Origin of the sequence: Virgibacillus sp. W0181 (assembly GCF_051846915.1) — a bacterium.
Classification (GTDB): domain Bacteria; phylum Bacillota; class Bacilli; order Bacillales; family Amphibacillaceae; genus JBPYCR01.
In genome coordinates this window covers 1-43,092 of the sequence record NZ_JBPYCR010000030.1, presented here as the reverse complement: position 1 = coordinate 43,092, position 43,092 = coordinate 1, and the positions used below count along the sequence as shown (strand labels likewise).

General features: G+C 39.3%; 36 protein-coding genes, 1 tRNA gene and 1 rRNA gene. 36 read left to right on the top strand and 2 right to left on the bottom strand.

Going from position 1 to position 43,092, the window contains the following annotated elements; all coding sequences use genetic code 11:
• Positions 1-115: 115 nt before the first annotated feature.
• Positions 116-739, bottom strand: a complete 624-nt coding sequence (locus ACLIBG_RS11830; RefSeq protein ID WP_439312968.1) for an FMN-binding negative transcriptional regulator — start codon at positions 737-739, stop codon at positions 116-118.
• Between the two features lie 127 nt (positions 740-866).
• Between ACLIBG_RS11830 and ACLIBG_RS11825 the strand changes: the two genes are divergently transcribed.
• From ACLIBG_RS11825 to pepV, 21 genes are all read left to right on the top strand, one after another.
• Positions 867-2,246, top strand: coding sequence for a MocR-like pyridoxine biosynthesis transcription factor PdxR (locus ACLIBG_RS11825; RefSeq protein WP_439312967.1), 1,380 nt, complete (start codon positions 867-869; stop codon positions 2,244-2,246).
• Positions 2,247-2,693: 447 nt separating this feature from the next.
• Complete coding sequence (gene glmU / locus ACLIBG_RS11820) at positions 2,694-4,067, top strand: bifunctional UDP-N-acetylglucosamine diphosphorylase/glucosamine-1-phosphate N-acetyltransferase GlmU (RefSeq protein ID WP_439312966.1); 1,374 nt, start codon at positions 2,694-2,696, stop codon at positions 4,065-4,067.
• A 21-nt stretch (positions 4,068-4,088) separates the two neighbouring features.
• On the top strand, positions 4,089-5,042 hold the full coding sequence (locus ACLIBG_RS11815; protein WP_439312965.1) for a ribose-phosphate diphosphokinase: 954 nt from the start codon (positions 4,089-4,091) through the stop codon (positions 5,040-5,042).
• Positions 5,043-5,125: 83 nt separating this feature from the next.
• Positions 5,126-5,761, top strand: coding sequence for a 50S ribosomal protein L25/general stress protein Ctc (locus ACLIBG_RS11810; RefSeq protein ID WP_439312964.1), 636 nt, complete (start codon positions 5,126-5,128; stop codon positions 5,759-5,761).
• A 154-nt stretch (positions 5,762-5,915) separates the two neighbouring features.
• Positions 5,916-6,479 (top strand): aminoacyl-tRNA hydrolase, encoded by a 564-nt coding sequence (pth, locus tag ACLIBG_RS11805; protein WP_439312963.1) that lies wholly within the window; start codon positions 5,916-5,918, stop codon positions 6,477-6,479.
• A gap of 171 nt (positions 6,480-6,650) precedes the next feature.
• The gene (locus tag ACLIBG_RS11800; protein WP_439312962.1) at positions 6,651-6,881 is read left to right on the top strand and encodes an anti-sigma-F factor Fin; all 231 of its coding nucleotides are present in this window, start codon (positions 6,651-6,653) and stop codon (positions 6,879-6,881) included.
• Positions 6,882-7,096: 215 nt separating this feature from the next.
• Positions 7,097-10,642 carry a transcription-repair coupling factor gene (gene mfd / locus ACLIBG_RS11795; RefSeq protein ID WP_439312961.1) on the top strand — a complete coding sequence of 1,182 codons (3,546 nt, stop codon included), beginning with the start codon at positions 7,097-7,099 and terminating at the stop codon, positions 10,640-10,642.
• A gap of 267 nt (positions 10,643-10,909) precedes the next feature.
• Positions 10,910-11,446 (top strand): stage V sporulation protein T, encoded by a 537-nt coding sequence (spoVT, locus tag ACLIBG_RS11790; RefSeq protein WP_439312960.1) that lies wholly within the window; start codon positions 10,910-10,912, stop codon positions 11,444-11,446.
• A 404-nt stretch (positions 11,447-11,850) separates the two neighbouring features.
• Positions 11,851-13,437, top strand: a complete 1,587-nt coding sequence (locus tag ACLIBG_RS11785; RefSeq protein ID WP_439312959.1) for a putative polysaccharide biosynthesis protein — start codon at positions 11,851-11,853, stop codon at positions 13,435-13,437.
• A complete protein-coding gene (gene mazG / locus ACLIBG_RS11780) occupies positions 13,434-14,882 on the top strand; it encodes a nucleoside triphosphate pyrophosphohydrolase (RefSeq protein WP_439312958.1) in 1,449 nt (482 codons plus the stop codon). Before ACLIBG_RS11785 ends, mazG begins: the two co-directional genes overlap by 4 nt.
• A gap of 5 nt (positions 14,883-14,887) precedes the next feature.
• Positions 14,888-15,151, top strand: coding sequence for an RNA-binding S4 domain-containing protein (locus ACLIBG_RS11775; protein WP_439312957.1), 264 nt, complete (start codon positions 14,888-14,890; stop codon positions 15,149-15,151).
• 137 nt (positions 15,152-15,288) lie between these two features.
• Complete coding sequence (gene yabP, locus ACLIBG_RS11770; RefSeq protein WP_439312956.1) at positions 15,289-15,588, top strand: sporulation protein YabP; 300 nt, start codon at positions 15,289-15,291, stop codon at positions 15,586-15,588.
• A complete protein-coding gene (gene yabQ / locus ACLIBG_RS11765) occupies positions 15,585-16,184 on the top strand; it encodes a spore cortex biosynthesis protein YabQ (protein ID WP_439312955.1) in 600 nt (199 codons plus the stop codon). The genes yabP and yabQ overlap by 4 nt, the downstream gene beginning before the upstream one ends.
• Before the next feature lie 6 nt (positions 16,185-16,190).
• The gene (locus ACLIBG_RS11760; RefSeq protein ID WP_439312954.1) at positions 16,191-16,571 is read left to right on the top strand and encodes an FtsB family cell division protein; all 381 of its coding nucleotides are present in this window, start codon (positions 16,191-16,193) and stop codon (positions 16,569-16,571) included.
• Between the two features lie 69 nt (positions 16,572-16,640).
• Entirely contained in the window at positions 16,641-17,027 is a 387-nt protein-coding gene (locus tag ACLIBG_RS11755; RefSeq protein WP_439312953.1) for a S1 domain-containing RNA-binding protein, read from the top strand.
• An 833-nt stretch (positions 17,028-17,860) separates the two neighbouring features.
• Positions 17,861-19,456, top strand: coding sequence for an ABC transporter substrate-binding protein (locus ACLIBG_RS11750; RefSeq protein ID WP_439312952.1), 1,596 nt, complete (start codon positions 17,861-17,863; stop codon positions 19,454-19,456).
• A gap of 108 nt (positions 19,457-19,564) precedes the next feature.
• Positions 19,565-20,506: a nickel ABC transporter permease gene (gene nikB, locus ACLIBG_RS11745; protein WP_439312951.1), complete on the top strand. Its 942-nt coding sequence runs from the start codon at positions 19,565-19,567 to the stop codon at positions 20,504-20,506.
• 30 nt (positions 20,507-20,536) lie between these two features.
• Complete coding sequence (locus tag ACLIBG_RS11740) at positions 20,537-21,424, top strand: ABC transporter permease (RefSeq protein WP_439312950.1); 888 nt, start codon at positions 20,537-20,539, stop codon at positions 21,422-21,424.
• Between the two features lie 85 nt (positions 21,425-21,509).
• Positions 21,510-22,526 (top strand): ABC transporter ATP-binding protein, encoded by a 1,017-nt coding sequence (locus ACLIBG_RS11735; protein ID WP_439312949.1) that lies wholly within the window; start codon positions 21,510-21,512, stop codon positions 22,524-22,526.
• The gene (locus ACLIBG_RS11730; RefSeq protein WP_439312948.1) at positions 22,507-23,505 is read left to right on the top strand and encodes an ABC transporter ATP-binding protein; all 999 of its coding nucleotides are present in this window, start codon (positions 22,507-22,509) and stop codon (positions 23,503-23,505) included. Before ACLIBG_RS11735 ends, ACLIBG_RS11730 begins: the two co-directional genes overlap by 20 nt.
• A 48-nt stretch (positions 23,506-23,553) precedes the next feature.
• Positions 23,554-24,978: a dipeptidase PepV gene (pepV, locus tag ACLIBG_RS11725; RefSeq protein WP_439312947.1), complete on the top strand. Its 1,425-nt coding sequence runs from the start codon at positions 23,554-23,556 to the stop codon at positions 24,976-24,978.
• A gap of 155 nt (positions 24,979-25,133) precedes the next feature.
• Here the strand turns inward: pepV and ACLIBG_RS11720 are convergent.
• Positions 25,134-25,207: transfer RNA gene (locus ACLIBG_RS11720), tRNA-Met, on the bottom strand.
• Between the two features lie 301 nt (positions 25,208-25,508).
• Here ACLIBG_RS11720 and spoIIE point away from each other — a divergent pair.
• The 15 genes from spoIIE to ACLIBG_RS11645 form a co-directional block, all read left to right on the top strand.
• Positions 25,509-27,965, top strand: a complete 2,457-nt coding sequence (gene spoIIE, locus ACLIBG_RS11715) for a stage II sporulation protein E (RefSeq protein WP_439312946.1) — start codon at positions 25,509-25,511, stop codon at positions 27,963-27,965.
• 98 nt (positions 27,966-28,063) lie between these two features.
• Positions 28,064-28,801, top strand: coding sequence for a hypothetical protein (locus tag ACLIBG_RS11710; protein WP_439312945.1), 738 nt, complete (start codon positions 28,064-28,066; stop codon positions 28,799-28,801).
• Positions 28,764-29,693, top strand: a complete 930-nt coding sequence (locus ACLIBG_RS11705; RefSeq protein WP_439312944.1) for a protein kinase domain-containing protein — start codon at positions 28,764-28,766, stop codon at positions 29,691-29,693. Before ACLIBG_RS11710 ends, ACLIBG_RS11705 begins: the two co-directional genes overlap by 38 nt.
• A gap of 85 nt (positions 29,694-29,778) precedes the next feature.
• Entirely contained in the window at positions 29,779-31,194 is a 1,416-nt protein-coding gene (gene tilS, locus ACLIBG_RS11700; protein ID WP_439312943.1) for a tRNA lysidine(34) synthetase TilS, read from the top strand.
• Positions 31,187-31,735, top strand: a complete 549-nt coding sequence (gene hpt / locus ACLIBG_RS11695) for a hypoxanthine phosphoribosyltransferase (protein ID WP_439312942.1) — start codon at positions 31,187-31,189, stop codon at positions 31,733-31,735. Before tilS ends, hpt begins: the two co-directional genes overlap by 8 nt.
• A gap of 163 nt (positions 31,736-31,898) precedes the next feature.
• On the top strand, positions 31,899-33,980 hold the full coding sequence (ftsH, locus tag ACLIBG_RS11690; protein ID WP_439312941.1) for an ATP-dependent zinc metalloprotease FtsH: 2,082 nt from the start codon (positions 31,899-31,901) through the stop codon (positions 33,978-33,980).
• 637 nt (positions 33,981-34,617) lie between these two features.
• Positions 34,618-35,388 carry a type III pantothenate kinase gene (locus ACLIBG_RS11685; RefSeq protein ID WP_439312940.1) on the top strand — a complete coding sequence of 257 codons (771 nt, stop codon included), beginning with the start codon at positions 34,618-34,620 and terminating at the stop codon, positions 35,386-35,388.
• A 15-nt stretch (positions 35,389-35,403) separates the two neighbouring features.
• The gene (hslO, locus tag ACLIBG_RS11680; protein WP_439312939.1) at positions 35,404-36,279 is read left to right on the top strand and encodes an Hsp33 family molecular chaperone HslO; all 876 of its coding nucleotides are present in this window, start codon (positions 35,404-35,406) and stop codon (positions 36,277-36,279) included.
• 30 nt (positions 36,280-36,309) lie between these two features.
• A complete protein-coding gene (locus tag ACLIBG_RS11675; RefSeq protein ID WP_439312938.1) occupies positions 36,310-37,206 on the top strand; it encodes a peptidylprolyl isomerase in 897 nt (298 codons plus the stop codon).
• Between the two features lie 139 nt (positions 37,207-37,345).
• Positions 37,346-38,272 carry a cysteine synthase A gene (gene cysK, locus ACLIBG_RS11670; protein ID WP_439312937.1) on the top strand — a complete coding sequence of 309 codons (927 nt, stop codon included), beginning with the start codon at positions 37,346-37,348 and terminating at the stop codon, positions 38,270-38,272.
• A gap of 304 nt (positions 38,273-38,576) precedes the next feature.
• On the top strand, positions 38,577-39,416 hold the full coding sequence (gene folP, locus ACLIBG_RS11665; protein ID WP_439312936.1) for a dihydropteroate synthase: 840 nt from the start codon (positions 38,577-38,579) through the stop codon (positions 39,414-39,416).
• A complete protein-coding gene (gene folB, locus ACLIBG_RS11660; RefSeq protein WP_439312935.1) occupies positions 39,404-39,769 on the top strand; it encodes a dihydroneopterin aldolase in 366 nt (121 codons plus the stop codon). Before folP ends, folB begins: the two co-directional genes overlap by 13 nt.
• The gene (folK, locus tag ACLIBG_RS11655; RefSeq protein WP_439312934.1) at positions 39,766-40,275 is read left to right on the top strand and encodes a 2-amino-4-hydroxy-6-hydroxymethyldihydropteridine diphosphokinase; all 510 of its coding nucleotides are present in this window, start codon (positions 39,766-39,768) and stop codon (positions 40,273-40,275) included. Before folB ends, folK begins: the two co-directional genes overlap by 4 nt.
• 298 nt (positions 40,276-40,573) lie before the next feature.
• A complete protein-coding gene (gene lysS, locus ACLIBG_RS11650) occupies positions 40,574-42,055 on the top strand; it encodes a lysine--tRNA ligase (RefSeq protein ID WP_439312933.1) in 1,482 nt (493 codons plus the stop codon).
• A gap of 686 nt (positions 42,056-42,741) precedes the next feature.
• Positions 42,742-43,092 (top strand): 16S ribosomal RNA (locus ACLIBG_RS11645); the annotation flags it as partial.

The window sequence follows — 43,092 nt, the reverse complement described above, 5'->3', positions numbered from 1 at the left end:
GTCAACCTGGCGCCCAGAGTGAACAGCTTTCGTTTCAAAACGCATAAAAATTCCTCGCTTTCAAAAATGATTGTTATTAATGTTATTATGTGCTGTTTTATCAAAGAAAGCACATTTAATTCTTTAGTTTTTTCTTTCTAAGAATTGTTTTCATTTGTGATGCAATTTCCCTTTCATTCTCACTAGTAGATTGTTCCAGTTGTGAAGTAACAAGCTTTAATCGCTCCGTGGAATGATGTTGGCTCAATTTTGCTTTTCCTTCCATTTTATCAATCTTGATTTTGAATCCAACAATTCCTTTTGCCTGCCCTTCTAAAAAATGAGCATCCAATTGATCCCATTGATATGAACTATTTGGTTCTTCATATTTTAATACCATATCTTTAAGGGAATCCATCATTTCTTCGCCGTCGATGATTTCAACCTTTCCGTATACATGAGCAGCGATGTAATTCCATGTCGGAACAGCTTTATCTGTTTCATACCAGGAAGACGAGATATAACAATGCGGCCCCTGAAAAACAGCAAGCACTTCCTGTTCCTCTATATCTTTCCATTGCATATTCGGTTTGGCAAAGTGGCTGTACAAATATCTTTCTTCTTTATCTAAAATCAAAGGAAGGTGGGTCGCATACGGATGACCCTCGTGTTGGGAAAATAGCGTAGCAAAGCTATTATTCTCAATTAGCTCATAAATTTCTTCTTCATCTTTGATTTCAAAGTGCTTTGGAATATACATGATCATCACCCCTCATCCAATTTCGTATTTGAATATATTTATTGCTCTTATAAAATATAGTATGATACAAATTGACATTTAAAAAGGTACAGTTTGGAATAATTAGGCATGTCAGGAGAAGGTTTATATGAAAAATTATCTTTTTGTCTTCAACGAAAGCACTCCCAAATACAAACAAATTTACGAGCAGTTTAAATCATTGATTGAGCAAGGTAATGTGAAAGCTGATGAACAACTACCTTCTATTCGGCAACTTGCTGACTCTCTTCAAGTAAGCCGTAATACAACCCTAACGGCATACAATCAACTTGTAGCAGAGGGCTATATTCGAGGGGAAGGGCGAAAAGGTTATTTTGTCAATCAATTAGAGCCAACTTTATACGAGGAACCACTAATCCTTCCTAGCGAAAAGAGAGTGGAAAAGAAAGCGACCATTCGTGTCGATTTTCGGACAGATGCTGTAGATGAGTCCCATTTTCCCTTAAAAGTATGGAGGCGAATAGCAAATCAGGTCTTAACGTTACCTGAGAGCTTTCAATATGGAGAACCTTTTGGAGAGGTGAATCTGCGTGAACAAATTGCCGTATACTTACTCCAATCACGCGGGGTAAGAACAGATGCAAATTCCATTATGATCGGTAGTAGTACACAACAAATACTTATCAATCTAGGTCATATATTACAGGAAGATTATTCAAGTATTATCGTTGAAGATCCGGGGTTTGATGGTGCTAGGGAAGCGTTTCAATTCCATTATTTTTCGCTTGAATATTTACCAGTATTTGCAACAGGTGCAGATCTTTCGCAACTAAAACAAATGGATTCAGGCTTAATCTATGTAACACCTTCTCATCACAGTCCGTACGGGGTAAGTATGTCGATTCAACAACGACAAATGCTTATCCAATGGGCAACCAACGTACAGGGATATATTATTGAGGACGATTATGATAGTGAGTTCCGCTATACAGAGCAGCCGTTTCCAGCGCTTGCTTCTATTGATGCAACAAGAGTCATTTATTTGGGAAACTTCTCAAAGTCATTTCTCCCGGGACTACGTTTAAGCTATATGGTGTTACCAGAGTCCCTGTTAAATCGTTATAAAAGTCAGTTCCAGAACTTTGAAAGCTCGACTTCAATCTTTAGCCAACTTACAATGGCTAAATTTATGGGAAATGGGGAATGGAATCGGCACATTAAGCGAATGCGCCTTGTTTATAAACGAAAAATGAAGTACCTCGTTTCATTATTAAAAAAACACTTTGGGCAAAATATATTCATTATTGGCGAACAGTCCGGTTTGTACGTTTTAATTAAGGTATATCTAGGGCATTCAGAAGAATGGCTAATTGAGCGGGCTTTTCTTTATGGCGTTAGAGTGCGTCCTACTTCGGTCTATTTCATAAAAAATCATCCAGATAAGCCGATAATAAAATTAGGGTTCAGTGGTCTTTCTTTTGATGAAATCGAACTTGGTGTGAATCTGTTAAAAAAAGCATGGCTATAAAAATCCCTTTGGTAGGGCGGGGTCTCTTGGCACGCCGGACATTGTTAAAATATGGAAAATCGGGAGTTTCTATTTAGTCTTTCTAAACAGGAAAGTATGACGAACAAGTGATAATAAATCGAGTAGGTCAAATGCCGGGTAGGAAGGTCGGAGGACTCACGTAGTACTGATGATAACAGGTAATGCTGGGGAAGGAAAGGTGAGTTCCCCCAATCGTCGTTCTTATTGGGGGCACATAAACTACACGAAGAGGTAAGTAATTTATGAAACTTTCTTATGTCGAATTTTTTGCCTTATAAGCAATAAGGACACAAGGCTTTCGGCATGCTGTGATCTTTCCAATTTAGTATTGACCCTACGAAAGCGGGTCGTACATTATATTTGTTGAAATGATGCTTATTTTAAGCTATTATTTTATAATGGGGATAAAAGAATGGAGGGAACTTCATGACAAAGCGTTACGCGATAATATTGGCGGCCGGGCAAGGTACTCGAATGAAGTCGAAGCTTTACAAAGTGCTTCATCCTATTCTTGGACGTCCAATGATTCAGCACGTCATTGGTAATTTAAAGTCTTTACAATTAAACAAACAAATCACAATTGTTGGATTTGGTGCAGATAAAGTAATGGACGAAGTTGGGGATCAAAGTGAATTTGTTGTTCAGGAAGAGCAGCTAGGTACGGCACATGCTGTTCAGCAAGCGGAGAGTTTACTAAAGGATCAACAAGGGACAACGATTGTTGTTTGCGGCGATACACCGTTGATTACAACAGAAACATTTGAAAAATTGTTTGCTTATCATGAAGAAAGAAATGCCAAAGCAACGATTTTAACAACAGAAGTTCAAGACCCTACCGGTTATGGGCGAGTTATTCGAAATGAGCATAAAGAAGTAGAACGGATTGTTGAGCATAAAGATGCTAACGACAAAGAACTTCTTGTTAATGAAGTGAATACTGGTACATATTGTTTTGATAATCAGACGCTTTTTGCGGCTTTGCAGGAAGTTTCCAACGATAATGCACAAGGTGAATATTATTTACCGGATGTCATTGAAATTTTGCAAAAAAGGGCGGATAAGGTTGAAGCATTCTTAACGACCGATTCCGATGAAACAGCGGGTATAAACGACCGAGTTGCGCTAGCAAATGCAGAGGAAACAATGAAGCGACGGATAAATGCGAGCCATATGCGAAACGGCGTGACATTGATGGATCCAAGTAATACGTATATTGGGCCGGATGTGACGATCGAACCGGATGTAATCATTTATCCGGGTTCAATTATTTCTGGACAAACTACTATTAAGTCTGATTCGGTAATTGGCCCACATACTGAGATAACCGACTGTACGATTGGCGAACTAACAGTTGTAAAACAAAGTGTAGTAAAAGACAGTGAAATCGGGAATCGTGTAACGATCGGTCCGTTTGCTCATATCCGTCCAGAATCACTCATCGGCAATGATGTTAAAGTTGGCAATTTTGTTGAAGTGAAAAAATCGACATTTGGAAATAAGAGTAAAGCGTCCCATTTAAGTTATATTGGTGACGCGAAGTTAGGCGAGAATGTCAATGTTGGTTGTGGTACAATAACAGTAAATTATGATGGAAAGAACAAGCACTTGACGACGATCGAGGACGATGCATTTATCGGTTGCAATTCCAATTTAGTTGCTCCTGTGACAATTGAAAAAGGCGCTTATGTAGCTGCCGGTTCCACCATTACAAAGGACGTACCCGAAGAAGCATTGTCTATTGCTCGAGCAAGGCAGACAAATAAAGAAGGATATGCAGCAAAAATAAAAAACCGAAAATAATTTTAATGGAGGGCTACATTTATGTCATCGGGCTATAAGGACGGACAGTTAAAGGTTTTCACACTAAATTCCAATCGTCAATTAGCAGAAGAAATCGCAGATCATATAGGTATTACGCTTGGAAAATGTGCAGTAACTAAATTCAGTGATGGGGAAATTCAAATTAACATTGAAGAAAGTGTTCGTGGATGTGATGTGTTTGTTGTTCAATCAACATCTGATCCAGTTAATCACCATTTAATGGAACTGCTCATTATGATTGATGCTTTAAAACGTGCTTCAGCTACTTCGATTAATATTGTTATGCCATATTACGGGTATGCGCGACAAGATCGAAAGGCACGATCAAGAGAACCTATTACGGCGAAACTGATTGCGAATTTGTTGGAAACAGCAGGTGCTGACAGGGTCATTACATTGGATTTGCACGCGCCACAAATTCAAGGATTTTTCGATAAGCCAATAGACCATTTGCAAGGGGTACCGATTTTATCGGATTATTTTGAAGGAAAAGATCTTCAGGATATCGTCATTGTATCGCCTGACCACGGCGGGGTTACCCGCGCCCGCAGAATGGCTGATCGATTAAAAGCGCCAATTGGTATTATTGATAAAAGAAGACCTCGTCCAAATGTAGCAGAAGTGATGAATATCATTGGAAATATTGAAGGTAGAACGGCAATCATTATTGATGACATAATTGATACAGCCGGTACAATTACACTTGCGGCAAATGCGTTAATTGATCATGGTGCAACAGGAGTATACGCATGCTGTACCCACCCCGTATTATCAGGTCCGGCAATAGAACGGATCCGAGACTCGAAGATTGAAGAACTCGTTATCACTAATTCAATCTCTTTGCCGGAGGAAAAATGTATTGAAAAGATAACACAATTATCGGTTGCTCCACTTATTGGTGAGGCAATTGTACGTGTACATGAATATCAGTCTGTAAGTATTTTATTTGATTAATACGCAATATCTTATAGTTATTTAGTAATTTGAGTTATACTAAGGAATAGAAGATTTATATTAAAAAATGGAGGGCAACAATTATGGCAATAAAGCTACAAGCAGCAAAACGTGGAGATCTTTCAAGTTCTGCAACAAAGCAAATTAGAAATAGAGGACATGTTCCGGCTGTCGTTTATGGCAAGGAAAAGGAAAACAAAACCGTGTCTGTCGATAGTGTTGAATTATTAAAAACAGTTCGTGACGAAGGAAGAAACGCGATCATTACACTGGATATTGAAAATGATTCCACTGAGGATGTCATGCTACATGAATATCAAATGGATCCGGTTAAAGGCGACCTCGTGCACGTAGACTTTTATATCGTTGATATGAGCGAAGAAATGGATGTTGAAGTACCATTACACCTTGAAGGAGAAGCTGCAGGGGCAAAAGAAGGCGGTATTTTACAACAACCAATGTATGAACTGCAAGTACGCGCAAAGCCTAGAGATATTCCTGAGGAAATTTCCGTTGATGTATCTCAATTGGAAATTGGAGACAGTCTATCCGTTGGGGATCTTCCTGTTTCCGACAAATACACTTTTCTTGATGAAGAAGATGCGACGCTCGCAGTTGTTCTACCACCAGAAGAGGAAGAAGAAGAGACTGAAGAAGCGGATGCAAGTGCTGAGCCAGAGCTTGTTGGCGCAGACGATGACGATGAAGAAGAAGCATAAGATAGAAATAACAGCATAATAAAATAACCCTCCTTTAAGAAAGCTTTTTGTCTGCTCATTTCTTATAAGGGGGGATTCTTACATGGGAAGAAAAACGTAGGAAGCTTAATAATTGCTATAAATGAATCATATTATTCTACAAAGGAAGAAAAACATGAAATGTATCGTTGGATTGGGCAATCCGGGTAAGAAGTATAAGAAAACACGTCACAATATTGGTTTTATGGTCATTGATGAATTGCTCAGACGTAATCATTGGGGACCTTTAAAAAAGGACAAATTCAATGGATTGCACACGACTGAACATATACGGGGCGAAAAGGTTATGCTATTGCAGCCACAGACCTATATGAATTTGTCGGGGCAAGCAGTCCGGGCAATAGTCGATTTTTATGAAATTGACATGAACAACATATTGGTTATTTACGACGATTTAGATCTACCTGTTGGTAAGATTCGCTTGCGACAAAAAGGTGGGCATGGGGGACATAACGGAATTCGCTCCATTATAGAACATGCCGGGACAAAAGAATTTAAACGGCTGCGAATCGGCGTAGGTAGACCAACCGGTGCAGAACCTATTGTTGATTATGTATTAAGTCCTTTCTCTAAAGAACAAAAAGACGGTCTTACAACGAGTATTAGCCAATCCGCTGATGCCTGTGAAGCTTGGATTGATCAGCCATTTGCAGATGTGATGAATACCTTTAATGCATAATTTGAAAGATCTCATGAACAGTATTTAAGCGTGAACGCTGAAGCTAGTTAAAAAAATGTAAGGACATTCCTATATTCGCTTGAACAATGTAATATCTAGCACTCCAAAAGTATAATAAACCTTTATTCGGATAAACTGAATACCGCAACGTTTATTTGAGGAGGTTTTTCGATGTCTATCATTTATAAATGCAGACATTGCGGGGATGAGATCGGCAAGTTGGATCAAGAAATGGTGAATACGTCCATGCTCGGCTGGGATCAGTTATCGGTGGAAGATAAAAAGGAAATGATTCAGTATCAGTCAAATGGAGACGTTCATATAAAGGCTATATGTGAAAATTGTGAAGTGTCATTGGGGCAGCACCCGCATTATCATGAACTTGATTTTTTTATACAATAACAATTAAATGAGTAAGACAGGCTTTGGTAATGGACCAAAGCATTTTTGCGCTTATTCATTTACTGATAATTATTGATGCATTCTAGGTGAAGTTTCGACGACGAATGGATTCTTGTTGGAGCATGTGTGTAGAAATGAAATTAACGGAACGGTGTTTGTTATTGCGATAATTCAAACACCCTCTTCTGCTTTTACATATTTATGGGGGTTTAATGATGGATGGCATAAATGAATATTTACAGTCAAAGGAAGACGTTCAATCGATCATCACCGGCGTTAAACATGGAATGAAAGAACAACTGATTGCCGGCTTGTCAGGGTCAGCGAGAAGTTTACTTATTTCTATTATCAGTGATTCCATTCAGAAACAAACGTTGGTCGTGACACATCAGCTAGTTCAAGCACAGCAATTATACGACGATTTATCAGACTTTTTGGATAACGATCGTGTGTTTTTATACCCAGTTAATGAGTTGATTGCGTCCGAAGCTGCTTTTGCCAGTCCGGAAATGAAAAGCCAGCGAATTGATGCGTTGATGGGCTGGCTGAAAAGTGAATCGGGAATTTTAATAGCTCCTATCGCGGCATTAAAGCGTATGTTACCTCCACCTTCTTATTGGGACAAATACCAGTTGCCATTCACAGACGGAGAAACAATAATCATTGACGCTTGTTTGCAGGCTTTGATTGACATGGGATATGAACGTGTAGAGATGGTGACTGCCCCCGGCGAGTTTAGTGTTCGTGGCGGGATTATTGATATTTATCCAGTAACGGAAAAATACCCTGTCCGGATTGAATTGTTTGATGATGAAGTCGATTCTATTCGTTATTTTGATGCTGATACGCAGCGATCAATGGAAAAGCGAACAGAAGTTATCGTTGGACCAGCGACGGAATTACTGCTCACAAAGGAAGATATGATTTCCGGGGCTGAACGACTTGAAAAAGCACTTGCCAAATCATTGAAGAAAATGAAGGCTTCCGAAGAGAAAGAGAAATTGATTGAAGTGATGGAATATGACATTAGTCGTTTAAAGGATTTAGAGCATTTCCAGGAATTATATAAATACGTTGATTATCTTTATGAAGCTCCTGCTAGTTTATTAGATTACTTGCCTGATACTGGATTGGTAATGCTTGACGAAATGAGCCGGATTCAGGAAACCGCAACGAATTTGGATACGGAAGAAGCAGAATGGTACAGCAGCATGCTATTATCCAATCATATGGTCAAGGACAGCAAGTTCTCCTTTGATTGGGATACAATATGGAGTAAAGTCGTCCATCAACGGATTTACACGTCAGTCTTTTTACGTCACATACCAAATACGCAACCACAAAATATTGTCAATCTTTCATCCAGACCGATGCAGGAATTTCATGGGCAGATGAATTTATTAAAAAACGAAATGGAACGCTGGGATAAGAGCGATTATTCCGTCGTTGTTCTCGCCCCGAATAAACAACGCAGCGAAAAAATTCATTCAATCTTTGCAGATTATCAAATAGATGCAACCGTTAGCGATCAGCTGGATTTGCCGTTGGATAAACCGGCAATCACTGTCGGAAATATAAGCAGTGGAATAGAGTTGCCAAAGCATAAGCTCGTTATCATTACGGAAAATGAACTATTTAAAAAGAAAACAAAGCGTGTGCGTAAAAAACAGAACATTTCCAATGCAGAACGGATAAAAAATTACCAAGAACTGAAAATTGGCGATTATGTTGTTCACGCTAACCATGGAATTGGTAAATATGTTGGTATTGAAACGCTGCAAGTCAATCAATTGCATAAAGATTATTTGCTAATTAAATATTACGGCGATGATAAATTATTTGTTCCGATCGATCAAATCGATCTCGTGCAGAAGTTTGTCGGTTCGGAAGGAAAAGAGCCGCGACTTTATAAGCTCGGTGGTTCGGAATGGGCAAAAGTAAAACGAAAAGTGCAATCATCGGTTGAAGATATTGCAGATGAGTTAATCAAGCTTTATGCAGACAGGCAAGCACAGAAAGGACACGCTTTTCAAAAAGATACCGAGCTGCAGGACGAATTTGAGCATGCTTTTACGTACCAGGAAACTGAGGACCAATTAAGGTGTGTAGAAGAAATAAAGCAGGACATGGAAAAAGAGCGGCCGATGGACAGACTGCTTTGTGGAGATGTCGGTTACGGAAAGACAGAGGTAGCTATTCGAGCAGCATTTAAGGCGATAGCAGAAGGAAAACAAGTGGCGATTTTAGTGCCAACGACGATTCTTGCTCAGCAACATTATCAAACGATAGAAGAACGGTTTCAAGAACACGCAGTTAGCATTGGCCTGTTAAGCAGATTCCGTACAGCGACACAGCAAAAGGCAACGATAGAAGGCCTCAAAAAAGGGCAAGTTGATATTGTCATCGGAACGCACCGTCTTTTATCAAAAGATGTTCAATATCGTGATTTAGGATTGCTCATTGTTGATGAAGAACAACGGTTTGGCGTTAAACATAAAGAAAAAATCAAACAAATGAAAACAAATGTCGATGTGCTGACATTAACTGCTACTCCAATCCCACGTACATTGCATATGTCTATGCTCGGCGTTCGTGATCTGTCGGTCATTGAAACACCACCGGAAAATCGCTTTCCGATTCAAACGTATGTTGTGGAACACAACCCAATTGTCATTCGTGAGGCGATTGAGAGAGAAATGGCTCGTGGCGGCCAAGTATTTCTTTTATATAACCGCATTGAAAACATTGAAAAAATTGCCCGCGACGTAAGTATGCTCGTCGATGATGTCCGAATAGGTGTAGCTCATGGTCGGATGAATGAAACAGAACTGGAGAATGTCATGTTTGGTTTCTTAGAAGGTGAATACGATGTACTGGTTAGCACAACGATTATAGAGACAGGTGTCGATATCCCAAATGTCAATACACTGATCGTCTATGATGCAGATCGAATGGGCTTAAGTCAGCTCTATCAGCTAAGAGGTCGAGTAGGCCGTTCTAATCGGGTCGCATATGCTTATTTTACGTATCAAAAAGATAAAGTATTAACAGAAGTAGCAGAAAAACGACTTCAGGCAATTAAGGAATTTACCGAACTTGGTTCCGGCTTTAAAATTGCCATGCGTGATCTATCCATTCGAGGCGCCGGTAATTTGTTAGGATCCCAACAACATGGCTTTATTGATTCCGTTGGATTTGATATGTATTCACAAATGCTAAAAGATGCAATTGACGCACGTAAGGAAGGAAAGGACGTTGAAGCATCGGCTCCTTTTGAACCAGAGTTAAATCTCACTATTGATGCATATATTCCGGATTCCTATATTAGTGATGAAAAACAAAAGATAGATATGTACAAGCAATTTCAGACACTTGAAAAACAATCCGATATGGAGGATTTACGGGAAGAATTAATAGATCGGTTTGGAGATTATCCAGAGCAAGTAGAAAATTTATTCGCTGTTTCAAAAATTAAGATGGCAGCAAAGAAGGAAAAAATCGAATCCATTACGGAGCAAGGCAGAAAAATGGAAATGCGTGTGGATGAAGTTCGGAGTCAACAAGTTGATGGTGCGAAGTTATTTGAGCTGGCGAATGAATATCGAAACAAGGTAAATTTGGGTACGGCGGGGAATCAGTTGAAAATAGTATATAAGTGGCCCCGAAAAGAAGATGATGAGCGATATAAAGAAGTTGCGACAATAATTCAGAAGTTGGCAACAGTAAATCAAAAAGAACAAAATAAATCAGCAAATGTATAGTTCTGTTGAGATGATTCATACTAAAAGCATCACTGGTGATTTTTACAAGTTTGCAAGCAAGATTCGTTTCTATTCGCAGGAACAGAAAAACGTAGAAAACACACCATAGAGCGCGTGTTCAAAAAAAGATAAAAAGTGCAACGTCGGCTAAAACCTCAACGCTTGATATGCGGTACTTAGTCGAGAGCTTCAAAGCGACTTTTATCAAATTTTTGAACAACCTCTTAGAAGAAAAGATCATCATATGAAAGTGAGGCTTTAATCGAGATGAAAGCAACAGGAATTGTACGTCGAATTGATGATTTAGGCAGAGTAGTCGTTCCAAAAGAAATAAGGCGAACATTACGTATCCGGGAAGGGGATCCTTTAGAAATATTTGTAGCAAGAGAAGGAGAAATAATTTTAAAGAAGTATTCCCCTATTAATGAATTGGGTCATTTTGCTCAAGAATATGCAGAGGCAATTTTTGACTCCCTTCAGTATCCTGTATTTATTTGTGATCGTGATGAAATTATAGCAATAGCTGGGGAGTCAAAGAAAGATTACTTAAATAAAGGAATCGGTGCCGAACTTGAACATACCATAAAGGACCGGGTGTTAAAATTTGAAAAAGAAAAGAGTACAACGGAAATTATCAGTGGAAAAGAAGACGATCTGGATTCTTACTGTATCAGCCCTATTATTGCAAATGGAGATCCAATCGGCTGCGTAATGATGGTGTCAAAAAACGGTGATAAATTAAGCGATATTGAACAAAAAGTAGTTGAGACGGCTTCCAGTTTTCTCGCTAAACAAATGGAATAGGATGAATAGGATAAAAGTCTGTGGGCAAAACACCGTTAGAAAGCGATGTTTTAGCCCATTTTTTTTGGTAGGTCAGAAAGTATAAAATTTTATGCATAGCTGTCTAGCTTCGACGTACAAATTTTTTCGATGGGACGAAAGCGTAGCTACAGTCCCAGGATTTTCTAGTGAAATCTTTTCGGTGGGGCGAGCATTTATGCGCAGTCCCAGGACGTGGCGTTCTAAGCCTGTCAGCCCAGCTCCTCGAGGTCTTAAGCAATTACTCTTCGTGGCAATAACCGCCACTACGATTTCTTGCTTAAGCTATGCCTGATGCTGACCAGGGCGCTTGCGCTTTTCTTTTGTATGAATGCTTTATGCTATAATGGAAGGCAACTTAATTATTCATTGGAAAGGCGTTTATCATGAGCGGGAAGCAATCATACACATTTATAAAAGGTGCATTTTTATTAACCGTTGCCGGGCTGGTCAGTAAAATATTAAGTGCCGGCTACCGAATCCCGTTACAGAATCTCACCGGAGATATCGGTTTTTATATTTATCAGCAAGTCTATCCCATTCTTGGTATTGTGCTGATCATTTCACTCTATGGCTTTCCTTCGGCTATATCACAGCTTGTTGTTGACGTAAAGGGCAAAGGATTGCAGTTATCGTTAAAAAGTTTTTACATACCGGTTTTGCTATTGTTATTTGGTATTAATGGAATAGGCTTTGTTCTATTATATTTCGGGGGGTCTTTTGCAGCGGATTGGATCGGTGACATTAGGTTAACTGAAGTGTATCAACTAACAGCGGCGGCATTTTTATTTGTTCCTTTGCTTGCATTATTACGAGGAGTTTTTCAGGGAAACGGGGAGATGAAATATACCGCTTATTCCCAAATGGGGGAGCAAGCTATTCGGGTTGTCACTATTATTTTGATCGCCTATTGCGTTGGATACAAAAACATGGAACTATACAATATAGGAAAAGGTGGCGCGGTTGCCTCCATGTTGGGAGCGGTAACAGCTATTGCTATTGCTACTGTTCCTTTTTTAAAACAAAAACCTTTTACAAAAAAGACCTATCCTATTCCGTGGAGACAATACATGCGAACTATTTTCATTTTAGGTATTGTTGCTTCGATGAATCACATGACAATGTTAATGCTTCAGCTTGTTGATGTGATGACGCTCGTACCGCAATTAATGGATTATGGGCTTTCTACGGTGGAAGCAATGCAGGCAAAAGGTGTCTTTGACCGCGGTCAACCTTTAATCCAACTTGGCACTGTGTTGGGCTCTTCGTTTGCTTTGGCATCCATTCCAGCAATATCGCGAAAAAAATGGAAAGAAAACAGCGCCCGTTTCTATGCCAATATCGAAACCGCACTTTTATACAGTTTTTATCTAGCTGCGGGGGCAACGATCGGGTTAATCATCGTGTTTCCGGAAACAAATATGCTTTTGTTCCAAAATACGAAAGGCACGACCAGTTTGCAGTTACTCGTTAGTGCGATTTTTTTCAGTTCGTTGGCTATTACTGCTGCAGCGATTCTGCAAGGAATTGGTTATATGAAACGAACAGCTTTTTTTATTTTTTCTGCGGTCGTTATAAAATGGGTGTTGAATGCCTGCCTCGTGCCATTGTTCGGAATCTACGGTAGCGCCCTGGCAACGGTTGTGAGTCTCGTTTTTCTATTTTGTTTGGTATACTTTGAACTGAAAAGAAAATTGCCGCAACTTTCCGTTTTCCGCAACATACATAAAGTAGCCTTTTTAACTGCAGTTCTTGGTATGACCATTTATCTTTATGCGGTAAAATATATGGCATCCTTTATGGATATGTCACGGCTTATATTGCTATTTTATGTGCTGTTTATCGTTATTTCCGGTGGAGCACTTTATCTTTTGTTATTATTAAGGTGCAAGGCGTTTACGGAGAGGCAGCTAACTGCTCTCCCGTTTGCGAATGTACTTATTCGTCTGCATAAAGGAAGGGATGAAAATTGACAGATCAAATAAAAGTTGTTGGCCTCGGTGCTGGCGACATCGATCAGCTGCCATTAGGCATATATCATTTATTACTGAATGAAGAAACAAAGGTTTTCGCCCGAACGAGTGCACATCCGGTTGTTGAGACTCTGCAGCAACAAGGTGTTTCGTTTGAATCGTTTGATGCTTATTATGAAGCCGAAGAACAATTTGAAGTCGTTTATGAAAAAATCGTTGAACAATTGCTCTTCCATGCTAAACATGGACAAGTCATCTATGCGGTTCCTGGACATCCGATGTTAGCTGAAAAAACAGTTCAGCTATTGCTTAATGAGCGAGATGTGCGTGTTGAAGTGGTCGGTGGACAGAGTTACTTGGATGATTTATTTACGGCATTAAAGATCGATCCGATTGACGGCTTTCAATTTGTGGATGGTACCTCTTTTCAACGTATGGATCTAAATTATAAGCAACACCTTGTTTTTTGCCAAGCATATGATCAGTTTATTGCCTCGGAAATAAAGTTGACATTGCTGGAGGACTTGCCTCCTGAATATGAAGTAACGCTCATCGAGGCTGCCGGTACGGACCAGGAGGTATTGACGTCCGTCCCTTTAAAAGAGCTTGATCATCAAGTGGAGATGAGTAATTTAACGACCGTTTATATTCCCCCTGTCAGGGACGATCTTCTGGCGCATACATTCAGGCAATTACGTGAAACGATTGCAATTTTACGCGGACCTGATGGCTGCCCTTGGGACAGAAAGCAAACCCACGAATCATTGCGATCATATGCTGTTGAAGAGGTTTATGAATTAATTGATGCGATTAATGACGAAGATGACGATGGAATCATTGAAGAACTTGGCGATGTATTGCTGCAAGTAATGCTCCACAGTCAAATCGGGGAAGATGCAGGGTTTTTTACGATTGACGATGTGATAAAAGGAATCACGAACAAAATGATTCATCGCCATCCACATGTTTTTTCCGATGAATCTTTGCAAACATCATCTGAACTGGAAGCAATGTGGGAGTCGCGAAAAGCCAAGGAGAAAGGCAAGGAACACGTCTCGTTGTTGGAATCCGTACCCGCTAGTTTACCCCCACTAGCCAAAGCAGTCAAACTGCAGAAAAAAGCAGCAAAAATAGGCTTTGATTGGCCGGATACAGGAGAAGTATGGGCAAAGCTGGATGAAGAGTTGCAAGAAGTAAGGGAAGCTATCAATGCAAGAGATCCATTGGAAATAGAGAAAGAATTGGGTGATGTATTATTCGTTATTGCTAATCTTGCTCGGCATTACAATGTGAGCCCGGATGCTGCATTAACAAGATCCAACCAAAAATTCACATCGCGCTTCACCTATATCGAAAAAAGATTAAAAGAAGACGGGAAAACAATAACCGAGACGAACCTGGAAGAGATGGATACGTATTGGGATGAAGCGAAAAGAAAGGAGTAATTACTATGCGGCTCGATAAATTTTTAAAAAACGCCCGTTTAATCAAACGGCGTCCATTGGCAAAGCAGATTGCTGACCAGGGAAGAATTAAAGTGAACGGAAACACGGCAAAAGCCGCCTCCGTTATCGCTATCGGTGATGAATTGGAGATTAAATATGGTCAACGGCTAGTTACGGTTCGAGTGCTGAATATAAAAGAACATGTAAAAAAAGATGAAGCATCTGAAATGTATGAAATTATAAAAGAAGAAAAAATTAATCAAGCATAGAAGTTAGTTCTATACTTGTCCCTTCCTTCATAAAGTATGAATAAGAAGTCCGTGTTCAAAAGGAGGATAAAAATCATAAAGGTCAAAAATGATTTTTACCATGTATTTGAACAACCTTTAAGAAGGAAGGTGACAAAGTGAATTACTATAATAGAGAAGAGATTACACGCCCACAACCGGATCATCATGTTAAGATTAACAATCGCAAGGAAATGGAAATTAATGGTATAAAGGAAATTGACAGCTTTGATAATGAGGAATTTCTGCTGGAGACGGTTATGGGCTACTTAATTGTACGGGGCCAAAATCTACAGCTAGTTAATCTTGATGTTGACGAAGGGATTGTTTCGATTAAGGGAAAGGTTTACGATCTGTCTTATGTTGATGAGCATCAACAGGAGAAAGCTAAAGGGTTTTTTAGCAAGCTATTCCGATGACGCTGGATGTCCAGTTTTTAACGATGCTTTCCATGGCTTTGGGCGGCATCTATTTAGGTTTTGCTCTTGATACGTTTCGTCGACTAACGGGGCCATGGACACAAAATAAACTATTGGCCTTTATGCTGGAAGTTGGCTTCTGGGCCGTACAAACCGTGCTATTATTTTATATTCTTTTTCGAGTAAATGGCGGAGAGCTTCGTTTTTATGTTTTTCTTGCTTGTTTACTTGGGTTTTCTATTTATCAAATTGGTTTTGCAACGCTCTACAAAAAAGTACTTGAATCGATCATATCCATCGTGCAAACGATTATCCGCTGGGTGCAAATTATTGTGCGGCGATTAATCATTCAGCCGATACTTATCTTGCTCAAAGTGTGTAACATGATATTACTTGCCCTCCTCCAAGGATTAGCAACTGTTTGTCTAATACTAATAAAAATAATCTATTTGCCGCTTAAATGGATTGTGCAACTTATCTATCGTTTATTGCCGAAACGTATCAAAGAAATTATTTACCAATTTGTTCAATTTTATAGTACAATGATAGATAAAGTGAAAAAGTTTGTACAATCTATTCGTTTTAATAGGAGGTAGCAGCCTGTGCCCCGAGCTAAAAAATCCGTAACAAAAATTGAATCGGACTATATGAAGCAATATGATCACCACAAAGAAAGAGAAAAGAGAAAAAAACAACGGTTAATTCGGCGTCTTGTATTATTTTCTATTGTTGCAGCAGTAGCGTTTAGCATGTTGGCTACATACCATATAAAACAACGCACGTTGAACGCAGAAAAGCAAAATGAATACGAGCAGCTGGAAGAAGAACTTGCGGACCTGGAAAAAGAGGAAGCGAATTTAAAAGAAGAAATTAATTTATTGAACGACGAGGAGTATGTTTTGGAAATTGCTCGGACAAACTATTTCTTTTCTAAAAAGGGCGAATTAATTTTTAAAATGCCTGATGAAGAAGGCTCTTATTGACACGCTTTCACCTGTTTAGCTATACTATAAATAGAACGATTAAAAATTCCAAGGAGGAGCATTTTTTTTATGTCAATCGAAGTAGGCAGCAAATTGCAAGGGAAGGTAACGGGAATCACTAATTTTGGAGCGTTTGTAGAACTGGAAAAAGGGACTACAGGCCTTGTTCATATTAGTGAAGTTGCCGATAATTATGTCAAGGACATTAATGAGCATTTAAGTGTAGGAGAAGAAATTAAAGTAAAGGTCATTAATGTCGAGAAGGATGGAAAAATTGGCCTGTCTATAAAGAAAGCAAAAGACAGACCACAAGCACGTCAGCGAAATCCGCGGGAACGCCCGGAGAATTTCGAATCAAAAATGAATCGTTTCCTGAAAGATTCAGAAGACCGTTTAGCCTCTTTGAAGAAGCACACGGAATCAAGACGCGGAGGTCGAGGTGCTAAAAGAGGATAGCAATTGCTGTCTATGGATAATGCTCTATCATGTGATCCCATAAATAATAAAAAGCAGAAGCTGATTGTAAATAATCGGCTTCTGCTTTTTAGACAAATAGCGTAAGCACAGTCGTGTGATAAGCTAATTATTTCGTAAAACTATTCAAACGATGGGGAAATAAATTCCCCATCTCCCCTCTTTATAGAAGAGACAATTTGCCTATTATAGTTGAAGTTTACCACCACATTTATAGATGTTTTCTACAAAATGTGGATGATTGAAAACTAATTAAAATCAAATGAGTGCAAAAGTTTGAATTTAAAATTCAGAACAAAACGAAAATAAATTAGTTTTAAAGATTCAAAAAGTATAGTAGAATACACTTAGCATTTCAAGGTTCATTTGTGTAAAAGGCGATTTAAGTTGCGTTTTTTGTTTATATAGTTTTTATTTCTATTATACTTGTAATTTAAGGAGGTGCTCATTTAACGAATGAAGTATGAAGGTATACTAATTTCACATACATAGGAATGTTATAAGTTACAGTATTTTTTCTAACCACCGTAACTCATTTTAGACAGGGGGGGGAACCTTTGTAAATAAGTTAAATTTGTGAACAATTTACAGTAGACGTATGTTGATTTTTGAGAGTTTTATTGGTTTCTACCAAAGAACTTTTAAGAAGTTCGACTAACACCTGAAAGTGCTATTATCCAATCAAATTTTTATGAACCTTATCAAATCGCAAACTGTCTACTTTGTTAGTAGCAATTATGAAGAAGATGTTTGCCTTTGTCGGGAAATTTAGAAGGTAACATATAAAATTACATTTATAAATTAGGAGGTCAGTTATGAAAGTCAAAAATATATTTATCTTAATAGCTATCTTATTTACAACTTTTGTTATCGTAGCATGTAGTGAAGATGCAAATAAATCAGAAGAGGGTTCTGAAAAATCCGAAGGGAATTCACACATTTCGGAAGAAAATGGTGGTGAATTAAAAATTACATTGTCTGCGCAACCACCAACATTAGACCCAATGATGACATCATCTATCGACACCGGGGCTGTAGCAAGAAATATTTTTGAAACACTTGTAACTTCAAACGCTGAATACCAACCTGTTCCTATGCTAGCTGAATCCATAGATGAGAGCGACGATGGAAAGACGTATTCTTTCAACTTAAGACAAGGAGTAAAGTTCCATAATGGAGAAGAGATGACAGCTGATGATGTTGTATCATCCATGAATCGTTGGATTGAGAAATCTCCAGTTGCAGGAGAAGTTATAGGTAATGCTAGCTTTGAAAAAGAAGATGACTATACAGTGGTTTTGAATCTTGCCAAACCTTCATCGGGGGTGCTTGATATTTTGGCATCTCCAAAGCAATTTCCAGCGATTATGCCAGCAAATATTATTGAATCAGCTTCGGCCGAGGGCGTTACAGAGTATGTTGGCACAGGACCATTCGAATTAGTTGAGGAAAAACCAAATCAGTATATTCATTTAAGTAAATATGAAGATTATCAGGCAGTTGAAGGGGAAGCAAGCGGTCTAGCCGGGAAAAGGGAAGCCCTTGTTAATGATGTGTATTTCTACATTGTAAAAGACACATCAACACGTCTTGCAGCAGTACAAACTGCAGAGTATGACGTGATATCAGATGTACCGTTTGAGCAATATGACAGAGTTAAAGAAAATGAAAGTGTGAAGACTCATCTAGATCCGTACGGTCACCTGCTTGCCATATATAATAAGAAAAGTGACATGTTCTCTGATCAAAAAATGAGACAAGCGGTTAATACTGCAATTAATACAGAGGAAATCATGTTAGCGACATTTGCTCATGAGGAACTATACGAACTTGATCATGGATACATGAACAAAGACCAAAAAGATTGGTATAGTGAGGCAGGCATTGAATCCTATAATCAAGCTAATGAAGAAAAAGCTAAGAAGTTATTAGATGAGTCAGGTTACAACGGTGAGGAAATAAATCTAATCGTAACAAAAGACTATAGTGAACAATATGATTCTGCTGTTGTTTTAGAAGGGCAATTACGAAATATAGGAATGAACGTAAAATTGGAAACATTCGATTGGCCTACATTGCTAGAACGTAGAGACGACCCAAAAGCATGGGACATTTTAGTGACAGGTTATTCTACAGTATCCACCCCATCTCAAATATTGTACTTTAGTCCAAATGAGCATGGATGGTCAGATGATGAAAAGTTTCAAAATTTATTAACAGAAATTGATCATGCTACTTCACAGGAAGAAGCACAAGAGTTATGGTCAGAGTTGCAAGGGTATGCATGGAATGATTATGTACCTGTTAGTAATTTTGGAACGTATCGTTTAATAGCAGCTGCTACTGATAAGGTGGAAGGTCTTGGGTTCCTGTTGGGTCCAATTGTATGGAATACAAAAGTAACAGAATAAAATTTATTTCTTATACTCCCCTCCCTCCCGCCATAGACTTGGCAAGGGAGGGTATTCATTCATTGTGTAGATAAAGCGGTTCTATTTTCCTATTTAAGGGGGGATTTTTTGTATTTTTACATTTTAAAACGGCTATTTTCCTTAATCCCAGTTTTATTCATTGTTTCGATTGTCGTCTTTTTGCTCATTTATTTAACTCCGGGTGATCCAGCATCCGTTATGTTAGGGCAGGAAGCTTCGACAGAACAAATCGAAGAACTGCGTGAACAAATGGGGTTTAATTTGCCGCTATACCAACAGTATTTTAATTGGGCTATTGATATTTTTCAGGGTGATTTAGGAACATCTTACTTTTTGAAAGAACCAGTAACGACATCCATTATAAATCATTTAGGTCCAACGATATCTCTCGCTCTTTTGGCGGAGGTTATTTCTATTATCATCGCAGTACCGATTGGCATTTTGGCTGCAAGACATCGGGGGTCGAAGATTGATCAATTTGTAATGGGCTTCACGTTAACGGGAATGGCTATCCCCAGTTTCCTATTCGGTTTACTGTTAATGCTACTAATAGGTGTCAAACTTGAATGGTTACCAATTGCTGGATACCAGCCATTAAGTAGTGGATTATGGAACTATTTGCAATACTTTATTATGCCTGCATTTGCCCTTGGAATCACCCAATCTGCTTTAATCGCACGAATGACCCGATCAAGCATGCTGGAAGTTCTTAACGCTGACTTTATAAAGACAGCAAGGGCAAAGGGTGTAAAAGAGCGTACGGTTATACATAAGCACGCACTTCGAAATGCATTGCTTCCTATTTTGACTGTAGTTGGGCAAACATTTGGACTCTTAGTCGCAGGTGCAGTAGTTATTGAAACTATTTTTAATATACCCGGAATTGGACAACTAGTATTAAACTCAATTCAAAGTAGAGATTATCCAGTTATTCAGGGAGTCATATTAATGGTGGCATTTTTCTATGTCATGATAAATTTAATCATTGATTTGTTATATATTCTAATTGATCCAAGAGTGGAATATTGATATGTATAGGGGAGATAAGATATTAAAGCCATGGAAAGTAAAATAGACCCTAATAAAATAAAAAGTAATCTTAAGAAGCAAGAAAGAACATTATTTATAAGACGTTTCTTTTCTAATAAATTAATGGTGACTGGTAGTATTATTATTGCTGCTTTACTCTTAATAACTATTTTTGGACCGCTGATAACTTCCTACGACCCATACGAAATGGTAGTAAATGACCGTTTACAAGCCCCCAGTGCTGAACATGTATTTGGCACGGATGATTTTGGACGTGATTTATTTACCCGAGTTGTTTACGGTGCACAAGTCTCTATATTGGTGGGCTTTGCTTCTGCTTTGTTTTCATCAATTATCGGGATGGCAGTTGGCTTGCTTGCTAGTTATTATCGGTTTTTGGATAATTTGCTCATGCGAATTTGTGATGGGCTTTTGTCATTTCCTGCCATTTTATTTGCTATTGCATTAATGGCTGTTTTGGGAGCAAAAACGGAGAATGTTATTATCGCTTTAACGATTGTGTTTTCACCTGAAATAGCACGTATTGTTCGGTCAAGGGCTTTGGTTGTTAGGGAAGAAACATACATTGAAGCCATTGAGGCCCAAGGTGCTAGTTCATTTCGAGTCATTTGGCGTCATATTGCACCAAACACTATTTCGCCACTGCTTGTAAAAGCTACTTTTGTATTTTCTGAAGCTGTTATTGTTGAAGCAACATTAAGTTTCTTAGGTGCAGGAATTCCTGCACCCGACCCTAGCTGGGGTAATATTTTATCTGATGGAAAGTTGGTTATTTATGATGCTTGGTGGATGACAGTGTTTCCTGGATTGTTTATTGTTTTTTCGGTTCTAGGCCTGAATCTACTTGGTGATGGTTTACGAGATTTAATCGACCCTCATTCCAATATTAGGAACTAGAATATTCCGTCATTATTTTATCGTCTGATAATGGGTTGTTAGAATTCAAAAGAAAGCAATAGTATATAGATGGGGGATTTATTACATGAATCAATCTCTTTTAGAAGTGAAAGAACTCAAAACGCATTTCAATACCGATAGAGGACGGGCTACCGCCATCGACGGAATAACCTTTCGTATTGAAGAAGGAGAAATATTGGGCGTTGTTGGGGAATCTGGTTGTGGGAAAAGTGTGACTGCGCAATCAATTTTGAGACTTTTCGACGAAAAATACACAGCTCAATATGAAGGAGATGTAATTCTCCGGGGGCAAAGTTTGTTTGAATTTACAGTTTCGGAAATGGAAAAGATCCGTGGCAATGAAATTTCAATGATTTTTCAGGATCCACTAAGTTCTCTGAATCCAGTTTTTACAATTGGGAATCAATTATCAGAAGCTATATTACTGCATCAAGGATTTTCAAAAAAAGAGGCTTATCAAAAGGCGGTAGACCTGTTGCGTATGACAGGGATTCCTTCCCCTGAAAAACGAGTGAATGAGTATCCCCATCAACTCTCAGGTGGTATGAGACAGCGTGTTATGATTTCAATGGCCTTGGCTTGTAAACCGAAATTACTTATTGCAGATGAACCCACAACAGCGTTGGATGTAACGATTCAGGCACAAATTCTGGATTTAATGCTCGATTTGAATAAAGATCTCGGAATGGCCGTTCTTTTTATTACACATGATCTCGGTGTTGTAGCGGAAATTTGTACTCGAGTTGTTGTAATGTATCTAGGACAAATTGTTGAAGAAGCGGACGTGGCAGATTTATTTAATACACCGTTACATCCATATACAAAAGGGTTGTTGAAGTCTATCCCTCAACTAGATGGCGATCGTTCAGAGAGGCTCAACGTAATTGGTGGAACAGTACCCTCTATAGGTGAGATACCGGGGGGGTGTAGGTTTGCAGCACGGTGCTCTTTTGCAACAGCTATTTGCAGAGAAACAGTGCCGGAATTACGTACATATGAAGGTAATCATCGGGCTCGATGTTGGCATTATGAAGAAATTATGAAAAGTGAAGAGGTGGATCATGTCAAATCAAACAGATGAACGGGTGAATCCCATTCTTGACGTTCAAGGTTTGAGAAAATATTTCTCTTCTAAAAAAACGTTCGGGAAATCTACTAATAAACAAGTTAAGGCAGTTGATGATGTTTCTTTTCAAATATTTAAAGGTGAAACGATGGGGCTCGTAGGTGAATCAGGCTGTGGGAAGAGTACAACTGGAAGGTCAATGTTAAGGATAATTGAGCCGTCATCGGGAAAAGTGATGTATGAGAATCAGGATATTTTAAAACTATCAAGTAAACAATTTCGCCGAGTCAAACAGGAAATGCAAATGGTCTTTCAAGATCCGTACTCTTCATTAAATCCCAGAAAACGAATAGGAGATACGTTGAAAGAGCCGCTTATAATCCATTCTATCGGGAATAGAAAAGAGTATACCGACCGTGTAATGGATATTTTAAATAAAGTAGGCCTTCGAACAGATCACTTTTATAGATACCCTCACGAATTCTCCGGTGGACAGCGACAACGCATTGGGCTTGCGAGAGCATTAGTTGCGAATCCAAAAGTTCTTATCTTGGATGAACCTGTTTCCGCACTTGATGTATCTATTCAATCGCAAATCATTAATTTGTTAGAGGAGTTGCAAGAAGAGTTTGGTTTGACGTTCCTGTTTATTGCTCATGATATGAGTGTCGTTCGGCATATTTCTGATCGAATTGGTGTTATGTACTTAGGGAAGATGATGGAAGAAGCACCAACGGATCGTTTATTTGCTAATCCACTTCATCCATACACACAAGCATTATTATCAGCTGTTCCGATAGCAAAAGTGGGGGTGAAAAAAGAACGAATCAGGCTTAAAGGCGAAATTCCATCTCCCTTAAACCCGCCATCAGGTTGCATCTTTCATACAAGATGCCCCTTTGCTATGGACATTTGTAAGGCCTCTGCCCCTGAAAAGAGAAATATGGGAAATGGACACACTGTCGCTTGTCATCTGTATAATGATAGATGTTAAGAGTTTAAGTGAATATGATATTCTAATATGGGAAAAGAGGATTACATGATGGAAATAAACTGGAAGAAAGAAGCAGAACTTCAAAAAGAGGCTTACTTAGATAAAACAATTGAATTTTTGAAGATTCCTAGTGTTTATGATGAGTCAACTATTACAGAAGGTGCCCCATTTGGTAAACCAATAGCAAAAGCGCTTGATTTTATACTAGATTACTGTCAAGAGCTCGGATTCAAAGTTCATAATGCAAATGGATATGCAGGGCATGCAGATTATGGAGAGGGGGAAGAGGTGGTTGGTATCCTTTGTCATATCGATGTAGTTCCGGCCGGAAATGACTGGACTTCGGAACCATTTCTTCCCGAAGTGCGTAATGGGAAATTGTATGGTCGTGGTTCTAATGATGATAAAGGTCCAACAATGGCTGCCGTTTTTGCATTAAAAATAATTAAAGAACAGGGGCTTTTGTTAAATAAACGAGTCCGTCTCATTTTTGGCACAGACGAAGAGAATGGAGAGTGGACGGGTTTAAAAAAGTATTTTGAAATGGAGCCTATGCCAACGATGGGGTTTACACCTGATGCTTATTTCCCTATCGTAACCACAGAAAAAGGTATCCTATCTTGTGAATTTACGCAATCTCCCCCTAAAAAGTCTTCGCAGGATTCAGATAATGGATGGATTTTAGAGTCATTTCAGGCTGGTGATAGATTAAATATGGTAGCGGATAACGTAAAGGTATTTTTGACAGGCGATCAGGATCCTTCGTCTGTTAAAACGCTATTCGAGGAATTCTTGGAAAACCGCAAATTGCAAGGTGCGATTGAAGTGGATGAAGAACGTGTATATTTGCAAATAATAGGAATATCACACCATGCAATGGAACCAAATAAAGGGTTAAATGCTGGATTAATGATGGTTCGTTTCCTTGAAAAGCTTCACTTGGATAAAAGGGCTACTCAGTTTATCGGGCTTATTTCAACCTACTTAGTAGATGGCTTTTTCGGTGAGAAGCTAAATATTTCAATAGAAGATAAGATTAGTGGAAAGCTAACTATCAACCCCGGCACTTTTAATTATAGTTATGATGGTTGTGCTCGTATAGGGTTAAGTATTCGCTATCCTGTAATAACAAACTTTGACGATGTTATGGAAAGGATAAAATCAGCATTACGCAAATACAACTTTGAGCTATCGACTAACTTTATCAATAAAAAACCACATCATGTCAATAAAGACCATGTTTTAGTAAAGACATTACAAAGGGTGTATGCAGAACAGACAGGAGAAGAGGCGGAACTTCTAGCAATAAGTGGAGGAACATACGGACGTGCGTTGGAGAGTGGTGTTGCTTTTGGACCTTATTTTCCGGGGGAAACTGACACTGCACATCAAAAAGACGAGAATATCAATCTTGATAATATGAATAAAGCAATGGCGATTTATGCACAAGCAATATATGAATTGGCCAAATGAGCATAGAAACATGACCAAACGAAATAATCGTAAAAATAAATTAAATTAAAAAATAAGAAGCCATGAAGTTTCATCTTACGATGGACTACATGGCTTCTTATTTCTATGGAAAAGAAAGAAATTACAATCAACCTTACTTATAATGCATTATTAGGTAGCGGCGGAGGGGATCGAACCCCCGACCTCACGGGTATGAACCGTGCGCTCTCGCCAGCTGAGCTACACCGCCAAAAATGAAGCAACAGAAAATATCATACAATAAAGTATGAAATGTGTCAATTGATTCCGCGGTAAAGTTACAAACTGTGCTTATGAGGAAAAAATTGCCGAAGCATACCTAGTATGGAGCAGAAGGCGGACAACCATTTATGAGTGAGTAGTCAGTCAAATGAATCGCTGTAGAAAATGTAGAACAGTGTTTGTCCCATTCTAATCAAGTCGAACGATTTTTTAAAACGCCTCCCTTGTTTTGACAAAAAAGCATTTTTAGATGTGCTTTAATTATTTAATAAAGAGGGAGGCCGGTTCGAATGATAAATTCCGTACCCGATTTAGGAAAGAAATCGATTGCTTTGGAAAAGCGGATCGTCTATAGAATGCGTAAATGGATATATGCACAATTGAAAATGATCTTAGTGGAAAGAGGTTGGCTTTTTTATATTGTTGGCTTTTTATTGGGACGAGCCGTTATTTTATCGGTTGTTTCTCCTTTTTCCATAGCGTTATTAGCAACAATTTGGGTCGTACATAAGAGAAAGTCAGTAAAAGTAATGCTTGCCATTTTAGGAGGGGCATTCAGTTATTCAATTAGTCAAGGTGTTTTTCTCTTCCTGGCAATGATTGTTTATTTGTTGTTGGCTAATTTGTTTCATAAGGTGAGAAACAAACAACTGATGGTTCCTTTAATTGTTTTTCTGTCCACATTAGCACCACGGTTGTTTTTATACTCGATTGATCGCACGCTTTCTTCATATGAATGGATGCTTATTTTTGTAGAGGGCGTATTAGGAGCCGTCCTAGTATTAATCTTTATGCAGAGCATTCCGTTAATATCACCAAAAAAGTATAAGCGGATGTTAAAAAATGAGGAAATTGTTTGTGCCATTATTTTAATTGCTTCAATCTTAACCGGAACAATTGGCTGGGAAATATATGGTGTTGCTGTAGAGCAAGTTTTCTCTCGTTATTTTGTCCTTTTATTATCCTTTGTTGGTGGGGCGGCCATTGGATCAACAGTAGGTGTCGTAGCGGGACTGATTTTATCACTTGCGAACGTTGCTAACTTATATCAAATGAGCTTACTTGCCTTTTCCGGGTTGCTGGGGGGCCTGTTAAAAGAAGGCAAGAAAGTTGGTGTGAGTGTTGGCTTACTTGTAGGAACATTCCTTGTCAGCATGTACGGAGATGCTTCTACATTAACGGTTTCCATTATGGAATCATTTACCGCTGTCCTATTATTTCTTTTAACACCGGCTAGCTGGTTTAAAAGTATATCGAGGTATATCCCGGGAACAGAAGAATATTCAAATGAACAAGAGCAATATTTACAGAAGGTTCGAAATGTGACGGCAAAGCGTGTTGAACAATTTTCCGATGTTTTTGAAGCGCTATCAAAAAGCTTTAATGCATCGGAAAATAATTCTTCCGAAACAGATCTGAGCGCACGGCGGGAAACAGATTATTTTTTAAGCCAAGTAACGGAGCGAACATGTCAGAAATGCTTTATGAAGGAACGTTGCTGGCAAAAACAATTTGATCACACATATACGCTAATGGAAGACTTAAAGGACAGCATGGCAGATGGGAACGAACCGGGGCACAAACAAGTCCGGGAGTTTGGGAATTATTGTGTGAAATCCAATAAAGTAATGGAGGCGATGAAAGAGGAGATTTCTTTTTTTGATGCGAACCAGAAGTTAAAAAAGCAAGTGATGGAAAGTAAACGACTAGTTGCTGATCAACTGCACGGTGTTTCCGAAGTAATGGATGACTTTGCCAGGGAGATTTTAAAAGAACGAGAACAGCATGAACAACAGGAAGCAGAAATCGTGAATGCATTAAAGCATATGGGAATTTATTTGGAAAAAATCGATATCTATCAATTGGAAAAAGGAAGTGTCGATATTGAAATGACCGTATTGTTTCAAGATTATCGAGGAGAAGGGGCGAAGTTAATAGCTCCGGTACTATCCGATATATTGAATGAAATGATTATCGTTAAAGAGGAGGAAATATCACCATACCCAAATGGCCCTTGTTATCTAGCTTTCGGTTCTGCGAAAGCGTATATTGTCGAGACAGGAATTGCGCATGCGGCAAAAGGTGGTGGTCTCATATCCGGTGACAGCTACACAACGATGGAGCTTGGAGAAGGAAAGTATGCACTTGCCATTAGTGATGGAATGGGTAACGGCAAAAGAGCGAAAGAAGAAAGCGAGGAAACGTTACGGCTGCTTCAGCAAATATTACAGACCGGGATTCCGGAAAAAGTAGCGATTAAGTCGATTAATTCGATATTAACGCTCCGCACGACGGATGAAATGTTTGCAACGCTTGACCTTGCAATGATTAATTTACATAACGCATCCGTCCGTTGCCTGAAGATTGGTTCTACACCTAGTTTTATAAAACGAGGAAGTAAAATAACGACTGTTGAAGCGGGAAATTTACCGATGGGGATTATCCAAGAATTTGATGTTGATATCGTTAGTGAACAATTAAAAGCAGGAGATTATTTAATTATGATGAGTGACGGGATTTTTGAAGCCCCGAAGCATATCGAAAATACGGATGTATGGATAAAACGGAAAATACGAGAAATGAAAACGGAAGATCCGCAAGAAATTGCTGATTTGTTGTTGGAGGAGGTTATTCGAACGAAAAGCGGGTCAATTGAAGATGATATGACAGTTCTCGTTGCAAAAGTAGAGAAAAACACACCAAAGTGGTCAACGGTTCCCGTTTATGAAAGTGTGAAAGCGCAATGAACTAAACCAATTATTCCCCTCCCTGCTGTCTTGCACGTTCATGTATACATTTCCCGCCGTTTGGTGAGGCTGTTAATGGAAGACTAGGAGGGGTTTTTGTGGAAAAAGGAACATTAAGGCAAATTTTATTAATTACGGACGGGTGTTCAAATAAAGGAGAAGACCCATCAATAACTGCATCTATTGCTTTCGAACAAGGAATCACTGTTAATGTAATTGGAATATTAAGTGATGAGACGGAAGAACCTGACGGACTACGAGAAGTGGAAGACATTGCTTTTTCAGGGGGCGGTGTCAGTCAAATTGTTTATAAGGAAACATTATCGCAAACGGTACAGATGGTGACAAAGCAGGCGATGACACAGACAATTCAAGGATTTGTCAATAAGGAATTGCGTCAAATACTCGGTCAAGGACAGGAGTTGGCAGATCTTGATCCCGAAAAACGTGGCGAGGTCATGGAAGTCGTAGAAGATATGGGTGAAACGTGTGATTTGGAAGTACTCGTATTAGTAGATACAAGTGCAAGCATGCATGATAAACTCGAGACGGTAAAAGAAGCACTTATCGATTTATCGATCAGCTTAAATGCACGAATCGGACAAAATAAATTTTCCATCTTCCGTTTTCCGGGAAGAAGAAAGGATATGGAACAGGTACTTAGGTGGTCGCCCAAGCTTGACTCGATTGCTACAGTATTTCCAAAGCTGTCCAGTGGAGGAATCACCCCGACCGGACCCGCAATAAAGGAAGCGATGTTTCAATTTGGCAAAAAAAGCTTACTAAGGAGCTTTAGAGATGACGAAGAATTCGAAGTGGAAGAAACATGGCATTGATATTCCATCAGGTACGAACGTTACGGGTAAGTGGTATCAAAAAACGTACCGAATAATAGAGAAAATAGGTGCGGGCGCTGTTGGTTCTGTCTACTTATGTACGATAAACGGAAGAAAAGCTGCATTAAAAATTAGCAAACAGGGAACATCAATGACAGTAGAAGTAAATGTATTAAAATCGCTGCAAAAGGTCCGAGAACATCATCTTGGACCTTATCTATTGGATACGGATGACTGGGAAGCACCATGGGGGGAAACGTACTCTTTTTATGTGATGGAATATATTGAAGGGGAAAGTATGGCTTCCTTTATACGAGGTAATGGAGCGGAATGGATTGGCGTATTTATGCTTCAGCTTCTGGATAAGTTAGATAGACTTCATCAAACCGGGTGGGTTTTTGGTGATTTAAAATTGGATAATATATTGATTGATCGCTCCTCTCCTAAAGTGCGGTTTGTGGATGTTGGAGGGACAACGCAAACAGGCAGGGCGATCAAGGAGTATACAGAGTTTTATGATCGGGGCTACTGGGGGCTGGGTTCCCGAAAAGCGGAACCAAGTTATGATTTATTTTCTTTGGTGATGGTTTTTTTAGCTGTTTTTTACCCGAATCACTTTCCGAAAACAACGACACCAGAACAAACCTTATTTACTAAAATAGATCGTGTTAAAGCACTTGTACCTTATCGTTATATGTTAAAAAAGGCAATCAGCGGAAAATATACATCCAGTGCACAGATGAAGCATGAGGTAGCTAGAATGATTGCCCAGCGGAGAAAGAAGACAGCCAAAGCGGGCGGTAAACAACAAACGCGTCTTGTCATTGTAGAGACCTTTCTCTTGTTATTAGCAGCAGCAGGTTATTATGCTTCATCCCTTCTACTACCATAATACGTGCATATATTATAGAATAGATTCAAACACTCCTTTTGAACGGCAAATATACGAAATACTTTCTGGTAAAAGAAGGGTCAAAATGAGAAAAGACGTATTATCCTTTATGGAAAAACACAACATATTACATAAGCATTCGACGGTTCTCATCGGTGTCTCTGGAGGGCCTGATTCCATGGCGCTTTTGCATTTCTATCACTCTATTCAATATGATTGGAAGTTGCGTCTTATCGCCCTTTCCGTAGATCATCAATTAAGGGGAGAGGAATCCCGGAAGGACTTGGAGTATGTCGAGCGAACATGTGCACAATGGAAAATTCCATTTATTAAAGCATCCGTCAACGTACCCGTTCACAAAAAGGAAAATAAATTAAGTACACAAGTTGCTGCCAGACAATTACGCTACCAGATATTTGAACAGCATATGGCTGATTGTAAAGGAGATTATTTAGCGCTCGGCCACCATGCAGATGATCAAGTGGAAACGATGCTGATGGAATGGATACGTTCCGCCAGCTCCAATGCTGTTTCTGGTATTCCTGTCAGTCGACCTTTTCAAAACGGTCTTCTTGTTCGTCCTTTTTTAGGTGTCACAAAAAATTCAATTTTACATTACTGTAAAGAAAAAAAGATTTTCCCTCGGACAGATCCTTCCAATGAGGATACAGTATACACAAGAAATTACATTCGGAAGCGCGTTATTCCTACTTTAATAGACCGAAATCCCAACATTCATCAGACGGTTCAGCATTTAAGTGAAACCTTACAGGAAGATGAAAAATTTTTGAAAAACGAAGCAGAAAAGTTTGTCGATCAAGTGATTGAATTCAAAAACAAGGAACGCAGCGCAACTTTTCAAATTAAGCCATTTAAATCCAGTCCCCGTCCTTTACAAAGGCGAGCCTTTCATCTAATATTAAACTATCTGTATAATGAATTGCCGGGGAAATTATCCTATATTCATGAGGAGATTTTTTTTACGTTGCTGGAAACAGAAGAAAGCAACCGAAAGCTTGACTTCCCGCATCAATTAACAATAGAAAAAGTGTATGATCAAATCTTTTGTTATTTCCCCACCCAAGATCGTATGTCTACAAGTTTTAAAGAAGAAGTACACATCCCAGGGGATATTTTATTGCCTGATGGACTTAAGTTCTGTGCGGTCTATACAGATCAGCCGGAAGAGGAAAATAAGAATACATATGTATGCAGTGCAAATGCTATTACGCTTCCGTTAATTGTTCGTACACGTAGAGATGGCGATCGTATGCGTCTCAGAGGGTTAAACGGCAGGAAGAAATTGAAGGACCTTTTTATTGACAGAAAGATTCCGCGTAATGAGCGAGATCGTCAGTTACTCGTAACGGACAGTAATGGAGAAATACTATGGGCAATTGGTTTGCAAAAAGCAAATCCGAAAAAAAAGGTTGAAAATTCGCCATACGTAAAGTTGAAAGTTACAAAAAGTGAAGAAACATGGGAGGAGTATCATGAATAATGATATAGAACAAGTCTTAATTTCTGAGGAAGATATTAAGAATAAATGCACAGAAATTGGCGAACAATTGACACAGGAGTACAGAGGGAGGTTTCCACTAGCTGTTGGCGTTCTTAAAGGGGCGATGCCTTTTATGTCTGATGTACTTCGTTATGTAGACACACATCTTGAAATGGATTTTATGGATGTATCGAGCTACGGAAGTGGTACTCGTTCTTCGGGTGAAGTGAAAATCGTAAAGGACCTTGACACAAAAGTCGAAGGACGTGACTTGTTAATTATAGAGGATATAATTGATAGTGGACTTACACTGGAATATTTGGTTGATTTATTTAAATACCGTAAAGCAAATTCAGTTAAAATAGTAACGCTATTGGATAAGCCTGAAGGGCGATCGGCAAACATTAAGGCTGATATCGTAGGATTTGAAGTCCCCAATGAGTTTGTTGTCGGGTACGGGTTAGATTATAATCAAAAATATCGAAACTTACCTTATATCGGTATTTTAAAACCTGAAATATATGGAGGAGAAAAAGCTTAATTTTGTATATGATGAGGAAAAAGATAACCAATTTTAATCGTTTGATGCCCCTAAATAAACTGTGGGCTGAAAAAAAGTTTTTATTAAGGGAAATTAGTTGTATTAACAGTTTTTACTATGGTACTATTGTTTGTAGTTTTTCTCGCTTGAGAGGAGGTAGGCAATGAATCGGGTTTTCCGAAGTATAATCTTTTACGCACTTATCTTTTTGGTTCTTATTGGCGTCATTCAGTTATTTAAAGGACAAAATGATCAGGCGGAAGAGTATAACGTTAAAGAATTTATGCAAGCATTAAATAATGGTGAAGTCGAAGAAATGACGATGGAACCAAAAAATAAAATAATACTTATTACCGGGACGTTGGAAAAAGGCGACAAGCCCTTTATTACACAGATTCCGGAAAACACAGACATTGTTGCTTCAATATATGATCAGGCGCAGGAGCAAAGCGTGTTGAAGGTGGCACAAGAAGAACAACCAAGTGCATTTGTCAACTTCCTGACGATGATGCTGCCATTTCTGATAATCGGATTGATCTTCTTCTTTATCTTTACTCGTGCCCAAGGTGGCGGCGGTGGCGGCCGTGTCATGAATTTTGGTAAGAGTAAGGCGAAATTATATAATGAAGAAAAAGAAAAGGTGCGTTTTGATGATGTAGCCGGAGCGGATGAAGAAAAGCAGGAGCTTGTTGAAGTTGTTGAGTTTTTAAAAGATCCGCGAAAGTTTACCAAGGTTGGGGCAAGTATTCCAAAAGGTGTCCTTTTAGTTGGCCCTCCTGGTACAGGTAAAACGTTGCTTGCCCGTGCAGTTGCAGGAGAAGCGGGAACGCCGTTTTTCTCCATTAGTGGTTCCGATTTTGTTGAAATGTTTGTCGGTGTTGGTGCATCACGTGTGCGTGATCTATTTGAGAATGCGAAAAAGAATTCTCCATGTATTATATTTATTGACGAGATCGATGCAGTTGGTAGACAGCGTGGCGCCGGTTTAGGGGGCGGCCATGATGAGCGTGAACAAACTTTGAATCAGCTTCTTGTAGAGATGGATGGGTTTGGTGAAAACGAAGGTATCATCATGATTGCAGCAACGAACAGACCAGACATTCTCGACCCAGCATTACTGCGTCCAGGTCGTTTTGATCGTCAAATCACAGTTGATCGTCCGGATGTTAAGGGAAGAGAAGAAGTACTAAAAGTACATGCCAGAAATAAGCCGTTAGCGGAAGATGTCAATATTAAAACGATCGCAATGCGCACCCCTGGGTTTTCCGGAGCCGATTTGGAGAACTTACTGAATGAGGCTGCACTTGTTACTGCCCGACATAATAAAAAAGTGATTACGATGCTTGAAGTGGATGAGGCTATTGACCGTGTTATTGCTGGTCCGGCTAAGAAGAGCAGAGTAATATCGGAAAAAGAACGAAAAATTGTCGCCCATCATGAAAGTGGACATACGGTAATTGGTATGGTGTTGGATGATGCAGATACCGTACATAAGGTAACGATTGTTCCTCGGGGGCAAGCTGGCGGATATGCAGTTATGCTTCCTAAAGAAGATCGTTACATTGTTACGAAACCTGAATTATTTGATAAAATCACCGGATTACTGGGCGGCCGTGTAGCCGAAGAATTAATTTTTGGTGAAGGACATGTAAGTACAGGAGCATCTAATGATTTTCAACGTGCTACAAATATCGCAAATAAGATGGTTACGGAATTTGGCATGAGTGAAAAAATTGGTCCTACGCAATTTACTGGTGGAGGCGGAGATCCATTTCTAGGTCGTGATCTTCACAGTGAACAGAATTATAGTGATGCGATTGCACATGAAATTGATCAGGAAATGCAAGGCATTATTAACTACTGTTACGATCGGGCGAAAAGAATTCTTACAGAACATAAGGATAAGCTCGAGCTAATTGCAGAAACATTGCTTGAAGTGGAAACACTTGATGCAGAGCAAATTAAGTCACTTTTTGAAAAAGGTGTCATGCCGGTATTAAAAGAAACAGACGAGGAAGAGGCAGAAGCTGAGGAGAATTCGGAAGCTCCATCATCCACTGATGATGAAAAAGATGTGAAAGTAAACATCCATTCAAAAGATGAAAAAGCTAAACCAGAGTCCTATGACGATGCAAAACAAAAAGCAGATGAGAAGTATAAGAAAAAACATGAAGACGAAGAAGAGATAGATGAAAAACAGGACGAAAAGCAAGAAGAAAATCAGAACGATAAAAAAGAAGATTAACAAAGCTGAGACATAAACACCTTAGTTAAGAAAATCCGAACAATGATACAAATTCTTGCCTGGAATTTGTATCTGTTCGGATTTTTTGTTTCGTATTAGAGATAAACTGTGGCGTAGCTTCAGATAGTAGCTGTCTTACCGCTACGGAAATATACTACACTTTTCGCGGGCGTCTGGTGAGCCTCCGACGAGCAGGACGCACTAGCACATCTGTACGTCGAAGGCTTATCGCGAGCCCGCGGAAAAGAAGACACCGTGAATGCGAATGCATGAACGGATGTCGCACTTGTGCCCTGTGGGTGAAAGCGAAATGTACTTTAGGAGCGTTTTATTATGCTCAACTAGAAGTTTCTAGCTGCGTCGCAGACTACAACAGCTACGTATCGAGATACAGTCGTTTGAAAAGTAGCGTTTTAACTTTTCTGTCCTGTAATGGTTTGTTTTTAGTGAGGGTTTTTTATCAAAGCTAGTTTCCGTAACAGGACACACATAAATATCTAAATTCCAAATTCCACTATTACTGGAACGCTTGCACTTTTTACACCAACTGGCCTTTCCTTTTTTTAATCCGAATTGGATTGTGGTATATTTATGAAGTATATGTAGATAGATAATTGTATGGAAGGTCGGGTAAACGATGATATTTGTACTTGATACGGGGAATACGAACACTGTACTTGGTGTGTTTGAGAATAGAGAATTAATACATGAGTGGCGAATAAAAACCGATCGGTATAAAACTGAAGATGAATTTGGCATATTAATAAAATCGTTATTTGAACATCGCGGAATTCGATTTTCTGATATAAAAGGAATTATCATTTCTTCTGTTGTACCTCCTATTATGATAGCATTGGAAAAAATGTGTGCTATTTATTTTGGTATTAAACCACTAATCATAGGAAAAGACGATGTGAAATCCTGCTTAGGGATGGACTACCCTCATCCAGAGGAAATAGGTGCAGACCGGATTGTAAATGCTGTCGGTGCCGTAGAGGATTATGGCGCTCCTCTAATTATTATTGACTTTGGGACTGCTACAACGTATTGTTCCATTAATGAATATGAGCAGTATAGTGGCGGTATTATTTCCCCGGGAATAAAGATTTCCATGGAAGCATTATATCAAAAGGCATCTAAGTTACCGAAGATTGAAATTCAAGCACCGAAGCAGGTGATTGGAACTTCTACCGTTGAAGCGATGCAATCCGGTGTTTTTTACGGTTATGTTGCCCAGGTAGACGGGATTGTTACACGGATGAAGCACCAGACGGGTAGACAACCAAAGGTGATTGCAACGGGTGGGTTGGCTTCCTTAATTTCCGATGCGTCCGAAACAGTTGATATTGTTGACCCGCATTTAACGTTGAAAGGGTTATATTTAATTTACGAGAAAAACATGAAATAATAAAGGAGCATGAATATGTTTGATTATTTAATCAAGACTACGGCATATTCCGGGATGGTACGCGCGTATGCATGTGTATCCACCCATACCGTAAAGGAAGCGCAGAACAGGCAAGATACATGGGCGACGGCTACTGCAGCACTTGGCCGCACGCTAACTATATCCGCGCTTATGGGTGCCATGTTAAAAAATGACAATTCTCTTACAGTTAAGCTAGAAGGGAACGGCCCGATTGGAGCGATTATTGCAGATGCCAATGCGAAAGGAGAAATTCGCGGGTATGTTTTGCACCCGCATGTCGACTTTGACCTGAATGAAAAAGGGAAGTTGGATGTACGCCGGGCCGTCGGAACAGAAGGTAGCTTAAGTGTTGTAAAAGATCTTGGGTTAAAAGATTACTTTACTGGACAGGTACCGATTGTCTCCGGTGAAGTTAGTGAAGACTTCACGTATTACTTTTCCAATTCCGAACAAGTACCATCTGCGGTCGGAGCGGGTGTGCTCGTAAATCCGGACCATACGGTACTAGCGGCAGGTGGCTTTATTGTACAACTGATGCCTGGAGCGACGGACGAAGTGATTGAGAAGCTGGAGAAGCAAATTGAAAATTTCCCGGCAATTTCGGCTTTAATTAAAGACGGCTATACGCCTGAACAAATGTTGGAGCAACTATTTGCCGATGAAGAACTGATCATTCATGAACAACTCCCGTTAAGCTTTCGTTGCAAATGTTCCAAAGAGCGAATTAAAAATGCGATCATTGGCTTGGGTGATGAAGAAATAGACAAAATGATTACCGAAGATCATGGTGCCGAGGCAACATGCCATTTTTGCAATGAGGTATATCGGTTAACAGAAAGTGAATTAGAAGCACTGAAGCATAATAAATAGACTAAGGATGAACCGGGGGAAGACGAGCTCATGCCTAAAAAACTATTATTAAGCATTATTCTTACGTTAATTGTTCTGAATATCGTAACACTGCTCCTTTGGAAAAAAAGTGATAATGTTGCATTGGACGATTTGGAAAAAACGATTAACCGTAAAGATCCAGTAGCTGTGGTCGGAAAAAAGAAGGTGACCTATGAAGACTGGATGGAAACACTTCGTGATCGTTATGGCAAAGCAGAACTGGAAGAAATGATTAATCAGTCTGTTGTCCGGCAACTCGCTAAGGAAAATAAAATAAAAGTAGATAAAAAAGTAATTGAGTTTGAGTTGGCGAATATAATGACAACACAAGGTGTGCTGACAAAGGAAGAAATGAAGGCTGCCGAAGAAAAATGGCGAAAAAATATTACTCATCGGTACAAGCAGGAGGCGCTGTTGACGAAAGATATCCGTGTCACCGAAGAGGAAGTGGAAGCCTATTACGAGGAGTACGCGAATCAATACAGCTTTTCCGAATCCGTACAAATCTCCCATATTACAGTAGATGGTATGGAAACTGCAGAGAAAGTAATGGAGGAGCTGAACCAAGGTGCTTCGTTTCCTTTGCTGGCACTAGAATATTCTAGTGATGAGGCGACCAGACAAAATGGCGGCTACATGGGTTACCTAGATATCTCAAGTGATCATCTTTTGCCAAGCTATAAAGAAGCGATAATAAATATGGAGGAAAATACGCACAGTTCACCGGTTAAATTAGGAGATGAGGCTGCTATTATTTATTTGCATCGTCATTTGCCGGAAATTAAATTTACATATGAAGAAATAAAACCATACATTCAAAATGAGCTAGCATTAAAGAAAAAAGGCCAGACGTTGGATGCGGGAATTTTATGGAATGAATTAGAAATAGATTGGATATATGAATAATAAAAAACAAGATGTGGTATGGATAACCTATCTTGTTTTTATTTTTCTGAAATAACGGTTGACAAATCGGTATGAAAAGCGTACATTATTGATAAGTGATAAATCCTATAAACTTACTAGGAATTAGGAGGCGGTTTTAATGAAAATTACAAATAATGTGGCGGAACTAATTGGAGAGACGCCAATTGTGAAATTAAACCATACAGGAGATTCGGACAGTGCCGATATTTATGTGAAATTAGAGTATATGAATCCAGGTAGTTCCGTTAAAGATCGAATTGCTCTTGCGATGATCGAGGCAGCAGAAGACGATGGAACGTTAAAAGAAGGCGACACTATCGTTGAGCCAACGAGTGGAAATACAGGGATTGGCTTGGCGATGGTAGCAGCTGCCAAAGGATATAAATTAATTGTTACAATGCCCGATACAATGAGTAAAGAACGCCGTAACTTGCTGCGTGCTTTTGGAGCGGAAATTGTTTTGACACCGGGTTCTGGTGGGATGCAAGGTGCAGTGGACAAAGCGGAAGAATTAAAAAAAGCGCATGATTACTTTATGCCACAGCAATTTAATAATGAGGCCAATCCTAAAATTCATGAAGAAACAACAGGTAAAGAGATTGTAGAACAGATGAAAGATGGATTGGATGGATTTGTAGCTGGAATCGGAACCGGTGGTACGATTACTGGAGCGGGTAAAATTTTAAAGGAACATTTCAAAGATATAGCGATTTATGCTGTAGAACCGGAAGATTCAGCTATTCTTTCAGGCAATAAACCAGGGCCACATAAAATTCAAGGAATCGGTGCAAATTTTATCCCTAAAGTATTGGATACAGAAATTTATGATGAGGTTTTACCTATAGCCAACGACGAAGCCTTTGAAACGTCCAGAGAAGTAGCAAAGGCAGAAGGGATTTTGGGAGGAATATCTGCAGGCGCGGCGATTGCAGCAGCGAAAAAGGCAGCGAAACAGCTTGGTAAAGGCAAGAAAGTGCTCGCTATACTCCCAGATAATGGTGAAAGATATTTATCTACACCGTTGTACCAATTTGATGAAGAATAAAATAAAATGTAGATTAAAATAGAGCGGCTAATGATGCCGTTCTATTTTTCATGCAAAAACATAAAGAAGACCATCGTGTAGAACTTGTGATGGTTATCTTGTTATTTTGGGTCATAAATGGTTATTCTAAACTTCAAGAGCTAAAGCAATTTTTCATGCATTAACGGGCTGTAGTGCCCCCCCACTGAATGATGTTTCACTTTATGGTACGATGATGATGGAGTTAGTTATATTTTTCTTGGAAAGATAGGAGACTATAAAATTTTGAGCATAGCTCTGTAGCTTAATGGAAGAAGGGTTTTTGATGCTGCTAAAAACAAAGAAGCAAACATATGACTTACAAACAAATACACATATTATGGGTATATTAAACGTTACTCCAGATTCATTTTCAGATGGTGGAAAGTTTATATCTCAGGACGAAGCAATAAAGCAAGCGGTATTAATGGAAAAACAAGGTGCACATATGATTGATGTTGGTGGGGAATCGACACGCCCCGGTCATGAACCGGTTGCTGCAAATGAAGAGCTGGACAGAGTTATTCCAGTGATCAAAGCAATAAGAGAAAAGGTGAATGTTCCAATTTCCATTGATACGTATCGAGCCGAAACAGCGAGACAAGCTATAGAAGCAGGTGCGGATATAATTAATGATATTTGGGGCGCAAAAAAGGATCCGGAAATGGCGGCAGTTGCAGCAGAATTTCAGGTTCCTATTATTTTAATGCATAACCGTACAAATAAACAGTATGGATCGTTGCTGGAAGATATGAAAAACGATTTGCGTAAGAGCGTTGAAATCGCACTTAATGCAGGAGTGGCAAAGGATAATATCATCCTTGATCCAGGTATAGGCTTTGCTAAGACAGTGGAGCACAATTTTTTAGTAATGAATGAATTAGAAAAAATAAGTGCACTTGGATTTCCCTTGTTACTCGGTGCTTCACGTAAATCTTTTATCGGCCATGTGCTTGATGTACCTGCCGATGCCCGTGATAATGGAACAGGAGCAACTACTTGTTTGGGTATTGTTAAAGGGGCGAATATTGTTCGTGTACATGATGTAAAGATGAATGTTGAGTTAGTGAAAATGATGGACGCCATGCTGAAAAGGGGTAAGTTAAATACTAAATGGATAAAATAACTTTGAATAATATGCAATTTTATGGTTATCATGGCTTATTTCCAGAAGAAAATAAACTAGGACAGCGTTATAATGTCGACGCGGTGTTACATGTGTCCTTGAAAAAGCCAGGGACTACGGACGATATGAACGACTCGATAGATTATGGCCATGTATATCAAGTTGTCCAACAAGTTGTAGAGGGTAAAGCGAAAAATTTAATCGAAGCGGTAGCAGAATTAATAGCGACACGACTACTAGAAACATTCGATAAGTTAGAGGCATGTACGGTGAAGGTGGTCAAGCCGGACCCACCTATTTCCGGTCACTATGATTCAGTTGCTGTAGAAATATATAGGGAGAGGAAAAAATGAATGAAGCATTTATTGCTCTTGGCACGAATATTGAACCGAGAGAACAGCATTTAAATAGCGCAATCGCAACACTCTCCAACAATTGCTCGCTGGCAATTAAAATGAAATCCTCTATTTATGAAACTGCGCCGGTCGGCTTTTTGGATCAAGCGGATTTTTTAAATATGGTTATCCACGTCTCCACCGCACTTTCCGCGGAAGACTTGCTTGATGCTTGTCAGGCGGTTGAAAACGAACTAGGAAGAAAACGAACGATACGAAATGGACCGAGAACCATTGATCTTGACATCGTATTATTTAATCAAGAAACTATACAAACAAATCGCTTAACTGTCCCGCATCCAAGGATGAATGAACGAGCATTTGTTTTAGTTCCGCTTAATGAAATAGCCGCTGATTTTGTTCTCCCGGATAATCAAACATGTGTAAAGGAACTGTTGAAGGCATTGCCACTCGAACAAAAAGATGATATATCATTGTGGAAAAAAGAAATAGCCGAACATTAAAACTTCATGAAGAGCATATATCAATCGAATTCGGTACGTTGGCGTGGTAAAATAACTCAAGTGCTTTAAATTTGCCAGATAAGTATTGTATTTGAAATCAAATTACGAAGTGTCGTTTTGTATGAAGCGGGTTTCATACGAAAGGCGGATTATTCAATCTCTGTAACTATGCCAACAAGTTAGAATCAGTAATGAGCACTTTATAATTTGTAGTGGGAGACCATATTGGAAATTCGGCTCCTTGATTGTGTATGATGGATGTATAATTTGGATTAAATAAATGACGGAGTGATGAGCAGTGTCGGAAGAATTAAATGACCATATGAAAGTGCGGCGAGAAAAACTAGCTGCGTATAAAGAACAGGGCCTAAACCCTTTTGGTGAAAAATTTACAAGGACCCATCTTGCAAAAGAATTGCATCAGGCTTATGAGTCTTTGGACAAGGAAGATCTCGCAGACAAGTCAATACAGGTGACCATTGCTGGCAGAGTAATGACGAAACGCGGAAAAGGAAAGGTTGGCTTTGCACACATCCAGGATGCTAGTGGACAAATTCAACTATATGTAAGAAAAGATGAGATTGGCGAAGCGGCTTACGAAATTTTTAAAACTATCGATATCGGTGACATTGTAGGGGTAACCGGATTAATGTTTAAAACGAATGTCGGGGAATTGTCCGTTCAAGCGAAGGAATTTCAATTACTGACAAAGTCGTTGCGCCCATTGCCGGAGAAATACCATGGGCTGAAAGATATCGAACAACGGTATCGTCAGCGTTATTTGGATTTGATAACGAACTTGGATAGTAGGAAAACATTCATTATGCGAAGTAAGATTATTCAATCCATGCGTCGCTATCTGGATGATCAAGGATTTCTGGAAGTGGAGACGCCGATGCTGCACGCTATCCCCGGTGGAGCTTCCGCACGTCCGTTCGAAACACATCATAACGCATTGGACGTCCCATTATATATGCGAATAGCGATAGAGCTGCATTTAAAACGGCTTATCGTAGGTGGGATGGAAAAGGTTTACGAAATTGGACGAGTTTTCCGAAACGAGGGAGTTTCAACAAGACATAATCCGGAATTTACAATGATAGAGTTGTATGAAGCATATGCTGATTTTCACGATATTATGGAATTGACGGAAAATGCTATTGCTCACATTGCTAAGGAAGTTGTGGGAGAAACAACGATTATGTATGGAGATTATGAAGTTAATCTCGAGCCTAAATGGAAAAGGCTTCATATGGTAGATGCGGTGAAAGAACATACAGGTGTAGACTTCTGGGAAAACATGGGTGATGAAGAAGCGAAAACAATTGCGAAAGATCATGGTGTTCAAATAACTAACACTATGACATTTGGTCATATCGTAAACGAATTTTTTGAACAAAAAGTTGAAGATAAGTTAATACAGCCTACGTTTATCTATGGCCATCCAGTAGAAATATCGCCTTTAGCAAAAATGAGCAAGGAAGACAATCGTTTTACCGATCGATTTGAGTTATTTATTGTCGGACGTGAACATGCGAATGCCTTTAGTGAGTTGAATGACCCAATTGATCAGCGAGAGCGCTTCGAAGCACAAGTGCAAGAAAGAGAAGAAGGAAATGATGAAGCGCATCTTATGGATGAAGACTTTCTGGAATCTCTAGAGTATGGCATGCCACCAACAGGTGGTCTTGGGATAGGGATTGACCGTCTTGTTATGCTCTTGACGAATGCTCCTTCTATTAGAGATGTACTGTTATTTCCGCAAATGCGTAACAAGTAAAAAAACGGAAATTTATAGTTGGCAAATGCCACATGTACGTGTTCAAATAGAAATGTGTCTATGCCTTGGTCATGATAGATCGATCAAGGCAAAAGACTTACTCATGTGCGCCTTGCATATCCTTGGAGAGGGTATACACAATGGCTACTTTGTAAAAGATTATTCAAAAGCGTCACTACCTCAAATCTAAGTGGTTACAAAAAAGCAGCGGTCTCAACTGGATGAGTCGAGATTATCCAGTGTAATCTAGCCCGCTAAAAAATATGGGTTTGACCACATTTCAAGCAGTCTTATTTACTTGTTTATTAATGGCTATATGAGGGAAAATTATGGGATGGATGATCTTTTTAAAATAACTTTGTAAATATAGTTGACTTAAGTTATTTGCCATGCTATATTTATTAGCGTTGTAAAAATACAACCAAGTACACAGCAAAAGAAAAAAAGTTTTTCTGAAATAATGATTGACTTTCTATTTATCGCTGTGTTATATTATAAAAGTCGCCATTTTGGTGGTCGACATAATTTGCTCCTTGAAAACTGAACAAAACAACTCGTATGTCAGAGTGAAAAACACCTCCGTGTTTTTCCTCTACAAGTCAGATCTTTCTATTAAGGAAGCTGACTATAAATGAAACAAGCTAAGATATAAAGGTGATTAACCGGTGTTAATCATCGCACAAACTTTTATGGAGAGTTTGATCTTGGCTCAGGACGAACGCTGGCGGCGTGCCTAATACATGCAAGTCGAGCGCGGGAAGCAGGCGGAATCCTTCGGGAGGAAGCCTGTGGAACGAGCGGCGGATGGGTGAGTAACACGTAGGCAACCTGCCTGCAAGACCGGGATAACTCGCGGAAACGCGAGCTAATACCGGATGATCCGAGTAATCTCCTGATTGCTCGGTAAAAGGCGGCATTAGCTGTCACTTGCAGATGGGCCTGCGGCGCATTAGCTAGTTGGTAGGATAACAGCCTACCAAGGCAACGATGCGTAGCCGACCTGAGAGGGTGATCGGCCACACTGGGACTGAGACACG

Coding starts and splice junctions, on each gene's coding strand:
- ACLIBG_RS11750 (WP_439312952.1), top strand. CDS start 17,861: ATGAAAGTCAAAAATATATTTATCTTAATAGCTATCTTATTTACAACT.
- ACLIBG_RS11825 (WP_439312967.1), top strand. CDS start 867: ATGAAAAATTATCTTTTTGTCTTCAACGAAAGCACTCCCAAATACAAA.
- ACLIBG_RS11815 (WP_439312965.1), top strand. CDS start 4,089: ATGTCATCGGGCTATAAGGACGGACAGTTAAAGGTTTTCACACTAAAT.
- folP (WP_439312936.1), top strand. CDS start 38,577: ATGCTGCTAAAAACAAAGAAGCAAACATATGACTTACAAACAAATACA.
- glmU (WP_439312966.1), top strand. CDS start 2,694: ATGACAAAGCGTTACGCGATAATATTGGCGGCCGGGCAAGGTACTCGA.
- ACLIBG_RS11685 (WP_439312940.1), top strand. CDS start 34,618: ATGATATTTGTACTTGATACGGGGAATACGAACACTGTACTTGGTGTG.
- hpt (WP_439312942.1), top strand. CDS start 31,187: ATGAATAATGATATAGAACAAGTCTTAATTTCTGAGGAAGATATTAAG.
- ACLIBG_RS11785 (WP_439312959.1), top strand. CDS start 11,851: ATGAGCGGGAAGCAATCATACACATTTATAAAAGGTGCATTTTTATTA.
- cysK (WP_439312937.1), top strand. CDS start 37,346: ATGAAAATTACAAATAATGTGGCGGAACTAATTGGAGAGACGCCAATT.
- ACLIBG_RS11675 (WP_439312938.1), top strand. CDS start 36,310: ATGCCTAAAAAACTATTATTAAGCATTATTCTTACGTTAATTGTTCTG.
- tilS (WP_439312943.1), top strand. CDS start 29,779: ATGAGAAAAGACGTATTATCCTTTATGGAAAAACACAACATATTACAT.
- hslO (WP_439312939.1), top strand. CDS start 35,404: ATGTTTGATTATTTAATCAAGACTACGGCATATTCCGGGATGGTACGC.
- spoIIE (WP_439312946.1), top strand. CDS start 25,509: ATGATAAATTCCGTACCCGATTTAGGAAAGAAATCGATTGCTTTGGAA.
- ACLIBG_RS11830 (WP_439312968.1), bottom strand. CDS start 739: ATGTATATTCCAAAGCACTTTGAAATCAAAGATGAAGAAGAAATTTAT.
- folB (WP_439312935.1), top strand. CDS start 39,404: ATGGATAAAATAACTTTGAATAATATGCAATTTTATGGTTATCATGGC.
- ACLIBG_RS11705 (WP_439312944.1), top strand. CDS start 28,764: ATGACGAAGAATTCGAAGTGGAAGAAACATGGCATTGATATTCCATCA.
- spoVT (WP_439312960.1), top strand. CDS start 10,910: ATGAAAGCAACAGGAATTGTACGTCGAATTGATGATTTAGGCAGAGTA.
- mfd (WP_439312961.1), top strand. CDS start 7,097: ATGGATGGCATAAATGAATATTTACAGTCAAAGGAAGACGTTCAATCG.
- ACLIBG_RS11775 (WP_439312957.1), top strand. CDS start 14,888: ATGCGGCTCGATAAATTTTTAAAAAACGCCCGTTTAATCAAACGGCGT.
- folK (WP_439312934.1), top strand. CDS start 39,766: ATGAATGAAGCATTTATTGCTCTTGGCACGAATATTGAACCGAGAGAA.
- yabQ (WP_439312955.1), top strand. CDS start 15,585: ATGACGCTGGATGTCCAGTTTTTAACGATGCTTTCCATGGCTTTGGGC.
- ACLIBG_RS11755 (WP_439312953.1), top strand. CDS start 16,641: ATGTCAATCGAAGTAGGCAGCAAATTGCAAGGGAAGGTAACGGGAATC.
- ftsH (WP_439312941.1), top strand. CDS start 31,899: ATGAATCGGGTTTTCCGAAGTATAATCTTTTACGCACTTATCTTTTTG.
- ACLIBG_RS11735 (WP_439312949.1), top strand. CDS start 21,510: ATGAATCAATCTCTTTTAGAAGTGAAAGAACTCAAAACGCATTTCAAT.
- ACLIBG_RS11810 (WP_439312964.1), top strand. CDS start 5,126: ATGGCAATAAAGCTACAAGCAGCAAAACGTGGAGATCTTTCAAGTTCT.
- pth (WP_439312963.1), top strand. CDS start 5,916: ATGAAATGTATCGTTGGATTGGGCAATCCGGGTAAGAAGTATAAGAAA.
- pepV (WP_439312947.1), top strand. CDS start 23,554: ATGGAAATAAACTGGAAGAAAGAAGCAGAACTTCAAAAAGAGGCTTAC.
- ACLIBG_RS11740 (WP_439312950.1), top strand. CDS start 20,537: ATGGAAAGTAAAATAGACCCTAATAAAATAAAAAGTAATCTTAAGAAG.
- ACLIBG_RS11800 (WP_439312962.1), top strand. CDS start 6,651: ATGTCTATCATTTATAAATGCAGACATTGCGGGGATGAGATCGGCAAG.
- ACLIBG_RS11730 (WP_439312948.1), top strand. CDS start 22,507: ATGTCAAATCAAACAGATGAACGGGTGAATCCCATTCTTGACGTTCAA.